Genomic DNA, 57,671 nt, shown 5'->3' on the forward strand with positions numbered 1-57,671 from the left:
CATGCCTGTGAAGATTTGAAGGCTTCCCTCAACCGTTTTCACCGTGTCAAACATGCCTTCTTTGTCTTCTTGAAGGTCTTTGTTGTAAGCGAGCGGAAGGCCTTTCATAATCGTAAACAGCCCCATCATATCGCCGTAAACGCGTCCCGTTTTTCCACGGATCAGCTCTGCCATATCAGGGTTTTTCTTTTGCGGCATCATGCTGCTTCCCGTTGCATACGTATCGTCAAGCTCGATGAATTTAAACTCCTGAGAGCACCAGAGAATAATTTCTTCGGAGAAGCGGGATAGGTGCATCATCAGCATACTGCTGTTGCTTAAAAACTCCAAAATGAAATCTCTGTCGCTGACGCCGTCCAGACTATTTTCATAAATGGAATCAAAGCCAAGCAAATCCGCTAAATAATCACGGTCGATTGGGAAGGTTGTTCCCGCGAGCGCGCCGCACCCAAGCGGAGATTTATTAATCCGCTTCATTGAATCCTGAAAGCGCTCCTTGTCTCGCTCAAGCATCCAAAAATATGCGAGCAGATGGTGAGCAAATGAAATCGGCTGGGCCCGCTGCAGATGGGTGTAACCCGGCAGAATCGTTTCGACATTCGCTTCCGCCTTTTCAATCAGCGCGCTTTGGAATGCCTCAATCAGCTCGATGATGTGGCCGACATGATTTTTTAAGTATAAATGCATGTCAGTCGCCACCTGGTCATTCCGGCTTCTGCCGGTATGCAGCTTGCCGCCGAGAGGGCCGATTTCGTCAATGAGCATTTTTTCAATGTTCAAATGAATATCTTCATAATCGACTGAGAATTCCAAAGCGCCCTCCTCTGCCTTTTGCAGAAGAGCATTCAGTCCCTCACGGATTTTCAGCTCTTCTTCCGCTGTCAGGATACCGCATTTTTTCAGCATGGCAGCATGTGCGAGAGACCCTGTAATGTCTTCAGTGACTAAATGTTGGTCAAATGATATGGACGCGCCGAACTCGTCGACCCACTTTTCCGGTGTCTTTTGAAACCGGCCTCCCCAAAGCTTCTTCATGCTTTTATCTGCTCCTTCTTTTTCACGATGCTGTTCACTTTTGTCGGAAGTCCCCAAAGCTCAATAAATCCGATTGCTGCATGGTGATCAAACGCATCGTCTTTTGTATATGTTGCAAGTTTTTCATCATATAGAGAGTATTCTGATTTACGTCCTTCTACAATTGCATGGCCTTTAAACAGTTTCACGCGGACAATGCCTGTGACATGCTTTTGTGTTTCTTTCAAGAAAGCGTGCAGCGCGTCTTTTAACGGTGAAAACCATAAGCCGTTGTAAATGATTTCTGACATTTTTTGCTCGATGATCGGTTTAAAGTGTGCAACCTCTTTCACCAAAGTTAAATCTTCCAGTTCCTTATGTGCTTTGATGAGTGTCATCGCACCAGGACATTCGTATACTTCCCGGGATTTAATGCCGACAAGGCGATTTTCCACGTGGTCGATTCGTCCGACACCGTGCGCGCCTGCCATTTCATTCAGCTTCAAAATCAGTTCAGAAAGCGAGTAAGCTACGCCGTCAATGGAGACCGGCACACCTTGTTCAAATGCAATTTCAATCACTTCCGGCGTGTCCGGCGTTTTTTCCAGCGGAGCTGTTAAATCGTATGCACCTTCTGGCGGCGCCGCCCATGGATCTTCTAAAATGCCGCACTCATTGGCGCGTCCCCACAGGTTTTGATCGATAGAATACGGGCTGTCAAGATTGATCGGAATCGGAATGCCGCGGCTTGCCGCATATTCAATTTCTTCTTCACGTGACCACTGCCATTCGCGAACCGGCGCGATGACTTCTAGATCAGGATTTAATGATTTAATGGAGACTTCGAAACGAACCTGGTCATTACCTTTCCCTGTGCATCCATGCGCAATCGCCTGCGCTTCTTCTTTTTCCGCGATTTCAACCAGTTTTTTCGCAATCAGCGGCCGGGATAATGCTGAAACGAGCGGATATTTTCCTTCATACATTGTGTGGGCCTGCAAAGAGATTAGCGCGTAGTCCTGTGCAAATTCTTCTTTCGCATCAATCACGTAGGAGTTTGTCGCGCCGACTTCCAGCGCTTTCTGCTGAACAAATGCCAAGTCTTTTCCTTCACCGACATCCAGGCAGCAGGCGATTACATTATATCCTTGCTCCTGAAGCCATTTTATTGCGACGGAAGTATCAAGACCTCCTGAGTATGCTAATACGACTTTTTTCTGTTCTGTCATCATAAAAATCTCCTCTCAACCGTGTATCTTTTTGTATAAAAATAAATTATATTTAATAAAAATACATTTTGTATGTATACACTTTAACAAGTACGTTTCTTTTTTTCAAGCCTTTTATAAAAAAAACTCCACCTAAATTTCCAGGTGAAGTTTCGTAGTATTTATTCATTTACTTGTCTTTTCTGATTTCTCTGACCACATGTGCAAGTTCGGGTATAATCAGCTTATCCATTGCCAGCTTTACCGCGCCGCTTGAGCCCGGCGTTGAGAAAACAGCTGTATGCTGGATGACGCCAGCAACGGCTCTCGACATGATCGCGGCAGAGCCGATATCCTCTGTATAACTCAGCATCCTGAATATTTCACCAAAGCCGGGCAGTTCTTTCGAAAACAGCGGCGTAACGGCTTCGATTGTGACATCCCGATTTGCTATGCCTGTCCCCCCGTTTAAGAGTACCGCGTCTGTCTGTTCATCCATGCATCCCGCAAGCACAGCACGCTGCAGAGCATCCTTTTCATCTTTTATGATTTCATATGCCGCAATGTGATGACCTGCATCTTCTAAAAACGAGATCATCAGCTTGCCGCTTTTATCGGTTTCCTCCGTCCTCGTGTCACTGACTGTGATCACTTTGCACCGAACGGTATCGGGCGCTTCTTGTTTATGTTCTTGAACGCTCATCGATCCACCTCTTTTATTTTTTCTGTCTGTCACTATAATGCATGAACAAAAAAGCACATTCAAGAGAATGTGCTTTCATGCGATTTATTTAGCTAAACGGACAACGTCGCGCGCAATCATGACTTCTTCATCAGTCGGAATGATGATGACTTTAACCGGAGAATGCGGATAGCTGATGAAAGCTTCTTCGCCGCGCACGTTGTTAAGCGCAGGGTCCCAGTATACGCCCATGAATTCTAAGCCGCGAAGGACGCGCTCTCTGACTTCCACACTGTTTTCACCGATACCGGCAGTAAAGATGATCGCGTCTACACCGCTCATTCTCGCAGCGTAAGAACCGATGTATTTGTGGATTCTGCTTGCAAAGACTTCAAGTGCAGTTTCCGCACGCTCATTTCCTTCTTTTGTTGCTTCAACGATGTCACGAAGATCGCTTGAGAAACCGGAGATGCCGAGCAGCCCGCTTTTTTTGTTTAAAGTATTCAATACTTCGTCAGCCGTTTGGCCTGTTTTCTCCATGATGTATGGGATAAGGGCAGGGTCGATGTTTCCGGAGCGTGTACCCATTGCCACACCGGCAAGCGGTGTAAAGCCCATAGATGTATCAATCGATTTTCCGCCTTCAACAGCGGCAATACTCGCGCCGTTTCCAAGATGGCAGGAAATCAGGCGTAAGTCTTTTAACGGACGGCCGAGAAGCTCTGCCGCGCGCTCAGTCACATACTTATGTGAAGTGCCATGGAAGCCGTATTTACGGATGCCGAATTTTTCATAGTATTCATACGGCAGGCTGTACAGGTAAGACTGTTCAGGCATTGTTTGGTGGAATGCCGTATCAAAAACAGCTACCGCAGGAACATTTGGAAGCACTTCTTTGAACGCTTTAATTCCAACTATATTGGCCGGGTTGTGAAGCGGTGCCAATTCAGCAATATCTTCAATTTCATTAATCGTTTCATCCGTTAATAAAACAGAATCGCTGAATTTTTCCCCGCCGTGCACGACACGGTGGCCGATTCCGTCAATTTCGTTCAAATCTTTAATAATGCCGAATTCCGTTAACTTGTTCAGCAGCATTTTAACAGCTACCGCATGATCCGGAATATCAGTTACTTCTGTATTTTTTTCGCCGTTTACAGAAATCGTGAAGACGCTGTCAGCGATACCAATTCGTTCAACTAAACCCTTCGTTAAAACGGTTTCTGAAGGCATTTCGAAAAGCTGAAATTTCAAAGACGAGCTTCCTGCGTTAATTGCAATAATTTTGGACATGATTGACGCTCCTTTATACTCTGTATCAACAACTTCGTTTTTCGTACTTTTTTCCCGGTAAATGTCTTCCTCTTCTCCGAAAAATATCTGACTTTTCCATTTAAACATTGTCATGTCGGCATTTCAAGTCGAACTTACGTATTGATAACGCTTACAATAAGAAGTCGTTATTTTCAGACATATCACCTATCGTTTTCGTATTGACGAACGCTTACATGTTGCGGTTATTCTTTCTGTATTTTGTGTTTCAGAGCCGTATTCAATTCGTCGGTCCGCTCTTTGCGCGCACAATAAAAAAACAGCTTAAGCATCCATCTTCTGACGGCTGCCTAAGCTGCTATTGGACCCTATTTTTCTTTTTTAAACCACTCATCCAATTGAGCCATCATATCGAGCATCGCCTTCTGATTGGAGAAAGACGGAAGATTCGCAAGCAGAATTTGGCTCGGCGCTTTCGTCTCCTCTCCTTTTTTCTGAAGCACAAGGATGCTTTTGGCATGAGCCTCGTCTTTAAAAATGGATTTTGGCAGCTGCAACAGGGCGTTGATATGAACCTTTTCTTTGAAAAACTGTTTCAGCTTGTCGCTTTGGGAGCTTTCAAACAAATGATTCGGGATCATAAAAAATAAGTAGCCGCCCGCTTTGGTATGCTTGACGCTCTGTTCAATAAACAGATGATGGGCGAAGGAATGGCCTTCGTCCGCTTTGAGCTCAAACGCTTCTGCTCCTTCATCATTCGGATAATAGCCGACCGGCAAATCGCATATGACCGTGTCCACTGGATCGATAAACAGCGGCTCAAGGCTGTCCTGATGGAAAAGCTCAAGTTCCTTTTTAAAAAGGTTCGCTTGGGCATACGCGATCTTCAAGAGCACGTCATCAATTTCAATCCCATAGCTGTTCGCCGTTTTTTCAGACAGCTGATTCAGCACGGTGAACAGAAGGTTCCCCGTTCCGACAGCCGGATCAAGAACCGTCAGTTCCTTTTTGTCCGCCATAAACTTATTCACCAAATAACTGATGAAGAGCCCGATCGTGTCCGGCGTCATTTGTCTGTTCGGATGAGATATATCTTTCAGTCCTTTTAGGACGGCAAGCTGAAAAGCTTTGCGCACCCACTCGCTCTCATACGTGCCGAATTCCGCTTTTTCAAGCAGCACCTGAAGCTGTTTGTTTTTCTCATCAGAAAGTTTCAGCTGATCCGTTTTTTCAAGAAAATACATTTCTCCCGCTTCAGCCAGTGCCTCTATATATGAAATTTGCCATTCATTCTTTATGATGATCGCGGCTTCGTTTAACAGCTCATAAACCGCGCCTATATGGTCTTTTTGCATCTTGTATTCCTCCTTGCCATGAAAAAAGCTCCGGCGGCAGCCTGGAGCTTTTTTCCCTGCTTACTTCACTAATGCTTTGGCAGCCTCAATTGGCTTTTCATAGTTCGGGTGGTTTGTTGCTTCGCTTACATATTCAGCGTAAACGACTTTTCCGTTCTCATCAAGGACAAATACGGAACGCGCAAGCAGACGAAGTTCTTTAATATACACACCGAACGCTTCGCCAAATGACATATCTTTGTGGTCAGACAGTGTTTCCACTTTGTCAATTCCGTTAGCACCGCACCAGCGAGCTTGTGCAAATGGAAGGTCCGCACTGATTGTGTAGACGTTGACGTCTCCAAGCTTTGCAGCTTCTTCGTTAAAACGGCGTGTTTGCGCATCACAAACACCTGTATCAATTGAAGGGATAACAGAAATAATCGTTACCTTTCCTTTCATATCAGCTAACGATTTTTCTTCGAGGCTGTTAGTCAGCACTGTGAAATCAGGAGCTTGGTCTCCTACTTTCACTTCTTGTCCGACGAGTGTAACCGGACCGCCTTTAAATGTAATTTCAGCCATTATAATTCCTCCCTTTTGTATGTATGTCTCTATCATAGTAAAGTTTCTTGTAAACTGCAAAGTTTATGCCAAAAAAAAGTTAACTGCGGCCGGCGCAGTTAACCTTCTTTAATAATTCATATTGTTCATTTGGTTTTGATTTTGGCCCTGGCCTTGGTTCTTGTTATTTTTCTTAAACATTTGCTGAATGCGTTCTAGTGTTTGAGGGGCTGCGTCTAAAATTTTCTCAATTAAGTGGGTATTTTCATCTAAGTGAAGCATTCTGATACCGGTCGATCCGACAATTAAAAACGCGATCGGCGTAATGGACACACCGCCCCCGCTTCCGCCTCCGAAAGGAAGTTTCTGTTCTCTTGTCTCATCGTCTTCCGATTTCTTTTCAGCCGGCTTTCCGCCAAACTCGCTCCCGCCTGCGGCGAATCCGAAGCCAACTTTAGAAACAGTTAAAATCACGCTTCCATCCGGCGTTTCAACCGGATCTCCGATGATGGTGTTAACATCAATCATTTCTTTCAAGTTTTCCATAGCGGTTTTCATTAACCCTTGGATGGGATGGTCTGCCATATACGCTTCCTCCTTAAACTGATGAATCATTCTTTGAAGTCATTCGAGCCGACGGATGCTTCTTTAATATGGATAGCTCCCGTCCGTATTTGACGAATTTGAAAGCTGCAAGCATAGCATGTCCAAAGCGAAAAAAGAATATACACTGAAAATGGGTCTTGGAAACAGGGACTTGAAACGACGGGATCACTTCATAGACGGGTTTATTCACAAAATCCAGATGGTCGTACAGCATGGCAGCGATACCGCCTTTCACCCCCCATACAGCACCGGCTAACACACCTGTCACCGCCGCGTCCTGAATTCCGATAACTGTAATCCATTCGAGTTTTGTGATTTGTAAATGCGCGAGAAAAGACGCACTGATTTTCCGTAGTCTGGTGACCTGATGCAAAAGCATTTCGATTTTATGAATGCTTTGCTGCACATCGTTTTGTGTAATTTTTTTCTTTCCGCTGCTTTTTTTCATTTTAGATTCTGTTTTTTGTTTGATATCCACTGTTCCGTCTTCTTTGTTCAGCTTAATCGCCGGGATTGTTTTTTTGATCCGTATGAGGCCAAACAGCGTCGTGATTTTCAAGGTCAGTTTGTCATTATCATCTGCATGAAGATACTCCATCGCGACATGGATCTTCATTCTGAGAAGCAGTACGATCCCTATGAGTATAAGAATGGCTGTCAGCACATATACCATATTCTTCACTTCCTCTAGGAGCATTATCGCCAATACAGAAAAAAATAAACCCGGACAAGGTCCGGGTTTATCGGTTATTTACGGTATAATTTTTCATGCACCACAGTCGTATCCGCGATGTAATCATGAATCCCCTGTTTTGTAGGCGAAAAAGCAACGACAATATATAAAATCCAAATCTTATCGATATACCGCCCGACGACTTCGCGAAAAATCACTGTGCCCCATGTCAGTTTGCGATCCGGCTTCACAGAAACCACTTTCAGGCCGAACACCATTTTTCCAAGCGTCTGCCTGAAGAATTTTGTCATCAGCGCAAAATAGGCAAGATACACAACAAGCGTTGTCACACTGTAGGCCGAGAAGGTAAACATGCCGGATGTTTTCGGCAGATCCAATACGGTAAAGAGGGGAGAAACAAGTAAATGGTTTAATCCCCATACAACGAGCCAATCAAGCAGGAATGCCCAAAAACGAACCCAAAAGCCGGCATAGGCATGTGTCAGCTGCTCCGCTTCTTGCGGGCCTTTGATGTCCTTGCGCTCTAACTCTTCATATGTCACGTCCATTATTGATCCCTCCTACTTCGCATAGAGATACATCATTCTCGGCGAACCGGATTGTGAAAGAATTTCCCTCATATTCAGAAAATCAATTTCACTTTTAAACATTTTGTTCGCGCCCATGGAAAACAGTGAGCCTAATCCGAAGCTTTCCTCATAGGAAATGACAGAGGCATTTTTCAAATTCTTATGATCCTTTTTCATCGCTGAAATGGTATCGTCATAAAAACCAAGCTCATCAACGAGATTCAGTTTTTTCGCCTGACGTCCGTCATACACGCGTCCGTCCGCAATTTTCTTTACCTCTGCTTTCGACATGCCGCGTCCTTCAGAAATGACATCAACAAAGCCTTCATACGAATTATCAACCATGGTTTGCATGATGTTCTTTTCTTCTTTCGTCATCTCACGGGCAGGAGACATAATATCCTTATGGGCCCCGCTCTTAATCGTTTCAAAAGAAATGCCGAGCTTATCAGCAAGCTTTGAATAATTGACGCTTTCCATAATGACGCCTAGTGACCCGGTCAGGGTTTCCGGCGTTGCAAAAATTTTGTCAGCCGCTGTTGAAATGTAATAGCCGCCGGATGCTGCCATCGATCCCATCGATACGTAAATCGGTTTTTTTGTTTCTTTTTTGATTTCTTCCAGCTTCTTATGTATTTCTGCACTTTCATATACTCCGCCGCCCGGAGAATTCACCTTCAGAACGATGCCTTTGACCGTTTTATCCTCTTTTGCACGCTCAAGGTTTTTTAAAAACGTTTTGTGGTTATATCCGTCTGAACCTAGCAGACTGCTTGAATCCCCATTATCCTGAATGGTGCCGCTGACCTCCAATACGGCGATTTTACTTGAGAGACTGCCGTTTTCCAGCGTCTTTTCCTGCGATTCATCCGTCAGTGATGTGAGATCCGTTTGAGCGCCATTGACGCTTTCAAAGAAACTCATTGAAATGCTGACGATGATGGACACGCCGAAAATCCCCAAGGCAATCACTAATGCAATCCATCTTTTTGCATTCATTTTTTTCTCCTCCTTTTTCCAAAACCCTCTCATTATACGATTCAATATGAAAAATGTTTCATTTGATGAGAAAGCTCCGGCTTAACGGGCTGCCGGCAAACATGGTACACTTATGGCCAAAGGTATTTTACCACAAATACTGGATGGCAGAAAAACTTAAATATGACAGCAAAGGGGAAATGGGATATGACCGATCAACGCCGTAATGTTTATTTTTTTCACAAACAGGACCAGAAGACAAACGAACAGGCCAGCTCTTTAATCCAATTGGCTGAAGAGCATGGATTTACAGTTGTCAACCAGTACTCAGACGCCAATATTATTGCAAGCATTGGCGGGGACGGCACATTTTTGCAGGCGGTCAGAAAAACGAATTTCCGTGACGACTGCTTGTACGTCGGCATTACCAAAAAGGGGAAAGCTCATTTATATTGCGACTTTCATAGTGATGAGCGAAAAAAAATGGTCGATGCGATGACGTTTGAACAAATTGAAGTCAGAAAGTATCCGCTGATCGAAGTGACAGTAGATAACACCAGTCCTTTCCACTGCTTAAACGAGGTTTCCATCCGTTCAAGCATTATTAAAACCTTTGTGATGGACGTGCTGATTGACGATCTGCACTTTGAAACGTTCAGAGGAGACGGCTTGATTATCTCAACACCTACAGGCAGCACCGCATATAACAAGTCTGTTGCGGGAGCGGTTGTTGATCCGCTGCTTCCATGCATGCAGGTATCCGAGCTTGCATCCCTTAACAATAACACCTACCGGACACTCGGCTCGCCATTTGTCCTCAGTTCTGACCGAAAGCTGACCCTTCGTGTGGTGCAAGACGGAAATGAACATCCAATCATCGGCTTGGACAATGAAGCGCTCAGCACGAGAAACGTCAAAACAATCGAAATCAAACTGTCTGACAGGAAAATCAAAACAGTCAAACTAAAGGACAATTCATTTTGGGAGAAAGTGAAGCGTACTTTTTTATAGAAAATGAAAAGGACAGGCGGGAGCCTGTCCTTTTCTTATGTTTCATATACAATCCGGCCGTTGACCACGGTTTTTTTAATATCCAAAAGATGGAGCTGTTCCGGGTCAATTGTAAACGGATCCTCACTGAGAACCGTAAAATCCGCGTCATAACCTTCCGCAATTTTCCCCCGTGACTTCTCTTTATAAATGATCCCGGCGCTTCCCTCTGTATAGAGCTTAATCGCTTCATACACAGTTAAGCATTCGTTTTCATTATAACTCGGTCCGTTCTGCTCATGGCTGCTTTTTCTCAGCACTGCGGACTGGATGCCAAGAAGCGGGTCAACAGGCTCAATCGGAGCGTCTGAGCCGCCTGCACATAAAATGCCTTTAGACATGAGCGTTTTCCACGCAAAGGCTGTGTTCATCCGATCTTTTCCGAGACGGTCGATGACCCACGGAAAATCGCTGGCGACAAAATGCGGCTGAAGATCAAGTGCGATCGGCATGCGTGCTGCTTTTTCAATTAATTCGTCATTCAGCACTTGAGCATGAATCAGCCGATCATGCCGGCCGTTTTTAGGCGGATGCTTTTCAATTGCATGCAGCACTTTTTCAAAGGCAAGATCGCCGATGACATGAACCGCAACCTCCATGCCTTTTTCTCTCGCTTTTTGAATGAGCCGGCCAAGGGTTTCATCATCATGGACTTGAACGCCGTTAGTAGACGGATCGTCCTGATATGGCGCTTTCAGTAAAGCTGTTCTCCCGCCAAGCGCTCCGTCAGCGAAGATTTTCATCGCGCCGAACTCCACATACGGGCCAGACGGCTTCTCCAGCTGCTCCCATCGCTCGAGGGCTTCATGATGAACGAGCAAATGACAGCGGAACGGATACTTTCCGCTGGCGGCGGCTTTCTCATAAGCTTTCATCGGCACCGAAGCGTCCCCATAATAGGACAAGTCTTCTGAATGTCCGCCTGTCAGGCCTTTTGTCCAGCAGTCCTTTATCGCAGCCGTAAGCGCCTCATCAACATAGTGCTGGGAGACTGGCGGGAGAGCCTTCAAGATCAAATCCTGCGCCTTATCAAACAAAAGCCCGGCTGGCTCGCCATTTGCATCTCTTACGATGACGCCGCCGTCAGGGTCAGGAGTGTTTCTTGAAATCCCCGCCGCTTGAAGAGCCGCAGAATTGACGGCTATCGCATGCCGGCATACTCGCTTGAGCAAGACCGGCCTGTTCGGAAATAAGCGATCCAGATCATGCTTATTCAAATAGTCCGGTGTTTCAAACTGATTTTCATTCCAGCCCTCTCCAATGAGCCAATCGCCTTTTGGAAGCTGTCTTTCTCTTTCCATCGCAGCCTGCAAAATCGCTTCTTTAGAAGTTAATGCTGACAGATCGAGCTGAAGCTGTTTTTCGCCGTGGCCGATCAAATGTAAATGGCTGTCGACAAACCCGGGAAACATCACTGCTCCGTTCAAACTGATTTCTTCTGTTTCCGCGGACCCGTACTTTTTCTTTAGGCGTTCATAGCTGCCGGTACCTTTTATGACACCATCCTCAACATAAACTGCCTCTGTCCGATCGCCTTCTTCGAGCATCGTATAAATGAAACCGCCATGCCATATCGCCTTCATTCACGTTCACTCTCTTTCGTTACGCCTTTTTATTGGCTTTGAGCTGTTCTTCGCGTTTTCTTAACTCCACTCGTCTGATTTTTGCAGAAGCCGTTTTTGGCAGGCTTTCTACAAATTCAATCTCTCTCGGGTATTTGTATGGAGCGGTGATCGTCTTCACATGATTTTGCAGCGTTTTGACAAGCTCATCACTGCGTTTTCCATGGTCTTGCAGCACAACGTATGCCTTAACGATGGAGCCTCTGATTTCATCAGGGCTTGCGACAACTGCACATTCTTTTACTTCAGGGTGCTTAACAAGCGCATCCTCCACTTCGAATGGCCCGATCGTATAGCCGGAGCTGATGATGATATCGTCATTTCGGCTTTCAAACCAGAAATATCCGTCTTCATCTTTTTTCGCTCTGTCTCCTGTCAGGAAATAATCGCCGCGAATTTGCTTTTTCATTCTTTCCGGATCTTTGTAATATTCCTTAAAAAGTGCCGGTGTACTCAGATGAACAGCGATATCGCCAACCTCACCCGTTTTACAGATGTCGCCGTCTTCATTAATGATTTCTACTTGATTTCCCGGCGTCGGTTTTCCCATGCTTCCCGGTCTGATATCCGTATCTTTTAAGACACCTACTAAAAGTGTGCTTTCTGTTTGGCCGTATCCGTCCCGCACCTTAATGCCAAAGTGCTTTTGGAACACATCAATGACTTCACGGTTGAGCGGTTCGCCTGCGGAAACGGCGCTGTGCAGGGCAGAAAGATCATAGCGGTCCAAGCCTTCGACCTTCGCCATTAAGCGGTATTCCGTCGGCGTACAGCAGAAAACCTTAATTTTGTATCGGTTTAAAAGCTCTAAATATTTTTCCGCTTTGAATCTGCCGTGGTACACAAAACCTGTTGCTCCGCTGCCGAGTGTCGCTAAAAACGGGCTCCACACCCACTTTTGCCAGCCAGGGGCAGCAGTCGCCCAGACGATATCCTTTTCAGAAATATCAAGCCAAGCACCAGCAGATGTTTGTAAATGAGCATATGCCCAACCGTGTGTATGTACAACACCTTTAGGCTGACCAGTTGTTCCTGATGTATAAGATAAGAAAGCCATATCTTCTCTTGTTGTGTCAGCTGTTTGGAATTGGCTTCCGTCCGCTTCAATCGATAAGAGATTTTTCCAGCCGGCATCGTTTTCGCCAATAGACAGCTTAATCAGTTTGTCAGCCGTACTGACATCACGGAAGGCGCCAATAAATGCAGAATAGGCGATGGCTCCTTTCACTTCCGCATGCTCAATCCGGTATTCAAGATCTTTCGCACGAAGCATTTCGGAACACGGGATGACAACCATTCCTGATTTCAGGATAGCCAAATAAACAGCATAGGCTTCAAGCACCCGCGGAACCATTACAATCAGCTTGTCTCCCTTTTTAAATCCAAGGTCAGCCAAAGCAGCTCCGATTTTATTTGTTTCTTCCATCAGCTTTTCATATGACCAAGATTTTTGGTTACCCGACTCATCCTCCCACAGAAGGGCGGTTTTTTGTCCGACGGCACTGAACTTTTCCATTTCATTTACTAAGTTGTATTGCATAGGGGCAATTAAATCTTCTCGTTTTAACACGAACAACTCCTCACTTTCTCCATCCATTATACATAAATACAGGCTCTTTCCGTAAGGATATGCCTAAAAAAGACCTTCGTAAACATAGATTTTATAGGCCACTTGTCCTTTTTTATATATGTAAAAACGAAAAAGAGTGGGGATACCCCCACTCCTAAGCCAATATGTGAAATTGTAAATTAGAATTGTCCTCCGCCCATGTTTTGTTGAGCAAAAGATACAAGACGTTTTGTGATCTCTCCTCCAACAGAACCGTTAGCGCGAGAAGTTGTCTCTGCTCCAAGGTTTACACCGAATTCAGAAGCGATTTCTAATTTCATTTGGTCGATAGCTTGAGCAGCTCCTGGTACTAAAAGGTTGTTGCTGTTACCTGAGTTATTGTTAGCCATGTGTCTCACCTCCTTGTGAGTATAGAATGTGTTAAAACACATGGCTTCATTCAGAAAAACTTTGGTAATTGTATACAAGAGCTGTAGCTGGTTTAAAAAAGTTCCGCGAATTTATCGTTTGCTTCTTTTTCGCTATAAAGCGTCATGGTTTCAATGTTATCAACCGCTTCTTGAATATACGGCTCAAAATCAACAAAGCTTTCAAAGTGTTCGATTTTTTCTTTTTTAGGGCGTGTTTTCGGGCTTGGCGGCGTAAAGATCGTGCAGCAGTCTTCAAACGGCTGAATGCTCGTCTCATACGTGCCGATTTCCCGTGATTTTTCGATGATTTCTGTTTTATCCATGGCGATTAACGGACGCAAAATCGGTGTTGATGTTACCGCATTAATCGCATACATGCTTTCAAGCGTTTGGCTCGCTACCTGGCCGAGGCTTTCTCCTGTAATGATGGCAAGCCCGTTTCTCTTCTCTCTGATTCTGTCGGCAATTTGCAGCATGAGGCGGCGGGTTGCCGTCATTGTGTAGTTCTCAGGAATTTGTTTTTGAATGAGCTCTTGCGTTTTTGTAAACGGAACGATATGAAGCGTCATGCTTCCCCCAAAGCGGGATAGGCATTTGGCCAGATCCATTACCTTTTGCTTTGCGCGTTCGCTTGTGTATGGCGGGCTGAAGAAGTGAACAGCTTCTACCGATAGTCCCCGTTTCATCGCATAAAAACCGGCCACTGGGCTGTCAAAACCGCCGGAAAGCATCAGCATCGCTTTTCCCGCTGAACCAACCGGCAGCCCGCCTGCGCCTTTTTCATCTCGAATCGTCAAAAAAGTCGCTTCTTCCCTGATTTCAATTCTAAGCGGGATGTCAGGGTTGCGGACATCGACCGTCAATCCTTCTGTATGCCGCAAAATATGGCCGCCGATTTCAGCGTTCATTTGATTAGTATCTAATTCAAATTGTTTATACGCTCTCTTCGTCGCAACTTTAAACGTATCACCAGGCTGATACTGATCCTCCATCGCCTGCAGAGCAGTAGCTTTAATCTCATCAAGGCGGCTGTCACACTTAATCGCCAGACTGAAGCTTTGAATGCCAAAAACCTGCTTTAAATGAGGAAAAAGAGCCTCAGGATCATGTCCATTTAATGTAATCGTCATCCGATCCCGATTGGAAAAGTATTTTAAGTTCGGATAGTCTTTCAAAACGAGTCTGACGTTTTGCTTTAAGCGCTCAATAAAGCTTTTTCTGTTTTTGCCTTTAGTCGAAATTTCCCCAAAACGAATTAATATATGATCGTAATTCATGTTCTACCTCATCATTTTCTTTAATTTTTTGATGCCGGGGACAAGCGCGTTCATAAACGGTTCTGCCACTTCGCTTGTCTGGCTGTAATTTAAGCTGATTCTAATACTGCTTCCGGCAATTTGCTCCCCCTTGCCCATCTGTAAGAGAACTTTGCTCGGTTTATGCTCTTTTGCCGAGCAGGCTGATGTCGTTGAGACAAATATATTCTGTTCCTCAAGCATGTGTAACAGCACTTCTGCTTTAATTCCCGGAACAGAGAAATTAATAATGTGCGGCGCAGCATTCGTCTGAGGCGTGTTGACAACGACGCCTTCGGTTTCACTCAGCCTTTTCATAAACAATTCCTTTGCAGCAGCCATTGCGGCAAGCCGCGTTTCAAAATCAGCTGCGGCAAGATTGATGGCTTTGGCAAGCGAAACCGCACCCGCGGTATGCTCTGTTCCTGCCCGGATGCCTTTTTGCTGAGAGCCCCCCGTTATCAGCGGGATAAGGCGAGTTCCTTCTTTTACGATAAGTGCGCCCGTCCCCTTCAGCCCGTGAAATTTATGACCGGAAATCGAACAAAGATCAATGCCGGACTTTTCAATCGCCAAGGGCACTTTATAGATGCCCTGCACATAATCAACGTGAAATAAAATGTTCGGGTGCTCTTTCAGCACTTCCCCTGCCTCTTCAATCGGCTGTACGGAACCGACTTCATTGTTCACATGCATCATAGTGACAAGCACGGTATCGGGACGGATGGCTTGTTTCAGATCTTCTATTGAAACAAATCCGTCTTCGTTTACTGAAAGATAAGTAACGTCAAACCCGAATAACGCTGTCAGCTGCTCTAAAGATTCCGTAACGGACGGATGTTCAATAGAAGTGGCAATGATGTGTTTGCCTGCTTTTATTTTTGACAAAGCGGCTCCTTTTAAAGCCAAATTATTAGCTTCTGTAGCGCCTGACGTAAATACAATATCATATGTTTTTAGGCCCAAGGACCTTTTGATTTGATTTTTGGCTGCCTGAAGCAGCTGCTCCGTTTCAGCTCCATATCGGTGCAAAGATGAGGGGTTGCCGAAATATCGGCTGCTTGTCTGTTCATACACGTTCAAGACTTCATCATAAGGCTTCGTCGTTGAACTATTATCTAAATATATCATCTTTTTTACTCCTTTATGAAAGCGGTACAAGGTATGATATTTATCATACCATAACAAAATTTAATAGAAAATTACAAAAAGCTAGTATTGACTTCTATTTTTTTTACCATATAATAAGATTTGTTCGTTTCGTCATATTATCTGACAATTAATTGACAGAATATTTTAACATAATATTAGGAGGATTTTTTCATGAAACACTCACTGCCTGTCAAAGATACCATTATTATTGGTTTCATGCTATTTGCGTTATTCTTTGGAGCAGGAAATATGATTTATCCGCCGGAACTTGGACAAGCAGCCGGACACAACGTCTGGAAGGCCATCGGCGGATTTTTACTGACTGGGGTAGGCCTGCCGCTTCTCGGTATTATTGCCATCGCGTTAACCGGAAAGGACGCTAAAGGACTTGCTGATAAAGCACACCCGGTTTTCGGCACCATCTTTACTGTCGTGCTTTATTTATCAATTGGGCCATTATTCGCCATCCCGAGAACAGGAACTGTTTCATATGAAATCGGAGCTGTTCCGTTTTTAACCGGCGTACCAGAAAAACTTTCTTTATTGGTATTCACACTTATCTTTTTTGGCATTACGTACTACTTGGCGTTAAACCCATCCAAAGTGGTGGATCGGGTCGGGAAAATTCTCACTCCAATCAAATTTACTATTATCTTAGTGATTGTGCTTAAAGCTATTTTTACACCGATGGGCGGATTGGGCGCAGTTACAGAAGCATATAAAGGAACACCGGTATTTAAAGGATTTTTAGAAGGCTACAAAACAATGGATGCACTTGCTTCAATCGTATTTGGTGTTGTTGTTGTCAATGCTGTAAAAGGCAAAGGTGTTACACAGTCTAAAGCTCTTGCCGCAGCATGTATTAAAGCGGGCCTGATTGCCGCTTTAGGACTGACATTCATTTATGTGTCCCTTGCATACTTGGGTGCGACAAGCATGAACGCAATCGGCCCTGTTGGCGAAGGAGCTAAAATTTTATCTGCGTCTTCCCATTATTTATTCGGTTCATTAGGCAACATCGTACTCGGTTCAGCCATTACAGTCGCATGTTTAACAACAAGCATCGGCCTTGTCACTTCTTGCGGCCAGTATTTTTCAAAGCTTATCCCGGCATTATCATATAAAACTGTCGTTACCATTGTCACGTTATTCAGCTTGATCATTGCGAATTTCGGACTCACGCAAATTATCGCGTTTTCTGTACCTATTTTATCAGCTATCTATCCGCTTGCCATTGTCATTATTGTTCTTTCATTTATTGATAAGCTCTTTAAAGAAAGACGCGAAGTGTACATCGCATGCTTGATCGGTACAGGATTATTCAGTATTTTAGACGGCATCAAAGCAGCGGGCTTTTCACTTGGATCTTTAGGTGAGTTTCTAAGTGCGAACCTTCCACTTTACAGCCTCGGCATCGGCTGGGTGCTTCCGGGAGTCGTCGGAGCTGTTATCGGATATGTGCTTACTTTATTCATAGGCCCATCCAAACAGCTTAACGAAATAAATTAATGCCACAGAACGCCTGCGTTATTGCGCAGGCGTTTTATAATGGAAAAAGAGCCCGCTCATTACATGCGGGCTCTTTTCATAGTCGTGATTCATTAAGCGGATAAATCAGCTTTGATTTTTTCAACTGCGCCTGGCGCAGCCTTCTCTACAGCGGACGCTGCAATTTCATAAGAGTCTTCATAATCAAAAGCATAAAAACGTCTTTCCGCTTCTTTCAGCTGTTCAGATAAAATATGATTCTGGCTTCTGAACCGGTTTCCGAACTGAATGATTTTTTCAATGAGAATCACCTGCTCGACAAGTTCCTCTGATTCCCGGCTCGCCCTGTTGACAATATCTTCTGCTTGCTTCAAATGGGCTCCGGCTTCCTCCATATTTAATGGAAGTTCGTTTAGCTGGCTGACTGTTTCTTGAATGTAATGATGCGCGTTTTCCAGCATCTCTTGAATATGGCTCGGAATGCCTGGAATATTGCTTGTCTTCAGCAGTCTTGCTGTCTCAGCAATTGTTTTTTTCAAATTGCTGAGCGTCTCTCTCGCCTGAAGCTCTTCTTTTCGCAGCGCTTGCAGTTTTTCGCGAAATTCGTCATGCTCTTTTTTCACTTCTTCAATGTGCTTCTCTACTGATGCAACTTCTTCTACTAAAAGTGAGTAGGCGACGTGCTCTGCATCAAGCTTGTCTTTAACGGATGAAAGCAGCTTGCCAATTTCATCAAGGCGTTTTTCAAAAGCCTGCTGTTTGCCGAGCTCGCCAGCTGTCAGCCTGTAGCTTTCCTTTACCAGCTCAGTTTCCGCCTTAGTGTGTTCTTTCTCTTCTTTCAGCTTGTCATAAGCAATGATCAATTCAGGCATTTTGCTCAGCACAGATTGGCCGGCTTCAACTTCGCCCTCCAGCTGCTGATAAACAGCTTGAATATTTTCGTCAATAAGCTGCAGGATTGCGGACGCTTCATCAATATCCAGCTCAGTCATCAAGACATGCTCCGCCCGTTTCAACTGATTTGACAGATTTTCTAATTCCTTATCTAACTGGATATGCTCAAGCTTATACCCCTTCTCCTTCATTTCTCGATAGCCGTCCTTGAGCTTTGCGATCTGGCCGGGCACCGTCTGCTTGCAGTCAGCTAACAGCTTCGGCACATCATTTATGTAGGACTGAAGCCGTTCAAGATTACGATCCTGCTCAAGCAGCACTTGTCGTGCGGTAATATAGTTCCCGCCTTCTGTTTCTTCTTCGTATTGTTTGATTCCGCTCCAAATTTCGTCAAGATCCTTTTCAAGACTGTCATAAAGCTCTCCGTAAAGGTGGCTGTATGCCAGCAGGTTTTTTCGCGATTTTGAATAGCGCTCTCTTACCTGTTCAATTTCCTCACGGCTCTTTTCCTCACTTGTGACGAGGTCGCTGATTTCCCGAAGAATCTTTTCGATGCTCGATTCCGCGGCTGTCAGCAGATCATCAATATGAACGAGCACTTGATTGGCTTTCTTAAACCGGTATTTGTCTGCATTTTCCTCGGCATCATAAAGGAGCTCTTCAACTTTCGGCATGTGAGCTGTGACAATCTCATCCCATTCTTCACGCCATTTCTCAAAGAACTCTTCTGTCTGCCCCGTCATTTTCAAGTGTTTAATTTTGGACATTTCTTCCACAATCGACCGGTTTAGAATTTCAATCTTCCACGATTCCAGCCGGTCGATTTCGGCGTAGATTTTTTTCCTGAAAAAGTAGCCTGCTGCAAACAGCGCAAGCAGTACAATTAATAATCCAATGACAAACTCCATAATGAGCCCCCTTGCTGTTAACCTTAATCTGTCAGGGTGTTTTATTTATTCAGAAAGATTTCAGGATATGTATTGAGAAAAACTGTCGTTTTCATTGTTATTATGATACCATGTAACCAACATTTTTTGACCAGAAATCAAAAACTTTTTGTGCAAAATCGGCAGGATTTGACTATTTTTTCACGGGGTGACGCTAATGCAAAAGCGAGACGGACATATTCACACACCATTTTGCCCTCACGGCTCTAATGACACACTCAGGCAATATGCAGAAGAAGCCTTAAAAAAAGGCTTTGAATCAATCACTTTTACCGAACACGCCCCATTGCCGCCCTCTTTTACTGATCCCACGCCGCTGAAAGACAGCGCAATGGCGCAAGCCTCTTTGGAGAGTTATCTTAATGAAATATCCGGATTAAAAAAAGAATATCACGGTCAGCTTGCCATACGCACGGGGCTTGAGGTCGATTATATTGCTGAATTTGAAGATGAAATCAAATTATTCCTGGACGCATACGGGCCATATTTAGACGACAGCATCCTATCCGTTCATTTTTTGCGCACGGGTTCTTCCTATTTGTGCCTTGATTATGACGAGCATACCTTTAAAGAGCTGATTTCAGCCTGCGGAAGCATTGAAGCTGTGTACGAACAATATTACCGCACCGTTTATTCTTCCATTGTAGCATCTCTCGGCAGCTATAAGCCAAAAAGAGTCGGTCACATCACACTCGTCCAAAAATTCATCAAGCTGTTTCCATACAGCATGTCTGAACACATTCGCGGTCTCGTTTCTCAGTGCCTGAATGCCATTGACGAAAACGGAATGGAACTCGATTTCAATACTTCCGGCTTAAGAAAAACGTACGCAGGCAGCATTTATATCGAGAATTGGATGCTGAATGAAGCGAAACAAAAAAAGATCCCGCTTGTGTTCGGGTCTGATGCCCATCAAGCGGGAGACGTAGGATATGCGTATGATGCGTTTTTGGAGCGGTGCTAATTGATAAGCGCTACGTCCCCTGTCCGGAAGACGCTTCTGATCCAAATTTTGATTTCTTCAAAATACATTTTATAAAAGTACGGCTCGTGCGGCTGCATGTAGAGCACTTCTGAAATATATTGAGGCTGGAGATAGGGCATCATCAAAAGAGATTTTAATTGGAGAATAAAATGAGGCAGCGGCAGCGTCAAATGCTCACGCTGTTTTTCTCCTTCCTCAATGATCAGCTGGAAGATGTACTTTTCCTTCATTAGATATGTCGACATAATTTCCCTGTTTAACGTGGAGTCAATCGTGACTTCCCGGTAGACAAACCGAGTTAATTGACGATGATTATGCTGATAGGATAAAATATCGAAAACCAATTGGAGAAGCTGTTCCTGTGTGCTTTGAGAAGAGATATTGCCTGCCGCTGTTTCTAGCGTATTGCTGTAGCCTTCGTAAAACTCTGAAACTAAGTATTCCATCAAACCTCCTTTGCCTTTAAAATAGTAGGAGATGTGCGCAACATTTACATCAGCTGACTTTGCGATTTCACGGACAGATGTGCCGGAAAATCCTTTTTGGTTAAAGAGCATGACAGCAGATTCAATAATTTTGTCTTTGGCGCTTACTTTCATACGGCTCACTCCTTCCTCTTGATACTATTCAAGCAGAAGGCCGCTGTTCCTGTAAGAACTTATCGACAAATGCCGGCAGAAAAGCCGGACCTTTGTTTTATATTATAGAAAAAAGTGAGGGTTTCCCATGATCCATGTCGAAAAACAATCTGGAGATAAAGAAAAAGACTATCAGCTTCTGCTAAAACAGCTCGAAGCCATGACCGAAGACGAAACAGATCAAATTGCAAACTATGCAAATGCCTCAGCGCTCCTCTATCATTCTTTGCCTGAGGTCAACTGGGCGGGTTTTTATTTTGCCAAAGAAGAGGACGGACAGCTTGTGCTGGGGCCGTTTCAAGGTCTGCCGGCATGTGTGCGGATTCCTTTCGGAAGAGGGGTTTGCGGCACAGCGTATGCAAACGGAAAAGTGGAGCGTGTTGAGGATGTAAACGCGTTTCCGGGACATATCGCCTGCGATGCGGCGTCTCAATCAGAAATTGTGATCCCGATTCATGTTGGCGGAAAAGTTGTCGGGGTTTTGGACATCGACAGCCCGGTGAAAAACCGATTCGACGAAATCGACGAAAAGTATTTATCACAATTTGCCCAAAAGCTTGAAATAGCATTGGCGCAGTAATATAAAAGCCCAAAACCGAAATATCGTTTTGGGCTTTTTTTATTTTATTGAGTCGTGAATCCTCAAGCGGTTTTTTCCGCTTCGTTTCGCGCTGTAGAGCGCTTCATCAGCCTCATGCACAAGCTCTTTCAGGGACTTTCTTGTTTTTGCCGTCCAGCAGGAAATGCCGCATGAAATGGTTACCTTGGGTTTCGTGTTTTTTCTGACCGCATAAACCAGTCTTTCAGTAATCCGTTTTCCCACCGCAACCGTCACGTTCGGCAAATAAACCGCCAGCTCCTCGCCTCCCCAGCGGGCGCCGACATCATGCTTTCGGATGTTGCTTTTAATCACAGAAGCAACTTGAATTAAAATCTCGTCCCCAGTCTGGTGGCCGTACGTATCATTAACATTCTTAAAATTATCAATATCAACAAGAATAAAGACACCTTTTTGGTGAATTTTCATGCTGTATTGAATTTTCTCATCTAAATATACTCTTGAATACAGTTCTGTCAGCTGATCTGTTTTCACGAGATGTTCAAGGCGGTCGCGGAGCATTGAGTTCGTTACAGCCAGTGTGGCGTGATGAATCAGCGCCTGAAACAGCTTGTACATTTCAAATGTAAAAGCGTACATCTCCTGTTTCAATAAAACCGCAAAGCCCAAAAGCCTGTCATTTTCGATCATGGGAGCAGCCATCAGCGAGCCGTAGCCGGACTCTCCGAAAACAGACTGGCCATTTCCGACGAATACCCCTTTTTCCCCTTCATACAGCTTTTCCTTCAACTCATTATAAAAATCAGCTGGCTTTGTTTCTTTAAAAAACGCTGTGCTGCCGGGGAGCAGTGTTTGGTTTTCAAAATGGTCTATATGAAAAAAGCCCACTTCTTCTGCTTGAAACGATTCTGCCATTCTCACAGCCAGATCATGCATTGTATCAGTCAGTGTCAGCCGCTGATTCAGGCGGCGTGACGTTTCATTGATCAATTCTAAATTTGCGATGCTCGCTTTTGATTGTTCATAGAGCTGAGCGTTTTCAAATGCTTTTCCCGCCGCGTTTGCTAACAGCGACATTTCATTAATGTAGGCGTCAGTAAGAAAGCTGTCACCCGTTCCCTCAGCCTTCAACACCCCGTATGTCCCCTGCTGACCTTTGATCGGAATATAAGCGGCAGATTCATTTTTCCGTACAATATCTCCGGATAAATATACTTTGAGCGCAAAGGAATCGGATTTTTCCCCTTCCATATACAGCTCTTTTGCAGGAACCCCTAAACATTGGTCTTGATCGTGCGATATAAATAAAGAAAACTCAAAAAGAGAAAATGTATTTGTCAGACTTTCTAAAAGCTGCTTCAGCACCTCTGTCTGATCAAGAAGTGAATGAAACAGCTCTGTCATTTTGTATATCTTTTTTTGATAAATCATTTTGTTAACGAGTCTTTCCTGTTTCATCGACCGGTTTAAAAATGAAGCAACCACGTCCGGAAGCTCCCCGGGAATCGCTCCCTCCTGCCTGCATGTAAGATGAAAGCATCTGCCGGAACCGTCCTCAATCATATAAAATGAAGCGTTGATTTTCGAAGCGAAAAAACGCACTTCATCATTTGCCGGTTTTGCCGCAGAGTCAGATGGTGCCGGTGTAAGCGAAACACAAAGGGTTGAAAAATAGGTGTGAATAGCTGAAGCCAGCCATCTGAAAGAGTCGGTAAATGTGACTTTTTCAGATTTGGTCAATAAAAAATCGAGCATATGATAATGAAAGGCGGATAATTGATCTTTAGTTTGTTCTACCATGTTTTTATCACCTAAAAGTTTACCACTAATTTTTGTTTATTATATCATAAACGGCAAAGCAATAATGCAGGAATGGTTGACTTCAAAACAAATAAATTATATAATGACCTTTGTGTGAAATATTGCAGCCTTTTTGTTCAGCTTCTATGTTTTCATTTTGTTCCTTATCCATAAGGTGTATCGTGTAACTCTCTGCTGCTGGAGCGAGGATACATGAAAACAAAATGTACATGGTCGAATAGAGCAGACGGTTTTTATTTTCCACAAAAATAAAACCAAAGGAGGAGTCACATTATGGCTCGCTATACAGGTCCATCTTGGAAACTGTCCCGCCGTCTAGGAATCTCTCTTAGCGGTACAGGAAAAGAATTAGAAAAACGCCCTTACGCTCCAGGTCCACACGGCCCAGGACAACGTAAAAAATTATCAGAATACGGTTTGCAATTGCAAGAAAAGCAAAAGCTTCGTCACATGTACGGTGTAAATGAACGCCAATTCCGCACATTGTTTGACAAAGCTGCAAAAATGACTGGTAAACACGGTGAAAACTTCATGATTCTTTTAGATTCTCGTCTTGATAACGTTGTGTACAAGCTAGGTTTAGCACGTACTCGCCGTCAAGCTCGCCAATTGGTTAACCACGGTCACATTCTTGTAGACGGAAGCCGCGTTGACATCCCGTCTTACCAAGTAAAACCTGGTCAAACAATCGGTGTTCGCGAAAAATCAAGAAACCTTTCTATCATCAAGGAATCTGTTGAAGTAAACAACTTCGTTCCTGAATACCTTACTTTCGACGCTGAAAAGCTTGAAGGTACTTTCACTCGTCTTCCTGAGCGTTCTGAACTTGCTCCGGAAATTAACGAAGCGCTTATCGTTGAGTTCTACTCTCGTTAATCGGTCTAAAAACCCCTGCCGCTATGCGGTCGGGGTTTTTTTATCGTCTGATTCGTCTTCTTCCTTTAACCGGCCAACATTTGTTAGCGCCTGCTGCTCCCAATAATCCCGCTGAAGTCTTTCTTTTGCAATCGTACACATGAGATTCACGGTGAGCGCTCCTTTCTTTTAAAGGGTGGTGATTGCCGTCGTGTTTGCCCTATCTAATATACTCTTTTCCTGTTATTCCTATGCGATAAACCAAAAAAGATCCTTTGCCGCTAAGGGCAAAGGATCTTTTTTCTTATTTATACGTTACAAGGAAGTATTTTTTCTTTCCGCGACGCAGGACAGTAAATTGGCCCTCAATGCGGTCTTCATCCGATAAGATATAATTCACTTCTGTCTGACGTTCGCCGTTAATGTAAACAGCGCCGTTTTGAATATCTTCACGAGCTTGGCGTTTAGATGGAGATAATGTAGATTGTACCAACACATCGACTAGTGATAGCTCTTGGCTGCTGTCAGCTTCCATAGACGGAACATCTTTAAAGCCGACTTTTACGTCTTGGGCGGAAAGCTCTTTAATATTGCCGCTGAACAATGCTTGGGAGATGTTGATAGCTTGCTTCAGTGCCTCATCTCCATGAACGAGCGCTGTCACTTCTTCTGCCAGGCGTTTTTGCGCTTCGCGTTTTTCAGGCGCCGTTTCTGTTTTTTCAGCGTATGCTTCAATTTCCTCTTTTGATAGGAACGTGAAGTATTTCAAGTATTTAATAACGTCACGGTCATCTGTGTTGATCCAGAATTGGTAGAATTCATATGGCGATGTTTTTTCCTTATCAAGCCAGATCGCGCCGCCTTCTGTTTTTCCGAATTTCGTGCCATCTGCTTTTGTGACAAGCGGAATCGTAAGGCCGAACGCTTTTGCCCCTTCTTCTTCTGATTTTCTGATCAGTTCAAGGCCTGCTGTGATATTGCCCCACTGATCGCTTCCGCCGATTTGCAGTTTACAGTTTTGGTCTCTGTAAAGATTTAAGAAATCAAACGATTGAAGAATCATGTAGCTGAATTCCGTGTATGAGATGCCGGATTCAATTCTTGAGCTGACCGTGTCTTTTGCCAGCATGTAATTGATGCCGAAATTTTTACCGACGTCACGAAGGAAGTCAATCACATTCATTTTGCCGATCCAGTCAAAGTTGTTCGCGATGACAGCAGGATTTTCTGCTGCATCAAAATCTAGAAATCTGGACAGCTGGTTTTTGATTTTTTGGGACCATTCGGATACGATGTCAGCTGTATTTAATGTACGCTCCGCTTTTTTTCCGCTCGGATCGCCAATGAGGCCCGTCGCACCGCCCACAAGCGCAATGGGATGATGCCCCGCAAGCTGAAAACGGCGGAGTGTTAAAATGGGCAGCAGATGTCCGATATGCAAGCTGTCTGCTGTCGGATCAAAGCCGGAGTACAGGCGGATTTTTTCTTCATTCAGTTGTTTATTCAATCCTTCTTCATCTGTCATTTGCTGAATCAATCCGCGGAAGGATAAGTCTTCAAGTAAATTTGTCATAAGATAAAACTCCTTTTTTATTAAAATAAAAAACGCCCCTTCGTTTACACGAAGGGACGATTGATTATCGCGGTACCACCCTACTAATAAGAGAACACAAAACATTCGTCTTATCACTTTGCCTGATAACGGATCAGGTCCGTTCTTTCACTACTGAAAGCCTCGCCGGCTTTGTTTGCAAAAGCGGTTCATGAGTGTATTCGATATATCCGTCTGTACTGATTTTCACCGGCCATCAGCTCTCTGGGACGTAAGGATATCCTACTTGTCTCAATCTTTACCTTTTCATATGAAGCTATATCATTTTTAACATAAATAAAATCCCATGTCAACGCCGCCTTTTAATCCTCCATCGTTGACAGATCACCAGCCGGCAGATTGAGCTCCCACGCCTTCAGCACGCGTCTCATAATCTTTCCGCTCCGGGTTTTCGGAAGCTTATCTTTAAATTCAATCTCACGCGGAGCGGCATGGGCTGCGAGACCCTGCTTCACAAAGAGGCGGATTTCTTCTTTCAGTTTATCAGACGGCTCAAATCCTTCTCTGAGCGCAATAAAGGCTTTAATGATTTCTCCCCGCACCGGATCAGGCTTTCCGATCACGCCTGCTTCCGCAATGGCTGGATGTTCGACAAGCTTGCTTTCCACTTCAAATGGGCCGACGCGCTCACCGGAGGTCATGATGACGTCATCAACTCTGCCTTGGAACCAGAAATATCCCTCATCATCCATGTAAGCAGAATCGCCAGACACATACCAGCCGCCCGGCATAAAATACGATTCGTACTTTTCAGGATTGTTCCAAATGGTATGCATCATGGAAGGCCAGCCTTTTTTAATGGCAAGGTTGCCCATTCGGTACGGCGGAAGCTCGTTGCCCTGATTGTCAACGATCGCTGCCTTCACACCGGGAATCGGCTTACCCATTGAGCCCGGTTTAATATCCATGCAAGGATAGTTGCAGATAAGCTGACTGCCCGTTTCTGTCATCCACCATGTATCATGGATTCGTTTGTTAAAAACTTTATGCCCCCATCTGATGACTTCCGGATTTAGCGGCTCACCGACACTGAGCACATGCCGTAGCGAGGTGAGATCATATTTCGCAGCCATCTCATCTCCCGCTCCCATCAGCATCCGAAACGCGGTCGGCGCGCTGTACCAGACGGTGACGCCAAGCTTCTCAATCGTTCCATACCAGCTTTCCGGACTGAAACGGCCGCCAACGATGACATTTGTCGTTCCGTTCAGCCACGGTGCAAAAATGCCGTATACCGTACCTGTCACCCAGCCCGGATCAGCGGTGCACCAGTAAATGTCTTCTTCCTTTAAATCAAGAACCCACTTTCCTGTTTGATATTGCTGAATCATTGCTTCATGGACATGAAGCACACCCTTTGGCGTTCCAGTGGAACCTGATGTATAGTGAAGCAGATAACCGTCTTTTTTATCCATCCATTCGATATCCAGCCTTGCGCTCTCCTGTCTTGCCGCTTCCTCATAATTGATAATGTTTGTGCCGCTCTCAGCCTCTCCGCCGACTACAAATATATGCTGTAAGTGAGGCAGCTTGTCAGCCGGGATTCTATCCAGCAGCTCAGGCGTTGTGACAACAACCTTTGCCTCGCTGTTTTCAAGCCGATCCTTCACCGCGCCCTCCATAAACGCTTCGAAAAGCGGGCCGGCGATGGCGCCAATTTTGATGGCGCCAAGCATAATAAAATAGAGCTCGGGGGATCTCGGCATAAAAATAAAAACGCGGTCCCCTTTTTCCACATTTCCATACCGTTTCAGCACATTCCCGGCTCTGTTTGATTCTTCCTTCATTTCTTTAAATGTGTATTTTTCATTCCGGTTAGCGTCTTTATAATAAAGCGCTACTTTGTTTTTTCGAAACGATTCGGCATGGCGGTCAATTGCTTCATACGCCGCATTCAGTTTCCCAGTCTCATGCCAGGAGAAATGTTTCTCTGCCTCGGCCCAATCAAAATGCCGGTACGTTTCTTCGTAATTTTTTAAATGATGATCCCCTTCCACTACTGGCAACGCTTTCAAATTCATGACCAAACATCCCCCTTTGCTGAAGTTGTCACTTTATTATAGTATATATTCATATTCTTCTCAATTTTTAAAATATAAACCGTATTGAAAACGCTTCATAATTTGTTATTCTTAAAGGGGACATGTATTTTTATAAGAATTGATGGGACGGTGGATCAGTGGAACATCATAAAACATACCATTCAGCAAACATCAAAACAGCAACCGGCTCCTTACTGATAGAAGGGCCTGTCTCTCCAGAAGATTTGGCAGGTTACGAGTTTCATAACGATTTAACCGCATTTCGCCCGCCCCGAGAGCAGCATGAAGCATTGGTTGAGATTGCCGGCCTTCCCGAAGGGCGCATTATCATCGCCAGAGACGGCCGAACCATTATCGGCTATGTGACGTATTTATATCCTGACCCGCTCGAAAGATGGTCTGAAGGAAATATGGAGGATTTGCTTGAGCTCGGGGCCATCGAGGTGGCGCCCGCCTATCGGGGATGTTCTGTCGGAAAGACGCTTCTGACCGTCAGCATGATGGATGAGCAAATGGAAAACTACATCGTGATGACAACGGAATATTACTGGCATTGGGATTTAAAAGGGCTGAAAAAAGATGTGTGGGAATACAGAAAGCTCCTGGAAAAGATGATGAATGCAGGCGGATTGGTTTGGTTTGCGACGGATGAGCCGGAGATCAGCTCCCATCCTGCAAACTGCCTGATGGCACGCATCGGGAAAAACGTCAGCCAAGAATCAATTGAACAATTTGACAGGCTTCGTTTTTATCATCGTTTTATGTATTAACTGACACTGACAAAGGGGAAAAAATAATGATTGTTGAGCAAATCATGAAAAGGGATGTCATGACATTAACGAAGACGGATACGCTTGAAACAGCCATTTGCAAACTGAAGGAATTCCATATCAGGCATCTGCCTGTCGTAGATGAAGATCGCCATGTGATCGGCATGATTACAGACAGAGACATGAAGCAGGCCAGCCCGAGTATTTTCGAAGAAAGCAAACGAAACCGATTTCTCACAAGAAGTGTGGATTCAATTATGAAAAAAGAGGTCGTCTGCGCCCACCCGCTTGACTTTGTCGAAGAAATATCTGCCGTGTTCTATGAGCACGGTATCGGCTGTCTCCCAGTGGTGCAGCATCAAAAATTAATAGGCATTTTGACGAAAACGGATTTGCTGCGGACATTTGTCAAATTGACAGGCGCTGATCAGCCAGGATCGCAAATCGAAATAAAAGTACACGACATCACAAAAAGCCTTGCGGAGATTAGCAGCCTTTGCCAAGTTCTTCAAGTGAAAATATTAAGCGTGCTTGTTTATCCGCATGACGATCCCGGCGTAAAAGTGCTTGTCTTCCGTGTGAAAACGATGAATCCGCTGCCGTTTTTGCAGGCATTACAAAGAAATGGGCACCATGTCGTATGGCCGTCAGAGCAAAGGGATCTGCTATGAGAGACAGTGTATTCATCTATTCTCCATCGTATCAAACCTATATGTTTCATCAGGAACATCCATTTAATCAGCAGCGGGTTCTGTTAACATACGATTTGCTCAAAACAATCAACGCTCTGGATGATAGAGACATTGTCAGTCCCAGACTCGCGGCAGAGGAGGAGCTCGCCCTTGTCCACACGGATGATTACATTCAGGCGGTCAAGCTTGGGGGCGCCGGAAAGCTTCCCGCTGAGGAAGGTGAAAGTTATGGGCTAGGCACAGAAGATACACCCGTCTTTGCCGGCATGCATGAAGCGGCATCACTCTTAGTCGGCGGCACTTTAACGGCCGCAGACTGGGTAATGTCAGGACAAGCCCTGCATGCGGCCAACCTTGGGGGCGGCCTTCATCACGGCTTTCGGGGGAGAGCTTCAGGGTTTTGCATATATAACGACAGCGCTGTGGCGATCCAATATATCCAGAAAAAATACAGCGCCAGGGTGCTTTATATTGATACAGACGCCCACCACGGGGACGGTGTGCAATTTACGTTTTACGATAACCCCGACGTATGCACGCTGTCCATACATGAAACAGGAAGGTATTTATTCCCCGGAACCGGTCAAATTCAGGAAAAAGGCAGCGGAAAAGGGTATGGCTATTCCTTTAATATCCCGCTTGACGCTTTTACAGAGGATGATTCTTTTCTTGAGGCCTACCAGGCGGCAGCTTCCGAAGTCGCCGCTTATTTTCAGCCGGATGTCATTATCAGCCAAAACGGCGCCGATGCCCATTACTATGACCCGCTGACGCATTTATCTGCAACAATCAAGATATATGAAGAAATCCCCCGGCTCGCCCACACTTTAGCGCATCAATATTGCGGAGGGAAATGGATCGCAGTCGGAGGCGGCGGATATGATATTTGGCGTGTCGTGCCCCGCGCCTGGGCCAGAATCTGGCTTGAAATGAAGGGAATTGATCCGGGAGACGATATTCCGCCGGAATGGATCGCGAAATGGCAAAAACAATGCCCCGTCACCCTTCCGTCAAGCTGGAGCGATCCAGCCGATTTATATCCTCCGATTCCCCGCAAGCCAGAAATTGCAGAAAAAAATGCCCAAACCGTCTGCAAAGCATTATATGCGATACGATCTGAGCGGCAAAGAACAAAGTAAAAAACGACCTTCACGAAGAGGTCGTTTTTGATTTTTTGATAACGATTTCCACACGCCGGTTTTCCTTCATGTGTTCGCTTGTCTTGTTATCCTTTACAGGCTTTGTATCCGCATAACCGACAGCAATAAAGCGTTTCGAAGGAAGTTTCTCTTTTGATGTAAAGTATTGAATCACTCCGCTCGCCCGTGCTGCTGACAGCTCCCAGTTAGACGGGTATCGGTATGTCGCAATGTTTCGGCTGTCAGTATGGCCTTCCACTTGAATGTCATTTGGAATGGTTTGAAGAAGAATGGCGATTTGGTGAAGAAGTGTTTCGGCATTTTTCAGCACCTTCGCCTCACCTGAATCAAACAGAACAGCCTCCTGCAGAACGAGCACGACACCGCGTTCATCCCGTTTGGCTGTCATTAGGGCTTTCAAATGGTTGTCTTTTATATATGTATTTACTTTCTTGAGAAGCTGATCCTGCTGATCCTCTTGCTTCTTCACATCGGCCGAAGATGGAGCCTTTTTTTCTGCGGACGTTTGGTCCGGCTGGAGTCCGCTACCCTCCTTTTGGATCGATTCGACTGCCGCTTTAAATTTTTGCAGATCGATTTGGGACATAGAAAAAAGTAAAATAAAGAACACAAGAATCAAGGTGATCAAATCTGTAAAGGTGACCATCCAGTTTGATGAAGATTGGCTGTTTTTCCCGCTTCCATTCCTTCTTTCAAAGCGTTCTCTTCTAAGCTTCATGTACAGATCCCTTTTTTGTTTTTGCTTGATTTGGCTGTTTTCTCCATTCTTCCCGTGAGCTGAAAACGACGAGCTGGCTTTCGAGATTGCGCGGGTTTTTTCCGGATTGAATTCCGATAACCCCTTCGACCATTACCTGCTTGATGAAAATTTCACTTTCTGTTTTTTCTTCGAGCTTTGCGGCAATCGGGTTGAACACCATGTTTGCCAGCAATGAACCATATAAGGTCGTCAGAATCGCAACAGCCATATTCGGTCCTAACATATGCGGATCATTTAAGTTTTTAAGCATCAGCACGAGTCCGACGAGCGTTCCGATCATCCCCCACGCCGGAGCGAATTCCCCCGCTTTTTCAAAAACACGCCGCCCTTTGCGGTGCCGCTCTTCCATCGCTGCGATTTCAGAGTCCATGACAAGGCGGATCGTTTCCTCATCCCAGCCGTCAATTGCTAAAAGCAATCCTTTTTTCAAAAATGGATCTTTGATGTCCCGGGCCTGATCATCCAATGATAAAAGCCCGTGTTTTCGGGCGTGATCGGAAAGAGAGACAAAGGTTCTCACAAGATCTTTTACATTGTCTTCCTGGCGGATAAATGCCTGTTTTAACACAGCGGGCGCTTTTTTCAGCTCTCTCGGCGGAAAACTGATAAAAACAGCGGCGCATAGTCCCCCTGTGACGATGAAGAAAGAGGTCAGATCAAGAAATGAGCGGAAACCGCTTAATCCTGATCCCGAGATAATTCCGATAACAATAATAATCGTTCCTAACACAAATCCTGCAGGTGTAAGATAATCAAAACGTTTCATCATTTCTCCCCATGAAAAAAGCAAGAATTCACCTTAAAGGTGAAGCTTGCCCTCTTGTTTTTCTTATGACTTAGTTGACTTTCTTAGCTCGATACGGTGCGGCAGTTCGACGATATGCTCTTCAACCGGCTCTTTATTCATGAGCTTTGTCAGCAGTCTCATCGCAACGGCGCCAATATCATATGTCGGCTGGACAACCGTTGTAAGCTGCGGACGAACCATAAGGCTTAATCTCGTATTGTCAAAGCCGATAATCTCGAGGTCCTCAGGAATGGACAGACCTTGATCCTGAGCCGCATGGATAATGCCGAGCGCCATTTCATCAGTTGCAGAAAGAATGGCTGTCGGTTTTTTGTCAAGGCTCATCAAATGCTGCAGCGCTTCAAGGCCGGAATCATATGTGTAATCCCCTTCAGCGACAAATTGTTCATTAAACGGAAGGTTCGCTTCTTCAAGCGCACGTTTGTAGCCTTGCAGTTTTTTTGAGCGGTTGATCGGTTCTGCCATAGGACCGGATACGAATGCGATGTCTGTATGTCCTTTATCAATCAAAAGCTTCACCGCATCATAAATCGCCTGTTCGTAATCGATCGCGACTGACGGTGTTTCCTCCTGCTCTTCTACAGAAGCGGCAAGTACAATCGGCACTGGGGAACGCTTAAATTCCGCCACATGCTCGTCCGTAATGTTTCCGCCCATAAACACGATACCGTCCACTTGTTTGCCGAGCATTGTGTTTAACAGGTGCAGCTCTTTCTCCATGTTTTGGTCAGAGTTGCTCAAAATAATGTTGTATTTATACATGGTCGCGATATCTTCAATCCCGCGCGCAAGCTCTGAATAGAAAATGCTTGAGATATCGGGAATGATGACACCTACAGTTGTTGTTTTTTTGCTTGCCAGGCCTCTTGCCACCGCGTTTGGACGATAGCCGAGACGGTCAATGGCTTCCAAGACTTTTTTCCGCGTTGTCGGTTTTACATTCGGGTTGCCGTTCACGACACGGGAAACGGTTGCCATGCTTACATTAGCTTCTCTCGCTACGTCGTAGATCGTAATATTGCTCATCCTAAAAACCACTCCTTTTACTGGATACACTTATCCTTATCTATAGCATAAACACTTTATGTAGAGAAATGTCATAATGTCCGAATTTATGTCGTTTATGATTTGTAAGCGTAAGTCAGTAGTGTACATTATTTTTCATTATTCATCAAATTTAAATACTTCTCATGAAATTATACACGTTTTTATAGATGATGAAAACGTATACTTGGATTTTATAACTAAATAAACAAGAAAGCATAAAAAAAGGCCGCAGACGCGGCCTTTTGGATAATTCAATTAAGCGTTGACTTTCACCATTGGTTTCAGTTCATTCAGCCATTTTTCGAATTCAGGAATCGCCATTTGCTGAGCAGAGTCAGAAAGTGCGACTGACGGATCAGGATGAACCTCAGCCATGACGCCGTCTGCACCGATCGCTAAAGCGGCTTTAGCTGTCGGAAGCAAGAGGTCACGGCGTCCAGTTGAATGCGTCACATCCACAAACACAGGTAAATGCGTTTCTTGTTTCAAAATCGGCACAGCAGAAATATCAAGCGTGTTTCGTGTTGCTGTTTCGTATGTTCTGATACCGCGCTCACAAAGGATAATTTGGTCATTTCCTTGTGACATGATGTATTCGGCAGCATTGATGAATTCAGAGATCGTTGCAGCAAGTCCGCGCTTCAGAAGCACTGGCTTTTTCACTGCGCCGGCCGCTTTCAGCAATTCAAAGTTTTGCATGTTGCGCGCTCCGATTTGAATGACGTCAATGTAGTCCAGTGCTTCTTCGATGTGAGCCGGGGTTACGATTTCACTGATCACTGCCAGGTCAAATTCGTCTGCAACACGCTTTAAAATTTGAAGGCCTTCAACACCAAGCCCTTGGAAGTCGTATGGGCTCGTACGAGGCTTAAAGGCTCCCCCGCGCAAAATTTTAATTCCTTGTTTTTTCGCAGCCGCAGCGACTTCAGCCACTTGCTCGTAGCTCTCTACTGCACATGGGCCGACAATGAATCTTTGCTGGCCGTCTCCGATTTTTTCACCTTTGATCTCTACAATTGTATCTTCAGGCTTTTTCTTACGGGAGACAAGCAGGGCTTTGCTGTGATCCTCTTCCTGAAGCTCTAAACCGGCTTTGAATATTTCTTTAAAAATGTGCTGGATGGTAGAATTTTCGAACGGCCCGTCATTGTTCTCAATGATATTGTTTAACATTGTGCGTTCTCTGACAGGATCAAATCGGTTGACACCTTGTGCTTCCTTCGCTTTACCGATCTCTTTTACAACATTTCCGCGCTCGTTGATTAGCTTTAAAATTTGTAAGTTTAATTCGTCTGCCTTCTGCCTTAAAAGCTCTAACTCTGTGTTGCTCATTTTCTTCATCCTTCCCTGCACATTCATTTTTTAATTTGTAGTTATCATGCATCTTACTATAAGTAATTCAAAATGGAAATACTGAAATAAAAAAAATTTTATAAAAACTCTCCTTTATTACCCAAACGCTTTTAAGTGATAAAGTAATCTATGAAGTTATCCTACATGATGTGAAGGCAATGTTCAAGGTTTTTTTCAAAAAAAAGCGCCAGAATATATCTGGACGCTTTTTTCTATGATAAATGCTGCTCTATGGCCGCTTCTGTAATTTGTGAATGGGAGGTATGCCATTTCACTTTACCGTTTTGGATGACGAAAACCTGAGGGCTTTCGTGCTTTACACCATAAGTTTCTGCGATGAAATTTGACAGCGGCCGTGCTTCTTGGACTTGCAGATAATAAACCGGCACATCCTCATGATGATTTGCGAAAGCATCAAACTCATGAAATGCTGCCTGGCTGATCGGGCATGTGGTGCTGTGTTTAAAGAAGACGAAAGTGCCTTCCTGTTCTGCAATCCGTTTAAATTCTTCCTCAGATCGAATTAGCTGTTTTGCCATGACTCAAGATCTTCCTTCCCGGCTCAGCGATTGATATGCTCAGCCTGTTTTTGTGCATCTTTCAGTTCGTCTTTTACATCTTCTTTCGTTTGGAGGACTTGATCTTTTGTTTCGTCGGCCGCCTGCATCGCTTCTTCTCTCATATCTTGCATTGAGGCTGATGAATCCGTTTTGGCAGATTTGGAACGGTCTCTTAAATCCTTCACCTTGTTCATGATCTGTCCTGACTGATCCGCGACAAGCTGTGTGATGTTAGATGTCTTGTCTTTTGCGATGCTGACATATTGCGTGCCTTTTTCCTTCGCATCCGCAGTCATTTTGTCTGTCTTTTCCCGTAAAGCAACAGCTTGGCTGCCGAGATCGTCGCGAAGTTCTTTGCCTGATTTAGGCGCTAGAAAAAGAGCGGTAGTGGCACCGACGATTCCCCCGATTAAAGTTCCGATTAAAAAATCTTTACTATTAATTCCATCTTTGCTCATCATTATTCCTCCTCATAATGTTTTTCTTTTATAGAACTGATTTTTTCTTTTGCTTCCATTTTTCCCAAATTTCCATCGCCGCTTGGCTCCATGTGACGACTTGATTGATTTTATCTTGATTTTCTCTTACTGATGCTGATACAGACCCTGCCGCCTGCTTCATGGATGTATTGAACTGCTGCACAGAAGTTCCCACCCCTTGAACAGCATGAACGACCGTGTTCAGTTTTTCTGATTTCTCCTGAATATCTTCAGCCAGGCGGTTGGTCTTATGTAAGAGCTCGGCTGTTTCAGTTGTGATGCCTTTCATTTGTCCCTCCAGCCCTTCTAGAGTGGATGCGACGTTTTTTAGTGTCAGCTGCAGTGACTTCAATGTTTTAGACAAATAGATCACTAATACGAGAAATGCGACTGCGATGAGTGCAACGCTTAAATAAAGAATAATAATCATCTCAAACCTCCTTGCTGCAGGATATACTGCTGTTTACCCGTTTCCTTAATTCCTAAACATGTGTACTGGGCTGTATACATATTATTCTCCGTTATGTAAGAAAATCCTTTAACAAGCTTTTCCTTCAGATAAATAAAAAGCAGTGAGATCACTGCTTTTTATTATGCCATGACGTTTTCGTAGGCTCTCATATATTTTTGGATATCCCCTGCTCCCATAAAGATGAGAACGGCTTTTTCATGAGCTTTTAAAACAGATGTGTCATCTTCTTCGATCAGCTTCGCATTATGAATTTTTCCCTGCAGGTCGCCAATTGTCAGCTTTCCTGCATTCTCTCGGGCTGAGCCGAAAATATCGCATAAATACACACAGTCAGCCCCGCTTAGGCTTTCTGCGAATTCGTCAAGGAATTGCTGTGTCCGCGTAAATGTATGAGGCTGAAATACAGCGACAATTTCACGATCAGGGTATTTCTGTCTTGCCGCCTCAATCGTCACTTTTATTTCGGTCGGATGATGAGCGTAGTCATCAATCAGCACTTGATCCCCGAGCTGCTTCTCATTGAATCTGCGTTTGACGCCGCCGAATGATTTGAGGCCATGTTTAATTACGCTGGCATCAATTTCTTCATAATGGCATAACGCAATGACGGCCAATGAGTTTAATACATTGTGATGGCCGTACGCTGGAATATAAAACGTATCATAGAATGTATTGCGGACAAATACATCGAAAGTTGTCCCTTCCGTGCTTTTTACGATGTTTCGGGCTTGAAAATCATTTTCTTCCCCCGTGCCGTAATACACTACCGGAACGTTCGCATGGATTTTCGGCAGATGCTCATCGTCTCCGCAGGCAATAATGCCTTTGTTGACTTGAAGCGCCATCTCTTGGAAAGCGTCAAACACATCGTCAATGCTAGAGAAGTAATCTGGATGATCAAAATCAATATTCGTCATGATCGCGTAGTCAGGCTGATAGCTTAAGAAATGGCGGCGGTATTCGCACGCTTCGAACACAAAGTATTCGCTGTTTTCATTTCCCTGGCCTGTTCCGTCCCCGATTAAGAAAGACGTCGGTTTGGCGTTTTGGATTACGTGAGCCAGCAGACCCGTTGTCGACGTTTTGCCGTGCGCGCCCGTAACGGCAACACTTGTGAATTTTTTCATGTAGTTGCCTAAAAACTTATGATAACGTATCACCGGAATTCCGTCAGACATGGCTTTTTCAATTTCGGGATGCGTGTCTGGGAATGCGTTTCCAGCGATAACTGTCATGCCGGGTTTGATATTATCCGCGCTAAAAGGAAGAACTGTAATGTTTCTTTTTTCAAGCGCTGTTTGCGTAAAAATAAATTTTTCGATATCCGATCCTTGGACAGTATATCCATTATCATGAAGTATTTGGGCAAGCGGACTCATACCGGTCCCTTTTATTCCAACAAAATGATAAACAGTCATAATTGTACCTCCAACAAACGTCTATCTGTTCCCCAGTATATGACGCTCATTTCAATTTGCGACCGCGGCGGCTGAAAAGCCGTCTTAAGCGGCGTATTTTATATGTTTTGTTATGTTCAGTATCCGGTTAATTCTTTCTGATTAAACCTAGATATCAAGATTTCTCTATGCTTCATCTGCTGTAAAGCGGCATGCTGTGAAATGCTCTAAACACTATCATACCATGTTTGGTGTGAAAATGAACCTATATTATTCGTTTATTAAATCACTTGCTGTGATCAGCACCTCACGGGGCTTGCTTCCTTTCGCCTCTGAGATCATGCCTTCCGCTTCCATCATATCGATCAGCCTTGCCGCGCGATTGTACCCGATTCTGAACCTTCTTTGCAGGCTTGAAGTGCTCGCGCTGTTTTGCTCAACAACAAACTCACACGCTTCGTAAAACAGTTCATCCTCTTCTTTCAGGGCTGATCCTTGTCTTACAAGCTCTTCTTGTTCAAATAAATAGGTTGGCGGCATTTGGTTTCTGACGTGGGAAACGACACGGTCGATTTCGCGATCCGACACAAAGTTACCTTGAAGGCGGACTGGTTTTCCCGAGCCGTTTTCCAAAAAGAGCATGTCCCCTTTGCCGAGAAGCTTTTCGGCACCGGCTATGTCAATGATCGTTCGGGAATCAACCTGGCTTGAGACAGAAAATGCGATTCTCGTCGGGATATTCGCCTTAATCAGGCCGGTAATGACATCGACTGAAGGCCGCTGAGTTGCGACGAGCAGATGGATACCGCACGCTCTGGCTTTTTGGGCGATCCGCGCAATGCTCTCTTCGACATCGTTTGGAGCAACCATCATCAAATCAGCCAGCTCATCAATCACCACCACTAAATACGGCAGCCTTTCGCCCATTTGGTGGTCAGCCGTTAATTGATTAAAGCGATCAATGTCGCGGACGCCTGAATGGGCAAACAGCTCATAGCGCCGCTCCATTTCCTCAACGACCCACTTTAACGCAGCGGTAGCCGCTTTGGCGTCAGTAATAACCGGGCTGACGAGATGAGGAATTTTATTGTATGGAGCCAGCTCTACCATTTTCGGGTCAATCAGCAGCACCTTCACTTCACTCGGGTCGGCTTTATAAAGCAGGCTGACCAAAATTGTATTGATACAAACGCTTTTTCCCGAGCCCGTAGCGCCGGCAATCAAGCCATGCGGCATTTTCTTTAAGTCGATCACGACAGGATTCCCTGAGATATCCAGCCCCAGCGCAGCCGTGAGAGGCGACTTGCTCGTTCTGAAAGCTGAGCTGCGAATCATCTGGCGCAAGTCAACCATCTTGCTCGCGCGGTTCGGCACTTCTATTCCGATCGTGTTTTTCCCCGGAATCGGCGCTTCAATCCGAATATCTTTTGCAGACAGGCTGAGCTTAATATCATCAGACAAGTTGGTGATTTTATTCACCTTTACGCCTGGTTCAGGATGCACCTCGAATCTTGTGACAGAAGGACCCTGGGTCACGTGAACCACATTGGCGCGGACATTAAAATTTTTCAGAGTCAAATCAAGAAGCTGACGCTGTTCTTCTATCCACGCAGTATCGTCTTGAACTTGCGCTGGCGGGACATCAAGCAGTGCGACATTCGGAAACACATAGCTGCTGCGGCGCTCCTCTGCTTTTTGCTGTTTATGCGTATCTCTTTTCAGCATCATGACATTAAAAGGAACAGACGGCCCTTTTTGAGGAGATGTGCTTTGTTCAGTACGTTTCTCCTGTATGACAGAGCTTTTTTGCGGCTCCTCTATAGCAGCGTGTGCTGCGTTCGCATGAATGTCCTGCCGGTTTTCATGGACTGCAGAAAATTCCAAGTGATCATTTTGCTCCGGCTCAGCATGGCCGTCTGGGTAAACGTCTATCTTCGTGTCTTCCGCTTCCGAGATGTCGGCCTGGTTGTTTATTATGCTGTCTGATGGCTCTTCTGCTTCTTCCTCTGTTACTGCTTGAGTCAGAGACACAGAATGCTCGTGACCTGTAAACGAGGCATTGTTTTCCTTTAGGGTGTCTATTCGTTCTTCTTGAACAGACAGGCTCTCAGCAGCTGCTGCGATTTCGTGATGATTGTCTACTTTGCTGTCTGACCGTTCTGCTGATTCTCCGCCCTCATATACTGCCTCTATCGGGGATGTTTGTGCTGCTTGCTCTTCAACTTGTTCAGCGCGGCAGACAAACTCTTCGGCTTCCTCTGGCAGTTGTTCCCTTTGTTCTTCTTGAATCTCAGCCGCCGCAGGCATGGTGTCTTCATGGCTTTGTTTACTGCCTGTTCGGTCTTCCTGTGCCTCAGCTACCGTATCTGTCAGTGTCTCAGGGGCTGTTTGCTCTTCATTTTGTCCAGCAGGGAAGAAAGACGCTTCTTTTTCCGGATGCTGAATGTCGGCAGCTGGCTCTTCGGCTGGGCGCTGTCCCAGCGCTTCTTCACGCCCTGCAGCCATTCCGTTCAAGCCGCGAGAAGGCTGTTCTTCGAATGGGGTATCCGGCAAAAAAGGCGCTTCTTTTACGTGCTGCGTCGGCCTGTCCGGAGCAGAATAGCTGCGTTCCCGCTCGATCTCTTCTGACAGCAGTGTTACCTTCTCTTTTTCAGATTTGTCCGGTGCCTTCACTGTTTCTGAACGCTGTTTCGGCACATCCTTTTTGACGGATGGCTTTTGATTGAATCCATGTATTGGCGAAGGGATATTTGTCGGTTTAAATGGTTTCTTCGCCGGCTCTGATGTTTGATATGTATGCTGCTCTTTTTTATCTTTGGGATGTTCTCTGTATGGCGCGGCGCTTGGACGCGGCGCGGATTTCGGTTCGTCCGCTGGTGCTCGGCGCCTTCTCAAGTCTTGATTTTGGTATCCGTCAGGCACGACTGGAAAACGAAACTTGCCTTTTGGATATTCATAATATATTTTAGGATCTTCCAATCTTTTTAATTGTCCTTCAGGATGATGCTGATGTATTTCTTGCTGCTGCGGAATTTGAGCAGGTTTTTTCTCCCGTTCATTATCCTCTTCACTCTCGCCTAAAAACAAATCAAAAAATTTATGAAGCCAACTCATAATTTATCTCTAACTCCCTTATAGTTTTCTGGGACGTTTTTTAGTATACCACTGCACGTCGGCCCAGAAAAGATTAAGCTTTCGGCAAAACAAAGCCGCTAAACAAGGGCTTAGCGGCTTTTTAGATGATTCGTTTTTTTGAACGGGTTTATGGGAGTCTAAAATTGAAATGCGTCCCCTGCCTCATGGTCCCCTTCTAACACAAGGATTCCTTTTTCAGCAGGAGCATCCGGCAAAGCAAGCTCTTTCGCTGAGCAGATCATTCCGCTTGACGGAACGCCGCGAAGCTCTGCATCCTTAATGACAAGTCCGCTTGGCATCACGGCGCCGACTTTGGCAACGACAACTTTTTGCCCTTGGTCAACGTTAGGCGCGCCGCAGACGATCTGAAGCGTTTCTTCTCCTACATTGACTTGACATACACTTAATTTATCCGCATTCGGATGTTTTTCTTTTGACTCTACATATCCGACAACAAACTTCGGAGATAAATCAACGACTAATGTCTCTTCTACGCCGTTTCTGCTTAGAATCTCGTTCACATTCTTCACAAATGTTTCTGAGAGCGCAACAGGGCCGTTTTCATCAATGGTCAAGTAAGAAGACGCATTGAAAATGTTGAAACCCGTTGTTTCTTTTGTCTCGTTATTAAAAATTTTGACGACGTCGCCGTATGTTTCATAGCCAATTTGTTCGCGTGTCACATCTTGAAGAGAGATCAGCAGCGTGTCTCCCACACCTTCTTTATTATAAAAAGCGTTCATAAGTAAAAATCCTTTCTAATCCTTTTTCGGACGGCTTTTCGCCAGGATAAACACCGGTTCCAGCTTTCCTTCATTGTACAAAAATGAAAGGGCGGTAATCGGAACGGTGCCGCCTGCAAAGAAGCTCATCGACATTTGTCCTAGAATATCATAACCCGATTCATTCCGGATGTCAGCAAGAATCAGAACGTCCTGATGCGGAACAGAGATCGCCAGTTCACCTTCTGCACGCTGCTTGTACTCATTTAAGATCGCTTCGTTCAAAATCCGGCTGGCGTCGTAACCGTCATTTGCCCTGAAAAAGTAAAAGAAATTGCCGGCTACCGTATCCTCTTTGACAACCGCCGGCAAAGAGCGGAGATTAAATGCAGCCGTCTCTCTAATCCGCTCTTTTGTCCAGTTTTCTTTCTCAAGCATGCGCTGGTCAATTAAACGGTAGGTTTTCCCGAGATCAAGCGCGTAATAAATTCTGGTCTCTGCCGTATGATCGTCATAAATGAGCGGAATATCTTCGCTGGATTTGTCCGGGAAAGAAGTCGAGCGGATCACCGGGTAAATGCGGCTTTCTTTTCCGGTCATTTCCTGAGCCTTCCCTTCCATTGCCGTCATCGCTTCGGAGACATAGTACACAATCTCATCAATGGCTTCATCTTTTTTCAGTTCCCATTTTGCAATGATCGGCGGCAGGTCGAGCGTAATTCCTTTTTTGGTCGTTTGATCCTCAACACGGAGGGTATCTTTTTCTCTGTCAAACAGAAAGGAGCGATTCTCGTGCTGAAGGCGCTGTTTCAGGATATCTGACAGCTTCCTTGAGGTCATTTTCAAACCAGATGTCCTCCTTTACGCTTTAGCGAGAGAGTCAGTTAAAAACTGTTCAATTTCTTCTTTCGTTTTACGGTCTTTGCTCACAAAACGATTTACTTCTTTTCCTTCATTAAAAACGACAAAGCTTGGGATTCCGTAAATTTCCCACTCTGCACACGTATCAATGAACTTGTCGCGGTCTACGTAGTAGTAAGTAAATTCAGGGAAGTCCGCTTCCACTTCAGGCAGAAAAGGCTCTATGAAACGGCAATCCGGGCACCAGTCGGCTGAAAACATAAAGACCGCCCAATCATCCTTTACCGCTTTTTCCAGCTCTTGAGTTGATTCAATTTTTTTCATTTTATATCCCTCCAGTTGATTCTGTTCTTACACGTTGGTTTATCGATACTCGTCCACTTGGATCATACCAAACTGCTTACGGCAAAACCACTTATATGCAACGAATGAATATGTAAGATTCGCTTTCTCATTATCATTATCATATTTTATTTGCATTATCAAGCTCGTTTCGTTTAACATCAGGGACATAAGGGTAAAATTTACAGATAGACATGCATAAGGAGGGATTTTAATATGGAGTTTGTCGTCTATTTAGCCGGGGAAATCCACAGCAATTGGCGCGAGGAAATCAAAGAGAAAACAAAATCACTGAAGCTGCCGATTACGTTTGTCGGCCCGATGGAGAATCATGACCGCTCAGACAATATCGGAGAAGAAATTATGGGCATTCAGCCAAATGCCGTTTTAAAGGATGACACAGCCTCTGACGTGAATAATTTCAGAACCGCCGTCCTGATGAATAAAGCAGATTTTGTAATTGCTCTTTTTGGCGAAAAATACAAACAGTGGAACACGGCAATGGATGCATCATATGCGATTGCTAAAGGAAAACCTCTGATTATGATCCGGCCGGAATCGCTCCACCATCCTTTAAAAGAGCTTTCCAACAAAGCGAATATAACAGTTGAAACCGTAAATCAAGCCATTAAGGCCCTTTCCTATGTTTTTGAAACAGAATAAGAAAAAAGCTTGTCGATCCGGGCTTGCAGCCCCGTTCAACAAGCTTTTATGATACCCTACATATTTTCTTTAATCGCATCCACCGTCTGCTTATCGCAGGCTGTCACAAGTTTGATGAGCATTTCTTTGGCGGCAGCATAATCATCAATATGAATGATAGAAGCGTTCGTATGAATGTAGCGGGAACAAATTCCGATAACCGCTGAGGGAACGCCGCTGTTTGAAATGTGAACTTTGCCCGCATCTGTTCCCCCTCCTGAAACGAAATATTGATATGGAATATCATGTGTTTCCGCCATATCAAGCACAAATTCTCTCATCCCGCGGTGCATGACTGTCGTTCTGTCAAGAATGCGGAGCAAAAAGCCTTTTCCAAGCTGCCCAAATTCATTTTTGTCATCGCCCATATCGTTTGCCGGGCTGGCGTCAAGCGCGAAAAACAAGTCCGGTTTAATCATATGGGAAGCCGTCTGCGCGCCTCTCAGCCCTACTTCTTCCTGTACCGTTGCACCCGCATAGAGCGTGTTCGGAAGTTCTTTTCCGTGCAATTCCTTCAAAAGCTCAATGCTTAAGCCGCATCCATATCGGTTATCCCATGCCTTTGATAAAATTTTCTTTTCATTCGCCATCGTTGTAAACGGGCAGACAGGCACAATCTGCTGTCCCGGTTTTATGCCGATTTTGATAGCGTCGTCCTTATCATCTGCTCCGATATCGATCATCATGTTTTTGATATCCATCGGGCGGTTTCGCTGTGCATCTGTCAGCAGATGCGGAGGTATGCTTGAAATCACACCCGGAACCGGCCCGTTATCTGTTTGAATTTCAACTCGCTGTGCAAGCAGCACCTGACTCCACCAGCCCCCGAGCGTCTGGAATCTGAGCAGCCCGTTGTCTGTAATGGATGTGACCATGAAGCCAACTTCATCCATATGTCCGGCAACCATGATTCTCGGTGCGCCCTCTTCGCCTTTTCTGACTCCGAAAACACTTCCCAGTCTGTCCTGAACGATGTCATCGGCATATTTGGCAAGCTCTTGCTTCATAAAAGCACGAACCTGATGCTCATTGCCCGGCGCGCCGGGCAGCTGCGTCAGTGTTTGGAAAAGCGCTTTCGTTTCTTGATTCATGTTTTTCCCTCATTTCTATGTAGTCCTTTTATTTTATTAGAAAAAATCAAGTTTTCCAAGCACCTCGGCCGAATCTGCTCGGACAGCATCGTATTGCTTAACAGGATTTGGCGGTTTCTGTATAATGAAAAGTACGATCAATCAGGAGGTGCTTTATTTTGAAATTGCGTCATCTTCTTTTAGGAGCAGGACTTGGCATTTGTACGGCAGTTATTGTGAAACAATATGTGATGAAGCCTTATATTTCTTCAGAAAAAGCGCTTCGCATCGTAAAATCCGCTTTTAAGCAGCGGGGGCCGATTGACGGGTCATGGATTTATACCCAGCCTGAGCCTTACAATGTGAACGGAGAAACAGTACAGGTGTACAAAACCGGCATTACACGATCAGCTTTCGGAGAATTAGAGCAGTACGAGGTCATGGTGGATGCGAAAACAGGGGAAATTGTCGATGTTATTGATACAATCGCCTCTTAACACCGGACAAGCTTAACATAAAAGCCGCTGCCCATGCAGCGGCTCTTTTTTTATATCGCGCGAATCGGTTTGTATACCGGGTACCACATCGCATCCTGCACAGCCTGTATAAGGTCTTCAGGCTCTTCCGTCGCGACGCCTTCCTTCATTGCGGTTTTAGCAACTTCGACTGCAACGGTTGCCGATACAGTCCGCAAATCCTCTACTTTTGGGAGCATCGGCGCGCCGGGCACCCCGACATTGACCATACTTGCAATTGCCCGGGCACATGCTTCAAACATTCCGTCGGTAATTAATTTTGATTTGGTAACAATCGTTCCAAGACCGAGACCCGGGAAGACAAGCGCGTTGTTAGCCTGGCCAATGTGATACGTCACACCATTATATTCCACCGGCGGGAACGGGCTTCCTGTCGTAATCAGTGCGCGGCCTTCCGTCCATTCGATTAGGTCCTGCGGTTTTGCTTCAGAAAGCGTGGTCGGATTTGACATTGGCAAAATCGCCGGCCGTTTCACATGTGACGCCATTTCTTTTACAATTTCTTCTGTAAATGCGCCGGAAACCGTTGATGTCCCGATCAGAATCGACGGTTTCGCCTGCCGGACCACTTCAAGGAGATCAATGCCTCCGCCGTCTCCGTTCCGCTGATACCCCTTCACTTCATCTGCCGAACGGGCATAAGGCTTCTGGAAATCAAGAAGCTGATCCATATCATCAGTTAGCAACCCGTTTCTGTCTATGCACCAGAAGCGCTGGTATGATTCTTCCTCACTCAGTCCCTCGCGCACCAACGCTTCCCGCAGCTGTTCAGCAATTCCTATTCCTGCCGTTCCTGCTCCGAATATGACGACTCTGTGATCCCTTAGCGGCACTTTAGACGCTTTTGCACAGGATAAGACTGCCGCCAGTGAAACAGCGCCTGTCCCTTGAATATCATCATTGAAGGTACACACTTTATCTTTATAGCGATGCAAAATGCTGCGCGCGTTTTTCGCTCCGAAATCCTCCCAGTGCAGCAATGCGTTCGGGAACGTTTCTCTCGCAAGGGCAACATACTCGTCAATAAATTGGTCATAGCGTTCCCCGCGGACTCTGGAATGCTGGTTTCCGACATAAAGCGGGTCGTTCAAGAGGCTCTCCTGATTTGTTCCCGCATCTAAAACAACTGCCAGCACTCTGCTCGGATCAATACCCGCAGCCGCCGTATAAACCGCCAGCTTACCGATAGAAATCGCGATGCCTCCGACACCCCAGTCACCGATTCCTAAAATTCCTTCCGCATCAGTTGCAACAATTAAATCAATCGTATCGCTTTGATCTTTATACTGTTTAAATGCTTCTTTCATACCGTCCGGGTCATCAATTGACAGATAGAGACCTCGCGGCTTTCTGTATTCATGGCTGTATCTCTGGATTGCTGTTCCAACTGTCGGTGTATAAACAATCGGCAGCATTTCCCCTAAATGGTCGTTTAACAGGCGGTAAAACAGCGTTTCATTCCGATCGTGCAACGCTGTTAAATAAACATTTTTACTCAAATCGTCAGGCTGCGCGGAATATTGTTCGTACGCTCTTTTCGCCTGATCTTCAATCGTTAATACCTTGGGCGGCAGAAAGCCTTTTAAACCAAGTTCTTTTCTTTCTTCCTCGGTAAAAGCAACACCTTTGTTCAAAAAAGGAACAGAGAGCACTTCAAGGCCTCTTAATGTTGTTTGAATGTCTCCTTCGTTTGTTACTTTGAATTGTTTCACCCTGCCTCTTCCTTTCTAACCATAATTAGTACTAGGTTTGCATTATTAGCCGGAAAACATGCAGGGTAAACATAAAAATATGCTATTAGTTGATTCGCTTGATTGAATCTTTGATGCTTCCCTCTGCATCCCATTTAAGCGCGCGATATTGGGCATCATGATAAAAAATAAACCATGCGTCTTTTTCCGCTGCGAATGACTGCCATTTCTGCTTTTGCGGTATAGAGGTCATCGGATAATCATCGTAAGCCAGCACCCATAGCGGGTTGCGGTGGGCGTGTGTCGGCATCAAATCTGCCATATGTACTGCGGTTTCACCCGCATCCTCGCATATAAGAATACTGTGGCCTTCACTATGCCCTCCGGTGTGATGCAGCGTCATTCCCTCTGTGATTGTTAAGGTGTCTTCAAAGGTTTTGACTTGATCGGCAACCGCCTCCCAGTTTTCTTTCCAGTACGTGTTTTTTGACCTGATATTCGGATGGCGCATTTCATTCCATTCGACAGCAGATGCATAAATCACTGCATTCGAAAAGACTGAGGTGAGCTGTTCCCCTTCATATTCCGTTAAACCGCATGCATGGTCGAAATGAAGGTGTGTCATAGCAATCACATCTATATCAGCAGCTGTTAATCCGAGCGCTGCTAATGATATTTTCACATTCGATTCTTGTGTCACGCCATAGTTTCGTTTTTGTTTATCAGTCAGCTTGCCAGACCCAATTCCGGCGTCGACAATGATATTGAGCCCGTCCTTTTGAATGAGGATAGGGTCTGTCCTAAGTTCAATCTGGTTTTTTTCATTGACTGGATACTTTTTAGACCATAGCGGCTTTGGAACGACGCCGAACATGGCGCCTCCGTCCATATGTGTCACGCCTCCGTCAAGCCAGGTTAACGTAATATTTCCGATTTTCATTGATTCCATTTTCATTCCCCTCCTGTCATCATGGTAGCAAACGGTCCATAAAAAAAACAGACTCCTGTCAGAGTCTGTTTTACGTTCTCCATTCAACCTCAGCCCGATAGATCGGCTGGCCAAGCGCAGAGAATTTTTCTTCGTATTCTGTCATGATATTGCCTTCCAGATTGCTGTTATGCAAATCGAGACTGACATATGTCAGCAGCAGGCCGTACTCGGAGAAGCTCTTTAAAGAGTACTCAAACAAGCCGCGGTTGTCCGTTTTAAAATGAATCGCTCCGTCTTTCCCCATCACTTCTTCATACTTTTTGAGGAAATGCGAATATGTCAGACGGCGTTTTTCGTGGCGGTTCTTCGGCCAAGGATCGGAAAAATTCAAGTAGACCCGTTTGACTTCACCCGTCTCAAACACATCTGTCAGCGTGTCCGCATCTATATTCAGAAGCTTTACATTCGGCACTTCGGTATCTTTTACTTTTTGGACGGCTGTCACAATGACGCTTTTAAATAACTCAATCCCAATATAATTGATGTCGGGATTTTGTTTGGCCATTCCAGAAATGAACTGCCCTTTTCCTGTACCAACCTCGATATGGATCGGATTGTCGTTGCCAAACACTGTGTTCCATTTCCCTTTATAATCAGCTGGATTGCTGATGGCAATATCTGCGTTTTCAGCCAAAAAGTCATCAGCCCAAGGCTTGTGGCGCATTCTCATATGATTGACACCTCTATCTATTATTTCGACTAACAACATACCATGAATTAAAAAGACCCGCAAGATTGTTTTTCCAGTGTACCCGCTAAGTCTGCGTATATAAAAAAAAGAGGTTCCCGTTTGCGGAACACTCCTTTCACATGCATAAAAACGCGCTGTTTTGAACAATTTAACCCGTATGATACTGAAGGGATGTGTACCGTTATGGGTTTACATTATGAGCATCAAGTTCATTTATTGAAGGATATATTATCTGACCATCAATTGGACTGCTGCGGAACCGTCGCAGAGTACGAGCAGCTTGAGCGTGTGATTAAATCGCTGATGGCAAATACAGAGCTTGATTCAAACTTCAAAAACGTGCTGGAAGATGTTTACCGCTACAGCCAATCAGGAATTTCGTCCAAATCCATCGACTCACACATACAAGAGCATCAAAACAGCCTGTCTCAATGGGTAGAGCAAATGGATTCGTATTCCTGATTATTCAACGATGCGTTTCATGAGCATATGCAGTTCTTCCATTGCATCATGAAATTCCTTATCATTGCCTTTTGCTTTGTGCCAGGCTATGAAAGTGATTGTTTCGGATAACACATACCAAGCCATTCGCAGCCGCAGGCTTTCAGTTAGCTCAATGCCGTACATGCTCAGCCAGCTCTCCCAAGCTGGCTTTTCGACGTAGTGGTACAGCAAAGGCCCGAGATCCATCGCCGGATCAGCGATCATAGCGCCGTCCCAGTCAATTAAATACAGCTGGTTGTCTTCAGACAATAGCCAGTTGTTATGATTGACATCACAATGGCAAACGACTTTTTCACCGAAATGCACTTCATGCAGATGTTCTTCTAAGTATTTGATCCCTTCTTGAATCAGCGGCGAAGATTGCTGCACAGCAAATACAGCCTGCTTCAGCTGAGACAGAAGAGCCCCCGGGTTCAGCGGTTCTTTTCCAAGTCTTTTCAGCATGTCCAGCAAGGCTTTTGATGTGTGTATTTTACGAAGCAATTCAGCAACGGGCTGTCCGCTCATATCTTTAGGCTTCAGCTCTCTGCCGGTCATCCAGTGCTGGGCCGTAATGACATCCCCATTTTCCATCCGTTTTGTCCAAACCAGCTTCGGAACAATGCCTTCGGCGGATAAAACAGCTAAAAAAGGTGAGCTATTACGTTTTAAAAAAAGCTGCTGCCCGTTATGTTTCGCATAATATGCATCTCCTGTAGCTCCTCCGGCGGGGAAGATCTCCCAATCGCTACCTAGTAATTGTCCCAACCAGTTCATATCAATGTTCAACCCATCATTTCTTAAAATATTTTAGAATAAAGGCGAATCGTCTCTAGTCTATCCAGCGAGTGCCTTTTTCGTACGAATCGTATGAAAATAAAAAAGACAGCTATTGAGAGTCTCATATGCTAATCAATAGCCGTCCTTTAAATTTTAGCGCTATAGCACAAACTTCGTCAAGCAAAACTCTTAAGATCTGATGCTAAATATAAGATAACCGTTCCGATGCCCATTACCGCAACCGCTTTCTTGATTTCTTTCGGGTCACGCTGAAAACCTGATGTATCACATAAAAGCCGATACGATTTGTCATTTGGCAGCTTCCATTCAACGGCAGCCGGACTTGCGTGATGGATGACGATGACGTCTTCCCATTCATCAATCCCGTTAAGATTATGAAGCCTGTATGCGATAAGGTGTTCGTCTCGCGTCAAACATTCAAGATGGCGCCGGATATCTGCAGCAGACCTGAGACGGAATGCCGGATGCGCTTTTCTCAGCGAGATCAGCCTGCGGAAATAGTCAACATCCTCTTTGAACATTTCACGCCGATCCCAATCCAGTTGATTAATGCTGTCACTGGATTGATAGCTGTTTTCCACTCCCTGCTTCGTCCGGAAAAATTCCTGTCCGCTATGAATAAACGGCACTCCTTGGGCAAGCAAAATAATCGCGGATGCCAGCCGTTGCCTGCTTCTCTTTCGGCTGTCAGTTTCTTGAGGCAGAGCAAGGCTCATTTTATCCCAAAAGGTGTGGTTGTCGTGTGACTCGACATAATTGATAGACTGGCTCGGTTCAGGAACAACCGGAGCTAATGCCTTCCATCCGGAAGACCCGGTAATCCCGTGCATCACGTTTTCCGCTGCTCCCCCGCTGCCGAGCGCAAAGCCGGCAGACATAAGCTGAAAGGTGTTCCCTTTCACAGCGTCACGAAACATATCATTAAAAAAGCCGATGCCCGGCATTTTTGAAGCATTCGCTAAGATGGCTTTCTGTTCATGCGGGAGCGGTGTATCCAAATCCCATCCCTCTCCAAACAGCAGGATTCCGGGCTTTACCGCCATTGCTTTTTCTTTGATAAAAAGCACAGTGTCAATATCTAAAATGCCAAGCAGATCAAAGCGGAATCCGTCGGCATCGTATTCCTGCAGCCAGTAGATGACACAATCCGCAATGAACTTTCTCGCCATCCGTCTTTCTGATGCGATGTCATTTCCGACACCGGTGCCGTTTGACGGCATCCCAAATGCGTTATGGCGGAAAAAATAGCCTGGCACTGTCTTTTCAAAAGGTGAATTCTCCCTCTCGTACACGTGGTTAAAGACGACATCCAGAATGACGCGCAGTCCGTGCTGATGAAGGGTTTTGATCATTTGTTTCAACTCTGTTTTTCTTGTTTGAGGATCATGAGGGTTTGAGGCATAGCTTCCCTCCGGGGCAAAGAAATGAAGCGGGTTATATCCCCAATTGTAGGCATCAAGCGGCTTCTTTTCATCAACGCCGGCAAAATCATTCACTGGCAGAAGCTCGACATGTGTAACACCGAGCTCCTTGACATACGTCAGTCCGGAAGAACACCCATTTGTGGTTTGCGTGTCGGTTTCTGTCAGTGCTAAGTATTTTCCCTTGTTTTTCATGCCGCTGTATTGATGAATGGAGAAGTCGCGGATGTGCATCTCATAAATAACGGTATCCGCAGGGTGTGGGAATGGTTTGAGCGGGTCAGAACATTTCATTTGATCCGGGCGCAGAACGACACCCTTCTCTCCATTTACCGTCACGGCCTTTGCATACGGATCAACGGTTTCCGTCCACACTGAATTGTTGCAGATGCAGAACACATACTCATACCCGTGGAGATCCCCGCTGACCGTAACGGCATAAACGCCTTTTTCCAACCGAGTCATTTGGAACATGCGCCCGCTTTTATTAGGGGGTGAGAGCTTGACAGCAGCTGAGACTGCGGCAGGCGCCCATACTTTAAATTCAGTATAATCCGCAGTATAAACGGCCCCCAGCTCTCCGTCATAATAAAATGCATCATCAAATGCATCCGTCCGAATAACCGCGCCAATTTGGAGATCCGTTTGATCGCCGCTGGACGCTCTGACGGCATGTGTTTTTCCAAATGTCACCGGATGATCAGATACGCAAACGTACTTGTACGTTGCTTCAAGCCGGTATTCCTCTCTGACAGCCAGAGGAAAAACTGCCGTCTCCGTCTCAAGCTGAAACGGCGGTGTCATGATTTCTTTTTGATCAGAAGGAATCAGAACGGTAATGATATTCATGTCATCGACATACGCTTCAAAGCTGCGGCGGATGCTGACCATCGGAAGCTCTCTCCTCCAAATACGTTTATGTTTTAATTCTCAGGGGCGAAGGACTCGATGCCAGACGAAACGGGGTGGTGCCCATGATTTCTCCGTCAGCATGAAACGGAATTTTGTCCTTCGTGTAAAACGTAATGTCTTTTGCTTTCAACATCGTAACGCCGTCCATCTTTGTATGTTTTCCAAATGCCATCAGACATAAAAGCCAATATTTTTTCAAAAACGGCTGATTCTCAACAATCACGACATCAAATGCCTTCTCGCGCGCATTTGCTAGCGGAGCCGCCTTCATGCCGCCTCCGTAAAACGGATGGTTGGATACAACCGCAAACCAGACATCATGAAATTCGTGCGTCTCGCCTTCCGTTGTAAAACCTAACGAAAACGGCTTAAATGTCGCCGAAGCGTGCAAATGGGAAAGCGGGTACACAAGAAATCGAAGTCGGAGAAAAAGAAAAGCCCGTCTCAACGGAAAATCCATCGCCTTTTTATTGACATATGCGTCAAACCCGATTCCGATATGATTCATAAAATAAAGAACCTGTGATTTATCCTGAAGGAAATTGACGCTTCCTAAATGAAAGGTTCGGGTTAACGGACGCTTCAGCTTTTTGATTTCCTGCATCAGATCGCTTTTTTTAATAGAGAACCCTCGCGAAAAATCATTATACGCGCCCGCCGGCACAAAGCTTAGTTCAATATCGTCAACCTCTTTCAGCCCGTTGACAACCTCATGAATGGTTCCGTCTCCGCCAATCACGATCAGGCGCTTCAGCTTATATTCCTGTATCGTTGAAATCTGCCTGGCGAGCACCTCGGCGTGCCCGGGATGTTCAGTTAAAAATGAGCGATGCTCGACCTTTCGTTTGATCAATTCCTTTTGAATGGACTTCCAAACTCGCAGGCCGTTGCGATGTCCTGCTGTCGGATTAATAATAAAAAACCAATGGCTCATCTTTCTCACCTGCTTATGTTATGAGAAAACCGCTCAAATCGTTCTCTTTTACTCCAGCCACTCTTGTCTGCGATCGGAGTCAGACATGCAGTAAGACAATAGAGCCTTCGCAGCTTTTACCTGATGATGCTTAATCGGAGCAGTGTTTTTCTTCTGCCGCTCAATCCATTCTTCCGCGACGCGCTTATCCGCTATTTCTAAGCCGTATGGCGGCTCTGGATAATCGATGTACGACGATCTGCTCAGAAGCAATTTTCGAACCGGGATTTCAGCCTGTTTTTCCTTTATGATCTTTGACACAACGGAATCCGTTCGAAACAGGCTCAGCCCCGGATTTAACACTGATTCAGTCTGAGAGGCTGTTTTCTTGTCCCAAAAACGATTTTTAGACCCTATATACACACTGTCTTCCTCCGCCTCTAAGAAAGAAACGCAAAAAATATCAAGAGGGGAAATAATCACAATACTTAATTCAACAGCCGCCTGCTGAATTTTCAGCACAGGCTTATACATAATGAAATAAGAATCAGGCAGCTGCTGGGTCAGATAACGCAAAATGCGGTCCTGCTTCACCTGGTTTGAGAGATGAGATATTTCTGAAAGAGTAGAGCTTGCCCATTTGAGCTGAAATTCATATAAATGTCTTTTATAAAAAGAAGCAAGCGCCATCCTGCTCTTCGGCAGCCTTACATGTAATTCGTCTTCTTCCTCAAACCATTGGTGTCTCTCTTCTTGTATATCGGCTTTTATCTCTTCTTTTCTTCTTTTCAATGAAAATTTTTTTCGTTTCTGCAGCGGTTCCGGCTCTTCGGCACTGGATTGCCTTTCTTCATGCTGGCGCTCCGCTGCTTCTAACAATGAAAGCCAGCGCTCTTTTTTCAGCCGCACAAACTGGTTGATATAATGGTACGGATCAAGCTCATATCTCGATATATAATCATGAATTTTAATGATTTGTGCCATGTTCGTTTCTCCACTCCGCAATGAATTAAGATAAATGAAATTTGAATATTTCCTCGTATTTTGGTGATTTGTTCAAGTGTATTTGAAAGAGCGAAAACCGTTCAGCCGTCATCGAAACCTCGCCGCTTTCAAACGGAACATGTGCCGGAAACCCTTCTTCTCCTGTCCATTTTCTAGCCAGCGTCATATGAGGGTGATACGGTCTTTTTTCCACTTGAAAGCCGGCTTGAAGAACAGCCTGTTTCGTATGCTCCCGCAACACTTCAAGCGGTCTGTTTTGCTTTGGCTCCAAGTGTAAAACACGCGGCCGTCTGCGGTCGCCGAATACATCGATTTTGCCAAATTCAACTTGAAACGGATTGGTTTCTGAAGCAATCGCAGCAAGCGAACCCTCAAGCTGCTTGATTTGTGTCTCATCCGCCGCTCCGAGAAAAATTAACGTGATATGATAGTCAAGCGGGTGCACCCATTTTTGAAACGTCAAAACCGGCTCGTTTTTCGCAGCATGGTAAATCGGGTTCGCTATTCCCTCAGGAATGGGAACACCGATAAAATAATGTGGCCGTGCATCTGGCATCCGTCTGACACTCCCTTCTTTAACAGCTATTATTTTATCAATAAAGAGGCTGTGCGGATAGAGGACAAGTGAATGAAAACACTCTCGCACAAACGTTTATTATGTTAGGATATTATATGACACTTGTTTTATTCAGAAAGGAATGACAATGTTGAAAATCGTTGAAAATACAGCTGATCTGATCGGAGATACACCGCTTGTGAGATTGAATCGGCTTCAGCCGGAAAACGCGGCGCAGGTCTATTTAAAGCTTGAATTTTTTAATCCGAGCGGCAGTGTGAAAGACAGAGCCGCTTATCATATGATCATAGAAGCAGAACAAAACGGTTTGCTCAAACCGGGATCAGTTATTATAGAACCGACTAGCGGAAATACCGGAATCGGACTCGCCATGAATGCCGCGGCACGCGGCTATAAAGCGATCCTAGTCATGCCTGATACGATGACGAAGGAGCGGATCAACCTTCTGAAAGCTTACGGCGCAGAGGTTGTGTTAACACCAGGAGCGGAAAGAATGCCTGGCAGCATAAAAAAAGCGAAGGAGCTTGCCGAGCAAATTCCGAACAGCTATATTCCGATGCAGTTCGACAACAGTGCCAACCCTGACGCGCACCGAAAAACGACGGCGCCTGAAATTGCCCGGGCAATAGAGGAAATCGGAAAACCGCTCGGCGCTTTTGTCGCCTCTTCCGGAACAGGCGGAACCATTACCGGAACAGGTGAGGCGCTCAAAGAGCTTTTTCCTGACATCACGGTTCATGTTGTCGAGCCTGCGGGTTCACCTGTATTATCCGGAGGAAAACCCGGCGCGCATAAGCTTGTGGGCACGAGCCCGGGCTTCATACCTCCGATTTTAAATCAAGACGTATATGATGAGATTATCAAAATCTCTGATGAAGACGCCTATACGACCACAAGACGCCTTGCCGCTGAAGAAGGAATCCTTGTCGGGCCTTCGTCAGGCGCTGCCTGCTTCGCGGCAATCGAAACAGCAAAACGTCTCTCCCCTGACCAAGTTGTGGTTTGCATGACTGCCGATACAGGAGAACGGTATTTATCAACTGATTTATGGTCATTTGTTTAAAAAAAGGACTGGCTTCCGCAGAAGCCGGTCCTTTTATTTCGCAAGTTCGTAGATGGCCTGCGCGTATAAGGCTGTCGATCTCAGCAGATCATCAATTTCAATATATTCATCCTTTTGGTGTGCGCTGTCAGGACGTCCAGGGAACAGCGGGCCGAATGCGACACCGGCTTTTAACGATCTGGCATACGTCCCGCCGCCAATTGAGATTAAATCAGCTTTTTTGCCCAGCTGGCCTTCATACACCTTTTGCAGGGTTTTGACTAACGGATGGTCTGCTGACACATGATGCGGCTTGCTGTCTTTGAATTCTCCCAGTTCAAATTCAGGTGCGCTTTCGAATGCGTCGCGGATCGCTTTGCTTTCCGCGGTTACAGGATAGCGGATATTGATTCCAAGTTCGCCTCCCTGCCCTTCCCTATAGCGCAGCGTTCCGACATTTAGTGTCAGCTCGCCGCTAATGTCATCCTCACAGTCGATATTCAGTTTCTTTCCTCTCGTATCATTTGAAAACTTGTCTGTCACAACTTGCACAAACCGCTTGCCTGCTTCATCAAGCTCAGTCTGCTGCAAAAATTCGCACAATAAAAGGCCGGCATTGATTCCATTGTTCGGTTCCATCGCATGGCAGGAAAGCCCGTACATACGCAGAATAAGCTGCCCGTTCTCTATTTCAGCTTCTCCTTTTCGATCCGTCGCGCGAAGCATATCTTTAAATGAAGCAAGAATCGCTTCTTTTTTCTGCCCTTCAATAACAGCTTCCGCTGCGTCAGGCACCATGTTTAAGCGAAGGCCTGACTGAAATGAAACAAGCACTGCCTTTGAATCGGCTTGGTTTGAGCGATGCGGGATGAGCAATGATGCATCAACGATTCCTTTTTCAGCGTTAATAATCGGAAAATCTGCGTCAGGCGCAAAGCCTAGCGTGGGCATTTCTTCATGCTTGAAATAATGTTCCACGCATCTCCAATCGCTTTCTTCATCTGTTCCGATAATGATTCTGACACGCTTGGACAGCGGCAGATTCATGTCTTTTACGATTTTCAGCGCATAGAATGCCGCCATTGTCGGCCCTTTGTCATCAATAGCGCCTCTCGCATAAACCCGTCCGTTACGGATATCAGCAGAAAACGGATCACTCGTCCACCCATCTCCCGGCGGCACGACGTCAACGTGGCAAAGTACGCCGACAATGTCATCGCCCTCGCCCCATTCAATATGACCGGCATAGCCGTCAAGATTTTTTATCGCAAAGCCTTCTTTTTCTCCAAGCTCCAGCAATGAAGACAGGCTTGCGTTTACTCCTTCTCCAAACGGTTTGCCGGGTCCTGCGGTTGTTTCATCCATTACACTGTTGATTCTCAAAAATTCCTGCGTATCACGTATTAAATCCTCTTTTTTTCTGATCACTTCGACTTCCCAGTTCATAATGATCCCCTTTCGGCAAGAAATGACTTGCAAAAACAAAATAAAACGAATAATATTAATGGTGTTTTGTTAAAACGTTCGTAATTGGAGGTTACTATGTTTCATCTAAAAGAGCAGCAAACATCCATAAAGCAAGAAATCATAGCAGGGCTGACAACCTTTTTCACAATGGTCTATATCGTCGTGGTTAATCCGGTTATTCTGGCTAACGCCGGGGTTCCTTTCGACCAGGTTTTCACCGCAACGATTATTGCTTCCATTGTCGGAACGCTGTGGATGGCCCTGGCAGCAAATTATCCGATTGCAATTGCGCCCGGCATGGGCTTGAACGCATATTTAGCCTTTCATGTCGTAAGCGCAAGCGATGGCGGAATCACGTACGCAACAGCTTTCAGCGCAGTATTTACAGCAGGGGTTCTCTTCATTATTCTATCGTTAACGCCTTTAAGAAAACAACTGATAGAAGCGATTCCAAACAATTTAAAATACGGGATCACAACGGGGATCGGGCTGTTTATTGCCTTTATCGGTTTGCGTCAGGCGGGAATTGTGGCACCTGATGAGTCAAACCTGGTTACTCTCGGCAATCTGCATTCACCAGGTGTTATTTTAACGCTGATCGGCCTTTTGATCAGCGTGGTCCTGATGGTGCGGAAAGTAAGCGGCGCTTTATTCATCGGAATGGCAGCTACCGCCTTGATCGCCTTTTTTACGGGCCAGCTGCATTTTTCAAAAGGTTTCATGTCGCTTCCACATTTACCGGAGGGCCTAATCATCGCAAATCCGTTTTCCGCTTTTGGCGATGTCGTTCATCACGGCCTGTACGCTGTTGTCTTTTCTTTTCTATTGGTCACGATTTTTGATACGACAGGCACGATGATTGGTGTTGCAGAGCAAGCCGGGCTGATGAAGAACAACAAGCTGCCAAACGTGCGAAAAGCACTGCTTGCCGATTCAACAGCGACGACAGT

57 protein-coding genes and 1 other annotated feature (2 of these 58 cut by a window edge) are annotated in these 57,671 nt (G+C 45.2%); of the genes, 13 read left to right on the forward strand and 44 right to left on the reverse strand.

The window, feature by feature from the left end:
• The 10 genes from argH to sppA all read right to left on the reverse strand — a co-directional run.
• Positions 1-1,035, reverse strand: the 5' portion of a protein-coding gene (gene argH / locus V756_RS0110295; RefSeq protein WP_024714593.1) for an argininosuccinate lyase. It extends 351 nt beyond the left edge of the window; the window shows 1,035 of its 1,386 coding nt (coding positions 1-1,035); the start codon lies at positions 1,033-1,035; its stop codon lies beyond the left edge, outside the window.
• Entirely contained in the window at positions 1,032-2,243 is a 1,212-nt protein-coding gene (locus tag V756_RS0110300; protein ID WP_024714594.1) for an argininosuccinate synthase, read from the reverse strand. Before V756_RS0110300 ends, argH begins: the two co-directional genes overlap by 4 nt.
• A gap of 169 nt (positions 2,244-2,412) precedes the next feature.
• Positions 2,413-2,925 (reverse strand): MogA/MoaB family molybdenum cofactor biosynthesis protein, encoded by a 513-nt coding sequence (locus V756_RS0110305; RefSeq protein ID WP_024714595.1) that lies wholly within the window; start codon positions 2,923-2,925, stop codon positions 2,413-2,415.
• A gap of 84 nt (positions 2,926-3,009) precedes the next feature.
• Positions 3,010-4,197 carry an acetate kinase gene (locus V756_RS0110310; protein ID WP_024714596.1) on the reverse strand — a complete coding sequence of 396 codons (1,188 nt, stop codon included), beginning with the start codon at positions 4,195-4,197 and terminating at the stop codon, positions 3,010-3,012.
• A 347-nt stretch (positions 4,198-4,544) separates the two neighbouring features.
• The gene (locus V756_RS0110315) at positions 4,545-5,531 is read right to left on the reverse strand and encodes a class I SAM-dependent methyltransferase (protein ID WP_024714597.1); all 987 of its coding nucleotides are present in this window, start codon (positions 5,529-5,531) and stop codon (positions 4,545-4,547) included.
• Positions 5,532-5,591: 60 nt separating this feature from the next.
• Positions 5,592-6,095: a thiol peroxidase gene (tpx, locus tag V756_RS0110320; protein ID WP_024714598.1), complete on the reverse strand. Its 504-nt coding sequence runs from the start codon at positions 6,093-6,095 to the stop codon at positions 5,592-5,594.
• Between the two features lie 108 nt (positions 6,096-6,203).
• Positions 6,204-6,659, reverse strand: coding sequence for a GerW family sporulation protein (gene ytfJ / locus V756_RS0110325; RefSeq protein WP_003223504.1), 456 nt, complete (start codon positions 6,657-6,659; stop codon positions 6,204-6,206).
• Between the two features lie 13 nt (positions 6,660-6,672).
• Positions 6,673-7,353 (reverse strand): DUF2953 domain-containing protein, encoded by a 681-nt coding sequence (locus V756_RS0110330; RefSeq protein WP_024714599.1) that lies wholly within the window; start codon positions 7,351-7,353, stop codon positions 6,673-6,675.
• Between the two features lie 74 nt (positions 7,354-7,427).
• The gene (locus tag V756_RS0110335) at positions 7,428-7,922 is read right to left on the reverse strand and encodes an RDD family protein (protein WP_024714600.1); all 495 of its coding nucleotides are present in this window, start codon (positions 7,920-7,922) and stop codon (positions 7,428-7,430) included.
• Positions 7,923-7,934: 12 nt separating this feature from the next.
• Positions 7,935-8,942 (reverse strand): signal peptide peptidase SppA, encoded by a 1,008-nt coding sequence (sppA, locus tag V756_RS0110340; RefSeq protein ID WP_024714601.1) that lies wholly within the window; start codon positions 8,940-8,942, stop codon positions 7,935-7,937.
• A gap of 186 nt (positions 8,943-9,128) precedes the next feature.
• On the opposite strand from sppA, the gene V756_RS0110345 reads away from it, so the two are divergent.
• Positions 9,129-9,932 carry an NAD kinase gene (locus V756_RS0110345; RefSeq protein ID WP_024714602.1) on the forward strand — a complete coding sequence of 268 codons (804 nt, stop codon included), beginning with the start codon at positions 9,129-9,131 and terminating at the stop codon, positions 9,930-9,932.
• 35 nt (positions 9,933-9,967) lie between these two features.
• On the opposite strand, the gene V756_RS0110350 is transcribed toward V756_RS0110345, so the two are convergent.
• The 5 genes from V756_RS0110350 to V756_RS0110370 form a co-directional block, all read right to left on the reverse strand.
• Positions 9,968-11,554, reverse strand: a complete 1,587-nt coding sequence (locus tag V756_RS0110350) for an amidohydrolase (protein WP_024714603.1) — start codon at positions 11,552-11,554, stop codon at positions 9,968-9,970.
• A 19-nt stretch (positions 11,555-11,573) separates the two neighbouring features.
• A complete protein-coding gene (gene mbcS, locus V756_RS0110355; protein ID WP_024714604.1) occupies positions 11,574-13,163 on the reverse strand; it encodes an acyl-CoA synthetase MbcS in 1,590 nt (529 codons plus the stop codon).
• A 179-nt stretch (positions 13,164-13,342) separates the two neighbouring features.
• Positions 13,343-13,552: an alpha type acid-soluble spore protein SspA gene (gene sspA, locus V756_RS0110360; protein ID WP_014114778.1), complete on the reverse strand. Its 210-nt coding sequence runs from the start codon at positions 13,550-13,552 to the stop codon at positions 13,343-13,345.
• A 92-nt stretch (positions 13,553-13,644) separates the two neighbouring features.
• Positions 13,645-14,850, reverse strand: a complete 1,206-nt coding sequence (thiI, locus tag V756_RS0110365) for a tRNA uracil 4-sulfurtransferase ThiI (protein ID WP_024714605.1) — start codon at positions 14,848-14,850, stop codon at positions 13,645-13,647.
• A 3-nt stretch (positions 14,851-14,853) separates the two neighbouring features.
• Positions 14,854-15,999: a cysteine desulfurase family protein gene (locus V756_RS0110370; RefSeq protein ID WP_024714606.1), complete on the reverse strand. Its 1,146-nt coding sequence runs from the start codon at positions 15,997-15,999 to the stop codon at positions 14,854-14,856.
• Between the two features lie 192 nt (positions 16,000-16,191).
• On the opposite strand from V756_RS0110370, the gene brnQ reads away from it, so the two are divergent.
• The gene (gene brnQ / locus V756_RS0110375; protein ID WP_024714607.1) at positions 16,192-17,529 is read left to right on the forward strand and encodes a branched-chain amino acid transport system II carrier protein; all 1,338 of its coding nucleotides are present in this window, start codon (positions 16,192-16,194) and stop codon (positions 17,527-17,529) included.
• 92 nt (positions 17,530-17,621) lie between these two features.
• Here the strand turns inward: brnQ and ezrA are convergent, their stop codons facing one another.
• Positions 17,622-19,310, reverse strand: a complete 1,689-nt coding sequence (gene ezrA, locus V756_RS0110380; RefSeq protein ID WP_024714608.1) for a septation ring formation regulator EzrA — start codon at positions 19,308-19,310, stop codon at positions 17,622-17,624.
• Between the two features lie 196 nt (positions 19,311-19,506).
• On the opposite strand from ezrA, the gene hisJ reads away from it, so the two are divergent.
• Positions 19,507-20,313 (forward strand): histidinol-phosphatase HisJ, encoded by an 807-nt coding sequence (hisJ, locus tag V756_RS0110385; protein WP_024714609.1) that lies wholly within the window; start codon positions 19,507-19,509, stop codon positions 20,311-20,313.
• On the opposite strand, the gene refZ is transcribed toward hisJ, so the two are convergent.
• Positions 20,310-20,933, reverse strand: coding sequence for a transcriptional regulator RefZ (gene refZ, locus V756_RS0110390; protein ID WP_024714610.1), 624 nt, complete (start codon positions 20,931-20,933; stop codon positions 20,310-20,312). The two genes, hisJ and refZ, sit on opposite strands and share 4 nt — an antisense overlap.
• A gap of 127 nt (positions 20,934-21,060) precedes the next feature.
• Between refZ and V756_RS0110395 the strand changes: the two genes are divergently transcribed.
• Positions 21,061-21,552, forward strand: a complete 492-nt coding sequence (locus tag V756_RS0110395) for a GAF domain-containing protein (protein WP_024714611.1) — start codon at positions 21,061-21,063, stop codon at positions 21,550-21,552.
• Between the two features lie 39 nt (positions 21,553-21,591).
• On the opposite strand, the gene V756_RS0110400 is transcribed toward V756_RS0110395, so the two are convergent.
• Positions 21,592-23,331, reverse strand: a complete 1,740-nt coding sequence (locus V756_RS0110400) for a diguanylate cyclase domain-containing protein (RefSeq protein WP_024714612.1) — start codon at positions 23,329-23,331, stop codon at positions 21,592-21,594.
• 294 nt (positions 23,332-23,625) lie between these two features.
• Here V756_RS0110400 and rpsD point away from each other — a divergent pair, with 294 nt between their 5' ends.
• Entirely contained in the window at positions 23,626-24,228 is a 603-nt protein-coding gene (gene rpsD, locus V756_RS0110405) for a 30S ribosomal protein S4 (protein WP_024714613.1), read from the forward strand.
• Between the two features lie 21 nt (positions 24,229-24,249).
• Here the strand turns inward: rpsD and sr7p are convergent, their stop codons facing one another.
• From sr7p to acsA, 3 genes are all read right to left on the reverse strand, one after another.
• Positions 24,250-24,378: a small protein SR7P gene (sr7p, locus tag V756_RS1000000124405; RefSeq protein ID WP_032682080.1), complete on the reverse strand. Its 129-nt coding sequence runs from the start codon at positions 24,376-24,378 to the stop codon at positions 24,250-24,252.
• Positions 24,379-24,511: 133 nt separating this feature from the next.
• Complete coding sequence (gene tyrS, locus V756_RS0110415) at positions 24,512-25,780, reverse strand: tyrosine--tRNA ligase (RefSeq protein ID WP_024714614.1); 1,269 nt, start codon at positions 25,778-25,780, stop codon at positions 24,512-24,514.
• A gap of 49 nt (positions 25,781-25,829) precedes the next feature.
• Positions 25,830-26,067, reverse strand: a binding site (T-box leader).
• A gap of 54 nt (positions 26,068-26,121) precedes the next feature.
• Positions 26,122-27,840: an acetate--CoA ligase gene (acsA, locus tag V756_RS0110420; RefSeq protein WP_024714615.1), complete on the reverse strand. Its 1,719-nt coding sequence runs from the start codon at positions 27,838-27,840 to the stop codon at positions 26,122-26,124.
• A gap of 158 nt (positions 27,841-27,998) precedes the next feature.
• Between acsA and acuA the strand changes: the two genes are divergently transcribed.
• The 3 genes from acuA to V756_RS0110435 are packed head-to-tail and all read left to right on the forward strand — an operon-like array spanning position 27,999 to position 30,462.
• On the forward strand, positions 27,999-28,631 hold the full coding sequence (gene acuA, locus V756_RS0110425; RefSeq protein ID WP_024714616.1) for an acetoin utilization protein acetyltransferase AcuA: 633 nt from the start codon (positions 27,999-28,001) through the stop codon (positions 28,629-28,631).
• Positions 28,632-28,657: 26 nt separating this feature from the next.
• Complete coding sequence (locus tag V756_RS0110430; RefSeq protein WP_024714617.1) at positions 28,658-29,302, forward strand: acetoin utilization AcuB family protein; 645 nt, start codon at positions 28,658-28,660, stop codon at positions 29,300-29,302.
• Positions 29,299-30,462: an acetoin utilization protein AcuC gene (locus V756_RS0110435; RefSeq protein WP_024714618.1), complete on the forward strand. Its 1,164-nt coding sequence runs from the start codon at positions 29,299-29,301 to the stop codon at positions 30,460-30,462. The genes V756_RS0110430 and V756_RS0110435 overlap by 4 nt, the downstream gene beginning before the upstream one ends.
• 10 nt (positions 30,463-30,472) lie before the next feature.
• Here the strand turns inward: V756_RS0110435 and motS are convergent, their stop codons facing one another.
• From motS to V756_RS1000000123875, 13 genes are all read right to left on the reverse strand, one after another.
• Positions 30,473-31,201 (reverse strand): flagellar motor protein MotS, encoded by a 729-nt coding sequence (gene motS, locus V756_RS0110440; RefSeq protein WP_024714619.1) that lies wholly within the window; start codon positions 31,199-31,201, stop codon positions 30,473-30,475.
• Complete coding sequence (gene motP, locus V756_RS0110445) at positions 31,191-32,009, reverse strand: flagellar motor protein MotP (protein WP_024714620.1); 819 nt, start codon at positions 32,007-32,009, stop codon at positions 31,191-31,193. Before motP ends, motS begins: the two co-directional genes overlap by 11 nt.
• Before the next feature lie 63 nt (positions 32,010-32,072).
• A complete protein-coding gene (gene ccpA, locus V756_RS0110450; RefSeq protein WP_024714621.1) occupies positions 32,073-33,077 on the reverse strand; it encodes a catabolite control protein A in 1,005 nt (334 codons plus the stop codon).
• A 276-nt stretch (positions 33,078-33,353) separates the two neighbouring features.
• Positions 33,354-34,430, reverse strand: coding sequence for a bifunctional 3-deoxy-7-phosphoheptulonate synthase/chorismate mutase (locus V756_RS0110455; RefSeq protein WP_024714622.1), 1,077 nt, complete (start codon positions 34,428-34,430; stop codon positions 33,354-33,356).
• Positions 34,431-34,663: 233 nt separating this feature from the next.
• Positions 34,664-34,990: a bacillithiol system redox-active protein YtxJ gene (gene ytxJ, locus V756_RS0110460; protein WP_024714623.1), complete on the reverse strand. Its 327-nt coding sequence runs from the start codon at positions 34,988-34,990 to the stop codon at positions 34,664-34,666.
• 23 nt (positions 34,991-35,013) lie between these two features.
• Complete coding sequence (locus V756_RS0110465) at positions 35,014-35,469, reverse strand: YtxH domain-containing protein (protein WP_024714624.1); 456 nt, start codon at positions 35,467-35,469, stop codon at positions 35,014-35,016.
• Between the two features lie 28 nt (positions 35,470-35,497).
• Entirely contained in the window at positions 35,498-35,920 is a 423-nt protein-coding gene (locus V756_RS0110470; RefSeq protein ID WP_024714625.1) for a DUF948 domain-containing protein, read from the reverse strand.
• Between the two features lie 161 nt (positions 35,921-36,081).
• Positions 36,082-37,380, reverse strand: a complete 1,299-nt coding sequence (gene murC / locus V756_RS0110480) for a UDP-N-acetylmuramate--L-alanine ligase (protein WP_024714626.1) — start codon at positions 37,378-37,380, stop codon at positions 36,082-36,084.
• Between the two features lie 249 nt (positions 37,381-37,629).
• Positions 37,630-40,473 (reverse strand): DNA translocase FtsK, encoded by a 2,844-nt coding sequence (locus tag V756_RS0110485; RefSeq protein ID WP_024714627.1) that lies wholly within the window; start codon positions 40,471-40,473, stop codon positions 37,630-37,632.
• Between the two features lie 158 nt (positions 40,474-40,631).
• Entirely contained in the window at positions 40,632-41,237 is a 606-nt protein-coding gene (gene ytpR, locus V756_RS0110490; protein WP_024714628.1) for a YtpR family tRNA-binding protein, read from the reverse strand.
• Positions 41,238-41,252: 15 nt separating this feature from the next.
• Positions 41,253-42,062, reverse strand: coding sequence for a DUF1444 domain-containing protein (locus tag V756_RS0110495; RefSeq protein WP_024714629.1), 810 nt, complete (start codon positions 42,060-42,062; stop codon positions 41,253-41,255).
• Positions 42,063-42,077: 15 nt separating this feature from the next.
• Positions 42,078-42,401 (reverse strand): thioredoxin family protein, encoded by a 324-nt coding sequence (locus V756_RS0110500; protein WP_024714630.1) that lies wholly within the window; start codon positions 42,399-42,401, stop codon positions 42,078-42,080.
• Between the two features lie 39 nt (positions 42,402-42,440).
• Complete coding sequence (locus V756_RS1000000123875) at positions 42,441-42,557, reverse strand: hypothetical protein (RefSeq protein ID WP_155906212.1); 117 nt, start codon at positions 42,555-42,557, stop codon at positions 42,441-42,443.
• A gap of 78 nt (positions 42,558-42,635) precedes the next feature.
• On the opposite strand from V756_RS1000000123875, the gene V756_RS0110505 reads away from it, so the two are divergent.
• Positions 42,636-43,082, forward strand: coding sequence for a YtoQ family protein (locus V756_RS0110505; protein ID WP_024714631.1), 447 nt, complete (start codon positions 42,636-42,638; stop codon positions 43,080-43,082).
• Between the two features lie 56 nt (positions 43,083-43,138).
• Here V756_RS0110505 and V756_RS0110510 read toward each other — a convergent pair whose 3' ends face one another.
• A complete protein-coding gene (locus V756_RS0110510) occupies positions 43,139-44,212 on the reverse strand; it encodes a M42 family metallopeptidase (protein WP_024714632.1) in 1,074 nt (357 codons plus the stop codon).
• A 158-nt stretch (positions 44,213-44,370) separates the two neighbouring features.
• On the opposite strand from V756_RS0110510, the gene V756_RS0110515 reads away from it, so the two are divergent.
• Entirely contained in the window at positions 44,371-44,688 is a 318-nt protein-coding gene (locus V756_RS0110515; protein WP_024714633.1) for a PepSY domain-containing protein, read from the forward strand.
• Positions 44,689-44,738: 50 nt separating this feature from the next.
• On the opposite strand, the gene V756_RS0110520 is transcribed toward V756_RS0110515, so the two are convergent.
• The 3 genes from V756_RS0110520 to trmB form a co-directional block, all read right to left on the reverse strand.
• Entirely contained in the window at positions 44,739-46,439 is a 1,701-nt protein-coding gene (locus V756_RS0110520; protein WP_024714634.1) for an NAD-dependent malic enzyme, read from the reverse strand.
• Between the two features lie 85 nt (positions 46,440-46,524).
• A complete protein-coding gene (locus tag V756_RS0110525) occupies positions 46,525-47,367 on the reverse strand; it encodes a YtnP family quorum-quenching lactonase (RefSeq protein WP_024714635.1) in 843 nt (280 codons plus the stop codon).
• 70 nt (positions 47,368-47,437) lie between these two features.
• Complete coding sequence (trmB, locus tag V756_RS0110530) at positions 47,438-48,079, reverse strand: tRNA (guanosine(46)-N7)-methyltransferase TrmB (RefSeq protein ID WP_024714636.1); 642 nt, start codon at positions 48,077-48,079, stop codon at positions 47,438-47,440.
• 204 nt (positions 48,080-48,283) lie between these two features.
• Between trmB and V756_RS0110535 the strand changes: the two genes are divergently transcribed.
• Complete coding sequence (locus tag V756_RS0110535; RefSeq protein WP_024714637.1) at positions 48,284-48,562, forward strand: YtzH-like family protein; 279 nt, start codon at positions 48,284-48,286, stop codon at positions 48,560-48,562.
• Here V756_RS0110535 and V756_RS0110540 read toward each other — a convergent pair whose 3' ends face one another.
• From V756_RS0110540 to thpR, 5 genes are all read right to left on the reverse strand, one after another.
• The gene (locus V756_RS0110540) at positions 48,563-49,360 is read right to left on the reverse strand and encodes a phosphotransferase family protein (RefSeq protein WP_024714638.1); all 798 of its coding nucleotides are present in this window, start codon (positions 49,358-49,360) and stop codon (positions 48,563-48,565) included.
• Positions 49,361-49,539: 179 nt separating this feature from the next.
• Entirely contained in the window at positions 49,540-51,696 is a 2,157-nt protein-coding gene (pulA, locus tag V756_RS0110545; RefSeq protein WP_024714639.1) for a type I pullulanase, read from the reverse strand.
• A 25-nt stretch (positions 51,697-51,721) separates the two neighbouring features.
• Entirely contained in the window at positions 51,722-52,651 is a 930-nt protein-coding gene (locus V756_RS0110550) for a YegS/Rv2252/BmrU family lipid kinase (protein ID WP_024714640.1), read from the reverse strand.
• A 48-nt stretch (positions 52,652-52,699) separates the two neighbouring features.
• Positions 52,700-53,614, reverse strand: coding sequence for a hypothetical protein (locus V756_RS0110555; protein ID WP_024714641.1), 915 nt, complete (start codon positions 53,612-53,614; stop codon positions 52,700-52,702).
• Between the two features lie 25 nt (positions 53,615-53,639).
• The gene (gene thpR, locus V756_RS0110560) at positions 53,640-54,191 is read right to left on the reverse strand and encodes an RNA 2',3'-cyclic phosphodiesterase (protein ID WP_024714642.1); all 552 of its coding nucleotides are present in this window, start codon (positions 54,189-54,191) and stop codon (positions 53,640-53,642) included.
• A gap of 148 nt (positions 54,192-54,339) precedes the next feature.
• Between thpR and cysK the strand changes: the two genes are divergently transcribed.
• The gene (gene cysK / locus V756_RS01000000122255) at positions 54,340-55,275 is read left to right on the forward strand and encodes a cysteine synthase A (protein WP_032682081.1); all 936 of its coding nucleotides are present in this window, start codon (positions 54,340-54,342) and stop codon (positions 55,273-55,275) included.
• A gap of 33 nt (positions 55,276-55,308) precedes the next feature.
• On the opposite strand, the gene pepV is transcribed toward cysK, so the two are convergent.
• Positions 55,309-56,700, reverse strand: a complete 1,392-nt coding sequence (pepV, locus tag V756_RS0110575; protein ID WP_024714645.1) for a dipeptidase PepV — start codon at positions 56,698-56,700, stop codon at positions 55,309-55,311.
• A gap of 96 nt (positions 56,701-56,796) precedes the next feature.
• On the opposite strand from pepV, the gene pbuO reads away from it, so the two are divergent.
• On the forward strand, positions 56,797-57,671 hold the 5' portion of the coding sequence (gene pbuO, locus V756_RS0110580) for a hypoxanthine/guanine permease PbuO (RefSeq protein ID WP_024714646.1). Its footprint extends 424 nt past the window's final position; only the first 875 of its 1,299 coding nucleotides appear in the window; the start codon lies at positions 56,797-56,799; its stop codon lies beyond the right edge, outside the window.

The sequence above is a fragment of the Bacillus tequilensis KCTC 13622 genome (assembly GCF_000507145.1).
GTDB classification, from domain to species: Bacteria; Bacillota; Bacilli; order Bacillales; family Bacillaceae; genus Bacillus; species Bacillus tequilensis.

Coding starts and splice junctions, on each gene's coding strand:
- V756_RS0110315 (WP_024714597.1), bottom strand. CDS start 5,531: ATGCAAAAAGACCATATAGGCGCGGTTTATGAGCTGTTAAACGAAGCC.
- V756_RS0110300 (WP_024714594.1), bottom strand. CDS start 2,243: ATGACAGAACAGAAAAAAGTCGTATTAGCATACTCAGGAGGTCTTGAT.
- sspA (WP_014114778.1), bottom strand. CDS start 13,552: ATGGCTAACAATAACTCAGGTAACAGCAACAACCTTTTAGTACCAGGA.
- tpx (WP_024714598.1), bottom strand. CDS start 6,095: ATGGCTGAAATTACATTTAAAGGCGGTCCGGTTACACTCGTCGGACAA.
- V756_RS0110510 (WP_024714632.1), bottom strand. CDS start 44,212: ATGAATCAAGAAACGAAAGCGCTTTTCCAAACACTGACGCAGCTGCCC.
- ytpR (WP_024714628.1), bottom strand. CDS start 41,237: ATGAACGCTTTTTATAATAAAGAAGGTGTGGGAGACACGCTGCTGATC.
- V756_RS0110400 (WP_024714612.1), bottom strand. CDS start 23,331: ATGGTAGAACAAACTAAAGATCAATTATCCGCCTTTCATTATCATATG.
- rpsD (WP_024714613.1), top strand. CDS start 23,626: ATGGCTCGCTATACAGGTCCATCTTGGAAACTGTCCCGCCGTCTAGGA.
- pulA (WP_024714639.1), bottom strand. CDS start 51,696: ATGGTCAGCATCCGCCGCAGCTTTGAAGCGTATGTCGATGACATGAAT.
- hisJ (WP_024714609.1), top strand. CDS start 19,507: ATGCAAAAGCGAGACGGACATATTCACACACCATTTTGCCCTCACGGC.
- ccpA (WP_024714621.1), bottom strand. CDS start 33,077: ATGAGCAATATTACGATCTACGACGTAGCGAGAGAAGCTAATGTAAGC.
- V756_RS0110330 (WP_024714599.1), bottom strand. CDS start 7,353: ATGGTATATGTGCTGACAGCCATTCTTATACTCATAGGGATCGTACTG.
- V756_RS0110430 (WP_024714617.1), top strand. CDS start 28,658: ATGATTGTTGAGCAAATCATGAAAAGGGATGTCATGACATTAACGAAG.
- V756_RS0110485 (WP_024714627.1), bottom strand. CDS start 40,473: ATGAGTTGGCTTCATAAATTTTTTGATTTGTTTTTAGGCGAGAGTGAA.
- thpR (WP_024714642.1), bottom strand. CDS start 54,191: ATGCCAGATGCACGGCCACATTATTTTATCGGTGTTCCCATTCCTGAG.
- V756_RS0110395 (WP_024714611.1), top strand. CDS start 21,061: ATGATCCATGTCGAAAAACAATCTGGAGATAAAGAAAAAGACTATCAG.
- ytfJ (WP_003223504.1), bottom strand. CDS start 6,659: ATGGCAGACCATCCCATCCAAGGGTTAATGAAAACCGCTATGGAAAAC.
- V756_RS0110470 (WP_024714625.1), bottom strand. CDS start 35,920: ATGATTATTATTCTTTATTTAAGCGTTGCACTCATCGCAGTCGCATTT.
- ezrA (WP_024714608.1), bottom strand. CDS start 19,310: ATGGAGTTTGTCATTGGATTATTAATTGTACTGCTTGCGCTGTTTGCA.
- murC (WP_024714626.1), bottom strand. CDS start 37,380: ATGACTGTTTATCATTTTGTTGGAATAAAAGGGACCGGTATGAGTCCG.
- V756_RS0110370 (WP_024714606.1), bottom strand. CDS start 15,999: ATGATATATTTAGATAATAGTTCAACGACGAAGCCTTATGATGAAGTC.
- V756_RS0110555 (WP_024714641.1), bottom strand. CDS start 53,614: ATGGCACAAATCATTAAAATTCATGATTATATATCGAGATATGAGCTT.
- V756_RS0110550 (WP_024714640.1), bottom strand. CDS start 52,651: ATGAGCCATTGGTTTTTTATTATTAATCCGACAGCAGGACATCGCAAC.
- V756_RS0110455 (WP_024714622.1), bottom strand. CDS start 34,430: ATGAGCAACACAGAGTTAGAGCTTTTAAGGCAGAAGGCAGACGAATTA.
- sppA (WP_024714601.1), bottom strand. CDS start 8,942: ATGAATGCAAAAAGATGGATTGCATTAGTGATTGCCTTGGGGATTTTC.
- trmB (WP_024714636.1), bottom strand. CDS start 48,079: ATGAGAATGCGCCACAAGCCTTGGGCTGATGACTTTTTGGCTGAAAAC.
- acsA (WP_024714615.1), bottom strand. CDS start 27,840: ATGAATTTGAAAGCGTTGCCAGTAGTGGAAGGGGATCATCATTTAAAA.
- V756_RS0110335 (WP_024714600.1), bottom strand. CDS start 7,922: ATGGACGTGACATATGAAGAGTTAGAGCGCAAGGACATCAAAGGCCCG.
- V756_RS0110500 (WP_024714630.1), bottom strand. CDS start 42,401: ATGAAAAAAATTGAATCAACTCAAGAGCTGGAAAAAGCGGTAAAGGAT.
- ytxJ (WP_024714623.1), bottom strand. CDS start 34,990: ATGGCAAAACAGCTAATTCGATCTGAGGAAGAATTTAAACGGATTGCA.
- thiI (WP_024714605.1), bottom strand. CDS start 14,850: ATGAATTACGATCATATATTAATTCGTTTTGGGGAAATTTCGACTAAA.
- V756_RS0110535 (WP_024714637.1), top strand. CDS start 48,284: ATGGGTTTACATTATGAGCATCAAGTTCATTTATTGAAGGATATATTA.
- V756_RS1000000123875 (WP_155906212.1), bottom strand. CDS start 42,557: ATGCAAATAAAATATGATAATGATAATGAGAAAGCGAATCTTACATAT.
- tyrS (WP_024714614.1), bottom strand. CDS start 25,780: ATGACAAATTTACTTGAAGACTTATCCTTCCGCGGATTGATTCAGCAA.
- refZ (WP_024714610.1), bottom strand. CDS start 20,933: ATGAAAGTAAGCGCCAAAGACAAAATTATTGAATCTGCTGTCATGCTC.
- V756_RS0110540 (WP_024714638.1), bottom strand. CDS start 49,360: ATGAACTGGTTGGGACAATTACTAGGTAGCGATTGGGAGATCTTCCCC.
- V756_RS0110525 (WP_024714635.1), bottom strand. CDS start 47,367: ATGGAATCAATGAAAATCGGAAATATTACGTTAACCTGGCTTGACGGA.
- brnQ (WP_024714607.1), top strand. CDS start 16,192: ATGAAACACTCACTGCCTGTCAAAGATACCATTATTATTGGTTTCATG.
- motP (WP_024714620.1), bottom strand. CDS start 32,009: ATGAAACGTTTTGATTATCTTACACCTGCAGGATTTGTGTTAGGAACG.
- motS (WP_024714619.1), bottom strand. CDS start 31,201: ATGAAGCTTAGAAGAGAACGCTTTGAAAGAAGGAATGGAAGCGGGAAA.
- V756_RS0110350 (WP_024714603.1), bottom strand. CDS start 11,554: ATGAAGGCGATATGGCATGGCGGTTTCATTTATACGATGCTCGAAGAA.
- V756_RS0110505 (WP_024714631.1), top strand. CDS start 42,636: ATGGAGTTTGTCGTCTATTTAGCCGGGGAAATCCACAGCAATTGGCGC.
- V756_RS0110435 (WP_024714618.1), top strand. CDS start 29,299: ATGAGAGACAGTGTATTCATCTATTCTCCATCGTATCAAACCTATATG.
- pepV (WP_024714645.1), bottom strand. CDS start 56,700: ATGAACTGGGAAGTCGAAGTGATCAGAAAAAAAGAGGATTTAATACGT.
- V756_RS0110465 (WP_024714624.1), bottom strand. CDS start 35,469: ATGAGCAAAGATGGAATTAATAGTAAAGATTTTTTAATCGGAACTTTA.
- V756_RS0110305 (WP_024714595.1), bottom strand. CDS start 2,925: ATGAGCGTTCAAGAACATAAACAAGAAGCGCCCGATACCGTTCGGTGC.
- V756_RS0110310 (WP_024714596.1), bottom strand. CDS start 4,197: ATGTCCAAAATTATTGCAATTAACGCAGGAAGCTCGTCTTTGAAATTT.
- V756_RS0110345 (WP_024714602.1), top strand. CDS start 9,129: ATGACCGATCAACGCCGTAATGTTTATTTTTTTCACAAACAGGACCAG.
- cysK (WP_032682081.1), top strand. CDS start 54,340: ATGTTGAAAATCGTTGAAAATACAGCTGATCTGATCGGAGATACACCG.